The sequence below is a fragment of the Henriciella barbarensis genome (assembly GCF_003576345.1).
GTDB classification, from domain to species: Bacteria; Pseudomonadota; Alphaproteobacteria; order Caulobacterales; family Hyphomonadaceae; genus Henriciella; species Henriciella barbarensis.
Map to the genome: position 1 here is coordinate 1,232,784 of NZ_QWGB01000005.1, position 55,725 is coordinate 1,288,508.

Annotated in this window: 57 protein-coding genes (2 of these 57 running past the window's edge); 32 read left to right on the forward strand and 25 right to left on the reverse strand. The window is 59.4% G+C overall.

Annotation, left to right across the window (positions count from 1 at the left end; genetic code table 11):
- Positions 1-326, forward strand: partial view of an MFS transporter gene (locus D1224_RS09090; protein ID WP_119379562.1) — the end only. The gene continues 979 nt to the left of window position 1, outside the view; only the last 326 of its 1,305 coding nucleotides appear in the window; its start codon lies beyond the left edge, outside the window; it ends in the stop codon at positions 324-326.
- Here D1224_RS09090 and D1224_RS09095 read toward each other — a convergent pair.
- Entirely contained in the window at positions 291-710 is a 420-nt protein-coding gene (locus D1224_RS09095) for a PaaI family thioesterase (RefSeq protein WP_119379563.1), read from the reverse strand. The two genes, D1224_RS09090 and D1224_RS09095, sit on opposite strands and share 36 nt — an antisense overlap.
- On the reverse strand, positions 707-1,222 hold the full coding sequence (locus D1224_RS09100) for a PaaI family thioesterase (protein ID WP_119379564.1): 516 nt from the start codon (positions 1,220-1,222) through the stop codon (positions 707-709). Before D1224_RS09100 ends, D1224_RS09095 begins: the two co-directional genes overlap by 4 nt.
- Before the next feature lie 102 nt (positions 1,223-1,324).
- Here D1224_RS09100 and D1224_RS09105 point away from each other — a divergent pair, with 102 nt between their 5' ends.
- From D1224_RS09105 to D1224_RS09125, 5 genes are read left to right on the forward strand one after another with little or no spacing between them, the layout of a single operon-like run.
- Positions 1,325-2,656 (forward strand): flavin-containing monooxygenase, encoded by a 1,332-nt coding sequence (locus D1224_RS09105; RefSeq protein WP_119379565.1) that lies wholly within the window; start codon positions 1,325-1,327, stop codon positions 2,654-2,656.
- Between the two features lie 21 nt (positions 2,657-2,677).
- Positions 2,678-3,373 carry a M23 family metallopeptidase gene (locus D1224_RS09110; protein WP_119379566.1) on the forward strand — a complete coding sequence of 232 codons (696 nt, stop codon included), beginning with the start codon at positions 2,678-2,680 and terminating at the stop codon, positions 3,371-3,373.
- Positions 3,374-3,394: 21 nt separating this feature from the next.
- Positions 3,395-4,090, forward strand: a complete 696-nt coding sequence (locus tag D1224_RS09115) for a DUF6498-containing protein (protein ID WP_119379567.1) — start codon at positions 3,395-3,397, stop codon at positions 4,088-4,090.
- 36 nt (positions 4,091-4,126) lie between these two features.
- Positions 4,127-4,759, forward strand: coding sequence for a TetR/AcrR family transcriptional regulator (locus D1224_RS09120; protein WP_119379568.1), 633 nt, complete (start codon positions 4,127-4,129; stop codon positions 4,757-4,759).
- Positions 4,760-4,772: 13 nt separating this feature from the next.
- Positions 4,773-5,822: an alpha/beta hydrolase gene (locus D1224_RS09125; RefSeq protein WP_119379569.1), complete on the forward strand. Its 1,050-nt coding sequence runs from the start codon at positions 4,773-4,775 to the stop codon at positions 5,820-5,822.
- A gap of 152 nt (positions 5,823-5,974) precedes the next feature.
- On the opposite strand, the gene D1224_RS09130 is transcribed toward D1224_RS09125, so the two are convergent.
- Entirely contained in the window at positions 5,975-6,643 is a 669-nt protein-coding gene (locus D1224_RS09130; RefSeq protein ID WP_182482222.1) for an SOS response-associated peptidase, read from the reverse strand.
- 128 nt (positions 6,644-6,771) lie between these two features.
- On the opposite strand from D1224_RS09130, the gene D1224_RS09135 reads away from it, so the two are divergent.
- Positions 6,772-7,416 (forward strand): OmpA family protein, encoded by a 645-nt coding sequence (locus D1224_RS09135; protein ID WP_182482223.1) that lies wholly within the window; start codon positions 6,772-6,774, stop codon positions 7,414-7,416.
- Here the strand turns inward: D1224_RS09135 and D1224_RS09140 are convergent.
- From D1224_RS09140 to D1224_RS09175, 8 genes are all read right to left on the reverse strand, one after another.
- A complete protein-coding gene (locus D1224_RS09140; protein ID WP_119379571.1) occupies positions 7,413-8,117 on the reverse strand; it encodes a hypothetical protein in 705 nt (234 codons plus the stop codon). The two genes, D1224_RS09135 and D1224_RS09140, sit on opposite strands and share 4 nt — an antisense overlap.
- A 176-nt stretch (positions 8,118-8,293) precedes the next feature.
- Positions 8,294-10,525 carry a 3-hydroxyacyl-CoA dehydrogenase NAD-binding domain-containing protein gene (locus tag D1224_RS09145; protein WP_119379572.1) on the reverse strand — a complete coding sequence of 744 codons (2,232 nt, stop codon included), beginning with the start codon at positions 10,523-10,525 and terminating at the stop codon, positions 8,294-8,296.
- Between the two features lie 20 nt (positions 10,526-10,545).
- Positions 10,546-10,758, reverse strand: coding sequence for a hypothetical protein (locus D1224_RS09150; protein WP_119379573.1), 213 nt, complete (start codon positions 10,756-10,758; stop codon positions 10,546-10,548).
- Positions 10,759-11,964, reverse strand: a complete 1,206-nt coding sequence (locus D1224_RS09155) for an acetyl-CoA C-acetyltransferase (protein ID WP_119379574.1) — start codon at positions 11,962-11,964, stop codon at positions 10,759-10,761. It lies immediately after the preceding gene.
- A gap of 25 nt (positions 11,965-11,989) precedes the next feature.
- Positions 11,990-12,172 carry a hypothetical protein gene (locus D1224_RS09160; RefSeq protein WP_119379575.1) on the reverse strand — a complete coding sequence of 61 codons (183 nt, stop codon included), beginning with the start codon at positions 12,170-12,172 and terminating at the stop codon, positions 11,990-11,992.
- A gap of 5 nt (positions 12,173-12,177) precedes the next feature.
- On the reverse strand, positions 12,178-13,341 hold the full coding sequence (locus D1224_RS09165; RefSeq protein WP_119379576.1) for an acyl-CoA dehydrogenase family protein: 1,164 nt from the start codon (positions 13,339-13,341) through the stop codon (positions 12,178-12,180).
- Positions 13,342-13,504: 163 nt separating this feature from the next.
- Positions 13,505-15,286, reverse strand: coding sequence for an acyl-CoA dehydrogenase C-terminal domain-containing protein (locus D1224_RS09170; RefSeq protein ID WP_119379577.1), 1,782 nt, complete (start codon positions 15,284-15,286; stop codon positions 13,505-13,507).
- 94 nt (positions 15,287-15,380) lie between these two features.
- On the reverse strand, positions 15,381-15,860 hold the full coding sequence (locus tag D1224_RS09175; RefSeq protein ID WP_119379578.1) for a MerR family transcriptional regulator: 480 nt from the start codon (positions 15,858-15,860) through the stop codon (positions 15,381-15,383).
- A gap of 227 nt (positions 15,861-16,087) precedes the next feature.
- Here D1224_RS09175 and D1224_RS09180 point away from each other — a divergent pair, with 227 nt between their 5' ends.
- A complete protein-coding gene (locus tag D1224_RS09180) occupies positions 16,088-19,942 on the forward strand; it encodes a peptidoglycan-binding protein (protein WP_119379579.1) in 3,855 nt (1,284 codons plus the stop codon).
- 3 nt (positions 19,943-19,945) lie between these two features.
- Here the strand turns inward: D1224_RS09180 and D1224_RS09185 are convergent, their stop codons facing one another.
- The 4 genes from D1224_RS09185 to D1224_RS09200 all read right to left on the reverse strand — a co-directional run bounded on the left by D1224_RS09185 (position 19,946) and on the right by D1224_RS09200 (position 24,210).
- Positions 19,946-20,698, reverse strand: a complete 753-nt coding sequence (locus D1224_RS09185; RefSeq protein WP_119379580.1) for a hypothetical protein — start codon at positions 20,696-20,698, stop codon at positions 19,946-19,948.
- 5 nt (positions 20,699-20,703) lie between these two features.
- On the reverse strand, positions 20,704-22,347 hold the full coding sequence (locus D1224_RS09190; protein ID WP_119379581.1) for a cisplatin damage response ATP-dependent DNA ligase: 1,644 nt from the start codon (positions 22,345-22,347) through the stop codon (positions 20,704-20,706).
- Positions 22,348-22,419: 72 nt separating this feature from the next.
- Positions 22,420-23,106 (reverse strand): hypothetical protein, encoded by a 687-nt coding sequence (locus D1224_RS09195; RefSeq protein WP_119379582.1) that lies wholly within the window; start codon positions 23,104-23,106, stop codon positions 22,420-22,422.
- A gap of 72 nt (positions 23,107-23,178) precedes the next feature.
- Positions 23,179-24,210, reverse strand: coding sequence for a ligase-associated DNA damage response exonuclease (locus D1224_RS09200; RefSeq protein ID WP_119379955.1), 1,032 nt, complete (start codon positions 24,208-24,210; stop codon positions 23,179-23,181).
- A gap of 112 nt (positions 24,211-24,322) precedes the next feature.
- On the opposite strand from D1224_RS09200, the gene D1224_RS09205 reads away from it, so the two are divergent.
- Both D1224_RS09205 and D1224_RS09210 read left to right on the forward strand, forming a co-directional pair.
- Entirely contained in the window at positions 24,323-25,792 is a 1,470-nt protein-coding gene (locus D1224_RS09205) for a serine hydrolase domain-containing protein (protein WP_119379583.1), read from the forward strand.
- A 50-nt stretch (positions 25,793-25,842) separates the two neighbouring features.
- A complete protein-coding gene (locus D1224_RS09210; RefSeq protein WP_119379584.1) occupies positions 25,843-28,371 on the forward strand; it encodes a ligase-associated DNA damage response DEXH box helicase in 2,529 nt (842 codons plus the stop codon).
- Positions 28,372-28,465: 94 nt separating this feature from the next.
- Here the strand turns inward: D1224_RS09210 and D1224_RS09215 are convergent, their stop codons facing one another.
- Positions 28,466-30,250: a long-chain-acyl-CoA synthetase gene (locus tag D1224_RS09215; RefSeq protein ID WP_233350467.1), complete on the reverse strand. Its 1,785-nt coding sequence runs from the start codon at positions 30,248-30,250 to the stop codon at positions 28,466-28,468.
- Between the two features lie 137 nt (positions 30,251-30,387).
- Here D1224_RS09215 and D1224_RS09220 point away from each other — a divergent pair, with 137 nt between their 5' ends.
- From D1224_RS09220 to D1224_RS09245, 6 genes are all read left to right on the forward strand, one after another.
- On the forward strand, positions 30,388-31,269 hold the full coding sequence (locus D1224_RS09220; RefSeq protein ID WP_119379586.1) for an acyl-CoA thioesterase: 882 nt from the start codon (positions 30,388-30,390) through the stop codon (positions 31,267-31,269).
- Between the two features lie 32 nt (positions 31,270-31,301).
- Positions 31,302-33,185: an ABC-F family ATP-binding cassette domain-containing protein gene (locus tag D1224_RS09225; RefSeq protein ID WP_119379587.1), complete on the forward strand. Its 1,884-nt coding sequence runs from the start codon at positions 31,302-31,304 to the stop codon at positions 33,183-33,185.
- 156 nt (positions 33,186-33,341) lie between these two features.
- Entirely contained in the window at positions 33,342-34,085 is a 744-nt protein-coding gene (locus tag D1224_RS09230; protein ID WP_119379588.1) for a phosphodiester glycosidase family protein, read from the forward strand.
- A complete protein-coding gene (locus D1224_RS09235) occupies positions 34,082-34,318 on the forward strand; it encodes a DUF2164 domain-containing protein (RefSeq protein ID WP_119379589.1) in 237 nt (78 codons plus the stop codon). The genes D1224_RS09230 and D1224_RS09235 overlap by 4 nt, the downstream gene beginning before the upstream one ends.
- A gap of 76 nt (positions 34,319-34,394) precedes the next feature.
- On the forward strand, positions 34,395-34,832 hold the full coding sequence (locus D1224_RS09240) for a hypothetical protein (protein WP_119379590.1): 438 nt from the start codon (positions 34,395-34,397) through the stop codon (positions 34,830-34,832).
- Complete coding sequence (locus D1224_RS09245; RefSeq protein WP_119379591.1) at positions 34,825-35,037, forward strand: helix-turn-helix transcriptional regulator; 213 nt, start codon at positions 34,825-34,827, stop codon at positions 35,035-35,037. Before D1224_RS09240 ends, D1224_RS09245 begins: the two co-directional genes overlap by 8 nt.
- Here the strand turns inward: D1224_RS09245 and D1224_RS09250 are convergent.
- Positions 35,034-35,243 (reverse strand): hypothetical protein, encoded by a 210-nt coding sequence (locus D1224_RS09250; protein WP_119379592.1) that lies wholly within the window; start codon positions 35,241-35,243, stop codon positions 35,034-35,036. The two genes, D1224_RS09245 and D1224_RS09250, sit on opposite strands and share 4 nt — an antisense overlap.
- Before the next feature lie 168 nt (positions 35,244-35,411).
- Here D1224_RS09250 and D1224_RS09255 point away from each other — a divergent pair, with 168 nt between their 5' ends.
- Positions 35,412-35,756: an ArsC/Spx/MgsR family protein gene (locus D1224_RS09255; protein WP_119379593.1), complete on the forward strand. Its 345-nt coding sequence runs from the start codon at positions 35,412-35,414 to the stop codon at positions 35,754-35,756.
- Positions 35,757-35,772: 16 nt separating this feature from the next.
- Here D1224_RS09255 and D1224_RS09260 read toward each other — a convergent pair whose 3' ends face one another.
- The gene (locus D1224_RS09260) at positions 35,773-36,165 is read right to left on the reverse strand and encodes an MAPEG family protein (protein WP_119379594.1); all 393 of its coding nucleotides are present in this window, start codon (positions 36,163-36,165) and stop codon (positions 35,773-35,775) included.
- 183 nt (positions 36,166-36,348) lie between these two features.
- On the opposite strand from D1224_RS09260, the gene D1224_RS09265 reads away from it, so the two are divergent.
- The 3 genes from D1224_RS09265 to D1224_RS09275 all read left to right on the forward strand — a co-directional run bounded on the left by D1224_RS09265 (position 36,349) and on the right by D1224_RS09275 (position 38,214).
- Positions 36,349-37,011: an EF-hand domain-containing protein gene (locus D1224_RS09265; RefSeq protein WP_119379595.1), complete on the forward strand. Its 663-nt coding sequence runs from the start codon at positions 36,349-36,351 to the stop codon at positions 37,009-37,011.
- A gap of 100 nt (positions 37,012-37,111) precedes the next feature.
- The gene (locus D1224_RS09270; protein ID WP_119379596.1) at positions 37,112-37,660 is read left to right on the forward strand and encodes a pseudouridine synthase; all 549 of its coding nucleotides are present in this window, start codon (positions 37,112-37,114) and stop codon (positions 37,658-37,660) included.
- Positions 37,661-37,776: 116 nt separating this feature from the next.
- Positions 37,777-38,214, forward strand: coding sequence for a hypothetical protein (locus D1224_RS09275; RefSeq protein WP_119379597.1), 438 nt, complete (start codon positions 37,777-37,779; stop codon positions 38,212-38,214).
- Here D1224_RS09275 and D1224_RS09280 read toward each other — a convergent pair.
- Complete coding sequence (locus D1224_RS09280; protein WP_119379598.1) at positions 38,211-39,935, reverse strand: alpha/beta fold hydrolase; 1,725 nt, start codon at positions 39,933-39,935, stop codon at positions 38,211-38,213. The two genes, D1224_RS09275 and D1224_RS09280, sit on opposite strands and share 4 nt — an antisense overlap.
- A gap of 147 nt (positions 39,936-40,082) precedes the next feature.
- On the opposite strand from D1224_RS09280, the gene D1224_RS09285 reads away from it, so the two are divergent.
- Positions 40,083-40,835, forward strand: a complete 753-nt coding sequence (locus tag D1224_RS09285) for a dienelactone hydrolase family protein (RefSeq protein WP_119379599.1) — start codon at positions 40,083-40,085, stop codon at positions 40,833-40,835.
- A gap of 76 nt (positions 40,836-40,911) precedes the next feature.
- Here the strand turns inward: D1224_RS09285 and D1224_RS09290 are convergent, their stop codons facing one another.
- Complete coding sequence (locus D1224_RS09290) at positions 40,912-41,673, reverse strand: SDR family NAD(P)-dependent oxidoreductase (protein WP_119379600.1); 762 nt, start codon at positions 41,671-41,673, stop codon at positions 40,912-40,914.
- 51 nt (positions 41,674-41,724) lie between these two features.
- Here D1224_RS09290 and D1224_RS09295 point away from each other — a divergent pair, with 51 nt between their 5' ends.
- Complete coding sequence (locus D1224_RS09295; RefSeq protein ID WP_119379601.1) at positions 41,725-42,150, forward strand: DUF1801 domain-containing protein; 426 nt, start codon at positions 41,725-41,727, stop codon at positions 42,148-42,150.
- A gap of 85 nt (positions 42,151-42,235) precedes the next feature.
- A complete protein-coding gene (locus D1224_RS09300; protein ID WP_119379602.1) occupies positions 42,236-43,135 on the forward strand; it encodes a hypothetical protein in 900 nt (299 codons plus the stop codon).
- Between the two features lie 12 nt (positions 43,136-43,147).
- Here the strand turns inward: D1224_RS09300 and D1224_RS09305 are convergent, their stop codons facing one another.
- Positions 43,148-44,128 (reverse strand): acyl-CoA thioester hydrolase/BAAT C-terminal domain-containing protein, encoded by a 981-nt coding sequence (locus D1224_RS09305; protein WP_119379956.1) that lies wholly within the window; start codon positions 44,126-44,128, stop codon positions 43,148-43,150.
- Between the two features lie 133 nt (positions 44,129-44,261).
- Here D1224_RS09305 and D1224_RS09310 point away from each other — a divergent pair, with 133 nt between their 5' ends.
- Together D1224_RS09310 and D1224_RS09315 are read left to right on the forward strand one after the other, a co-directional pair.
- Positions 44,262-44,984, forward strand: coding sequence for a hypothetical protein (locus tag D1224_RS09310; RefSeq protein ID WP_119379603.1), 723 nt, complete (start codon positions 44,262-44,264; stop codon positions 44,982-44,984).
- Between the two features lie 85 nt (positions 44,985-45,069).
- On the forward strand, positions 45,070-46,020 hold the full coding sequence (locus tag D1224_RS09315) for a hypothetical protein (RefSeq protein ID WP_119379604.1): 951 nt from the start codon (positions 45,070-45,072) through the stop codon (positions 46,018-46,020).
- Positions 46,021-46,057: 37 nt separating this feature from the next.
- On the opposite strand, the gene D1224_RS09320 is transcribed toward D1224_RS09315, so the two are convergent.
- Positions 46,058-46,882 (reverse strand): arylamine N-acetyltransferase family protein, encoded by an 825-nt coding sequence (locus D1224_RS09320; RefSeq protein ID WP_119379605.1) that lies wholly within the window; start codon positions 46,880-46,882, stop codon positions 46,058-46,060.
- Positions 46,883-47,189: 307 nt separating this feature from the next.
- Here D1224_RS09320 and thiC point away from each other — a divergent pair, with 307 nt between their 5' ends.
- The 6 genes from thiC to D1224_RS09350 all read left to right on the forward strand — a co-directional run bounded on the left by thiC (position 47,190) and on the right by D1224_RS09350 (position 52,682).
- Positions 47,190-49,130 carry a phosphomethylpyrimidine synthase ThiC gene (gene thiC, locus D1224_RS09325; RefSeq protein WP_119379606.1) on the forward strand — a complete coding sequence of 647 codons (1,941 nt, stop codon included), beginning with the start codon at positions 47,190-47,192 and terminating at the stop codon, positions 49,128-49,130.
- 36 nt (positions 49,131-49,166) lie between these two features.
- The gene (locus D1224_RS09330; protein WP_119379607.1) at positions 49,167-49,928 is read left to right on the forward strand and encodes a P-loop NTPase family protein; all 762 of its coding nucleotides are present in this window, start codon (positions 49,167-49,169) and stop codon (positions 49,926-49,928) included.
- Between the two features lie 26 nt (positions 49,929-49,954).
- Positions 49,955-50,473, forward strand: coding sequence for a hypothetical protein (locus D1224_RS09335; RefSeq protein WP_119379608.1), 519 nt, complete (start codon positions 49,955-49,957; stop codon positions 50,471-50,473).
- 678 nt (positions 50,474-51,151) lie between these two features.
- Complete coding sequence (locus D1224_RS09340) at positions 51,152-51,376, forward strand: SlyX family protein (protein WP_119379609.1); 225 nt, start codon at positions 51,152-51,154, stop codon at positions 51,374-51,376.
- Positions 51,377-51,582: 206 nt separating this feature from the next.
- Positions 51,583-52,395 (forward strand): hypothetical protein, encoded by an 813-nt coding sequence (locus D1224_RS09345; protein ID WP_119379610.1) that lies wholly within the window; start codon positions 51,583-51,585, stop codon positions 52,393-52,395.
- A gap of 77 nt (positions 52,396-52,472) precedes the next feature.
- Positions 52,473-52,682, forward strand: coding sequence for a SlyX family protein (locus D1224_RS09350; protein ID WP_119379611.1), 210 nt, complete (start codon positions 52,473-52,475; stop codon positions 52,680-52,682).
- A 1,144-nt stretch (positions 52,683-53,826) separates the two neighbouring features.
- Here D1224_RS09350 and D1224_RS09360 read toward each other — a convergent pair.
- From D1224_RS09360 to D1224_RS09370, 3 genes are read right to left on the reverse strand one after another with little or no spacing between them, the layout of a single operon-like run.
- On the reverse strand, positions 53,827-54,324 hold the full coding sequence (locus D1224_RS09360) for a hypothetical protein (protein ID WP_182482224.1): 498 nt from the start codon (positions 54,322-54,324) through the stop codon (positions 53,827-53,829).
- On the reverse strand, positions 54,296-55,174 hold the full coding sequence (locus D1224_RS09365) for a hypothetical protein (RefSeq protein ID WP_119379614.1): 879 nt from the start codon (positions 55,172-55,174) through the stop codon (positions 54,296-54,298). Before D1224_RS09365 ends, D1224_RS09360 begins: the two co-directional genes overlap by 29 nt.
- Positions 55,174-55,401: a DUF6471 domain-containing protein gene (locus tag D1224_RS09370; RefSeq protein ID WP_119379615.1), complete on the reverse strand. Its 228-nt coding sequence runs from the start codon at positions 55,399-55,401 to the stop codon at positions 55,174-55,176. The genes D1224_RS09365 and D1224_RS09370 overlap by 1 nt, the downstream gene beginning before the upstream one ends.
- A 106-nt stretch (positions 55,402-55,507) precedes the next feature.
- Between D1224_RS09370 and D1224_RS09375 the strand changes: the two genes are divergently transcribed.
- A protein-coding gene (locus tag D1224_RS09375; RefSeq protein WP_119379616.1) for an IS1595 family transposase crosses the window boundary here: on the forward strand, positions 55,508-55,725 show its beginning. The gene runs 736 nt beyond the window's last position; the window shows 218 of its 954 coding nt (coding positions 1-218); its start codon is at positions 55,508-55,510; its stop codon lies beyond the right edge, outside the window.

Below are 55,725 nucleotides of genomic sequence, written 5' to 3' on the forward strand. Positions count from 1 at the left end.
CCGAAGGCTTCTACTTTGCTTACCTGCTCCTCTACAGCGTCCTGTTCGTGCTGATGTCCGTCTGCACATATGCTATCGCGATGGGGCAATCGCGCGGCAGCGTGGCTGCGACGCAATTCTCGATCTTCATGGCGCTTCTGAATTTCGGCACGAGCATCGGGGCCGGACAACTCGCCTGGCTTCGTGGCGCGGGAGGTTATGAGGCAGCGTTTGCGGCGTGTGCAATGCTCAGCGCTGCTGCGCTTGGCTTCTATGTTATTTCCGTGCGGCTCAACAAAATGCTGGAAACGTCATCCATCCTCAGCGACCAGGAAATGCGCCTGTAGCGCGGTGACGATTTTTTCCGGGTGATCACCCTGCCAGGCTTCTGCACGCACGCTTGCCATGCGCCGGCCGAGTTTGTGGACGATGGCGCGGGCATAGAGATCTTCACCTTTAGCGCTCCGCAGATAGTCGATCGTCAGATTGATCGGCTTTGGTGGACGCTGAAGATCGGACTGAAGGTAGACCTGTGCCACGGCGGTCAGTTCTAGAAAGGCACCCGTTGCGCCACCATGCAGGGCGTTGATGGCGCGGTTGCCAATAAACTTCTCTTGGAACGGAAGTCGAGCAATCAGTTTGTCGCCATCCGCCGTGAATTCCATCCCGATGAAACGGGCAAAGGGCGTGCGGTCGAGGAAAGCCTGAAGCTGTGCAGCGCGGGGGCTCATTTCTCGCCTCCCAGCATCTTGTTCGCAATGTCCATTGCAGCGTTCCCGCTTGCCCAGCGGCTTATATCATTAAGAGCGAATGTGCCTGCGGCCGTTGCGATGACCTTGTCGCGGCTCTCATGGTAGGCCCAGGCATGCGTAAACGCGACATTCCTTGTGATATGGTAGCATTCAGCTTCCGCTAGAATATCGCGGCCCTTGTCAGCCGGGCGCATATAGTCGATGCGAAGGTCAAGCGTCGCCATCGACATCGGCTTGTTCAGCGCCGTGTTGATGCAGACCCCGCTCAGATTATCCAGAAGCGCCGTAAGCACGCCGCCGTAGATAACACCTGTGTCGGGATCGCCGACGAGGTCCTCTCGCCAGCCGACCTTGGCGAAGGCGCGGCCTTTCTCGATCCCCGTCAGTTCAAACCCAAGCGCTTGTGCCCAAGGCACTGTCGACATGATTCGCTGGGCGTTCTGCTGCATCAGATTGAGCATCATGTCCTGACGCTCGTTCTCTTCGCTCATCTCGGACCCCCGCTGTTGCCGCGACGTGAAAATTGACGCTGCATCCTAGGTCGATACCATCGTGAAAAGCGAACACAATGAGTGACGCTGCGGGAGGAAAACATGGCATTCGACGGACGCTCAAACGGCAAGGCTTGCATCATCGGCGCGGGTTGCTCGGGCTTCACGATGGCAAAGCGCCTGAAAGATTATGGCGTTGCCTATGACTGCTTCGAGATGTCGGATAATATCGGCGGTAATTGGTACTATCGTAATCCGAACGGGCTGTCCTCCTGCTATCAAAGCCTTCACATAGACACATCCAAGTGGCGCCTTGCCTTTGAGGACTATCCTGTGCCGGAGGACTGGCCAGATTTCCCGCACCATGCCCAGTTGCTTCAGTATTTCCACGACTATGTCGACCATTTCGGCTTGCGTGAGACGATTACCTTCAACACCGCCGTCGAGAAGGCCGAGAGGCGCTCTGATGGCGACTGGAACGTGACGCTCTCAACCGGTGAAACGCGAACCTATCAGTGGCTCTTCGTGGCAAACGGCCACCACTGGGATGCGCGCACGCCAGAATATCCGGGCGAGTTCAACGGCTACCAGGTCCACTCTCATTACTATCGCGACCCATTCGAGCCTTACGACTTCCGCGGTAAGCGCGTCATGGTTGTTGGCGGTGGCAATTCGGCCATGGATATCTCGTCGGAGCTTTCCCAGCGCCCGATCTCTGAGAAGCTCTTCATCTCCATGCGCCGGGGGGTCTGGGTGCTGCCGAAATACATGAATGGCCAGCCTGCAGACAAAGCCGTGCTTCCTTCATGGATGCCGTCCAAGCTTGGGCGGAAACTTGCACGTGCATCTATCAAGAAGCGCGTGGGCAATATGGAAGACTATGGCCTGCCCAAGCCGGACCATGAGCCGCTGGACGGCCACCCGTCGGTGTCAGGCGAGTTCCTCACACGTGTCGGCTGCGGCGATATCACACCGAAAGGCGGCATCGAGAAACTCGATGGTGACGGTGTCATCTTCAAGGACGGCTCACGCGAGAAGATCGACGCGATCGTCTGGGCGACCGGATACAATGTCAGCTTTCCCTTCTTCGACGACGAACGCCTGAAACCGGTCGAGAACAGGTTCCCGCTGTTCAAGCGCATGGTCCGTCCCGGAATGGATAATCTCTTCTTCCTTGGGCTCGCCCAGCCCCTGCCGACGCTGGTAAACTTCGCTGAGCAGCAATCGAAACTCTGCGCGGCGAAGATTGCTGGAGAGTATGAGTTTCCGGCGGAAGATCAGATGAAAGAGACCATCAAGGAGGATGAGCAATTTCACCTCGGTCACTTCTACGATGCGCCGCGGCACACGATGCAGGTCGACTTTAACGCTTACGTAAAGGATCTCATGAAAGAGATAGAGCGAGGGCGGAAGCGCGCTAAAGCCACCGCCTGACCTGGGTGACTGACCTGATGGATGGCTCTCATGCTGCGCACCATGCTCGCATGCCTTGCAGGACTAGTGCTGACGACGGCCTGTAGCACAAGTCCTGCGCCTGTTTCATATCCGATGGATGGCCGCGTAGCGCCGCCCAGCGCGATCACCACGACGGCAAGCGTCAGCGCAGAGCAGGGGCCATTCCAGCCTGACGTGGATTTGTTTCTCTGTCCGAACAGCACAATTACAAACGCGTTCGAGTATGACGCCGACTTTCGCGTTCTGAACTTCAATCCGATTGTACTGGTGGAGGGTAAAGTCGTAATCGCATCAGTGCCGACCAATAATGCCTGCATGACGTCGGGTTTTGGTCACCGTATGGGACGGACGCATAAGGGTCTCGATGTGCGTTCGCGCCCGGCCGGCATGGTCTATTCCGCCGCACCTGGCACCATCCGCGAAGCAAAGCGCAGCCCCAGCTTCGGAAACACCATACTGATCGATCACGGGCAGGGCGTTTTCACCCGCTACGCGCACCTTGCAAACATCGAGGCGGGTGTCGAAGCCGGGAAGGTCATCGGATTTGGTCAGCCACTCGGCATAATGGGCACGACGGGCCGCAGCACGGGTATTCATCTTCATTTCGAAGTTCTGACCGGGACCTATCCTGGCAGTTTGACCGCGCATAACCCTCTTTCTTTCCCAGCCTATCTGACGCAAAGCGCTGCGTACTAATTGAGGGACGGGGGCCCCACCATGAAACGGCTGACACCTGCCGCGCTTGTGCAGGCTTATCGCGATCCAGTTTCGTGGCTCATCCTTGCCGTTGATCTCTTTCCTGTCATCGCGATCTTCCAGCTCGGCTGGGGCGCAGCCGCCCTGGTGTTCCTGTACTGGCTAGAAAATCTCGTCATAGGGTTCATAACCCTGCTTCGCATGTTCGCCGCTGCAGCGGCCACAGGGGCGTCCGCTATTGTGGGGGCGTTCGCGTTCGGCGCCTTCTTCCTTTTTCACTACGGCATGTTCTGCTTCGTGCACGGCGTATTCCTGATGGTTTTCGCCGAGATCTCCGCTGGCACAGGTGAGAACATCTCAATCAGTCCGCTCGGTCTCGTGCGCTACGCGCTTTCGACGGGAGGCGGGATGTTCTGGTTTCTCGGGACCATTCTCGCGCTACAACTGTTTCTGTTCTTGCGGGACTTTATCTTCCGCGGCGCGTATCGCGAGACCAACCCAATGTTGGAGATGGCCAAGCCTTATGGCCGCATTGTCGTTCTGCACATTGCGCTTTTCGCCGGGTTTGGCCTCCTCATTTGTCTTGGGGAGCCGTTCGTCGGTGTCCTTGCGCTCATTCTGCTCAGGGCCGTATGGGGCGCGGTGCAATCTGTCAGGCGGCAGCAGGAAATCGCAGCGCCTGCTAGCCCCAAAGTTGACGAAGCGTCACCAATCTGATCACTGCTAAAACTGTTACAGATTCAGGGGCTTTTCATGGTGGCAGCGGCGCAACCGGCGCAGGGGCAGGGCAAGCGGGCAAGGACCAAGGCTGCCAATCGGCAGGCGATCCTCGAAGCAGCCCGGCAAGTGTTTGCGCGGCTTGGCGCTGAAGCGACGACTGTTCGGGATATTATTCGCGAAACGGATCTCGCGGCAGGCACGTTCTACAACTACTTCAAGTCCAAGGAAGAAGTTTTCGAGGCGCTGGCTGACGAGGGCGTTCGACGCTTTCGGCCGCGCCTTGCCTCTATCCGTGAGAACGCGTCCTCTCTACAGGCCTATCTTCTGGAAGCTTACAGCGCCTATTTCGATTTCCTGAATGAGGAAAACGAAGAGGCGATCCGGCATGGTGCTCCCCATGCTGCGATGATCGGCGTTCGGGTCGACACGCCGGAGATGCAAGCTGTGTTCGAAGAGATCCGGACCGATCTTGAGCAGGTCGCAAAGTCGACGGGTCTTTCCCTTGCCGATTCCGGCTATCTGACGGCCGCAGCAATCGGTATTGCCCGGGAAGTGGGGGACCATATGCTTCTGCGCCGCCCGGTCGATACACGCGGGGCAACGGAGTTTGCGACGCAGCTTTTCCTGCATGGCGCGGGGGCGCTGGCATCCAAGAACAACAGCTGAAGGTATCTCACCCATGAGCTTGCAGGCAACGATCGCAAAACTCCTTCTGAAACTTCCGGACAGCTTTCTCGTCAGACTGTCGGGCGGCAAGCCGGTGGAGCTAGGCGGCCGCACGCTTGATCCGCGCTTCCAGTTCATGATGGCCGGCGCAAAGAGGCAGCCGCCGATGTCCAGCCTGTCGCCGCAGGAAGCGCGCGCCGCTTCTGCTGGCGGTCTGGCCATGTTCGCAGACGAACCAGAGCCAGGTGTCACTTGGGAAGATAACGGAATTACAAGCAGCGATGGTCACCAGATCCCGGTGCGCATCTACCGGCCAGATAATCAGGACGCCAGCGCACCGATGATGGTGTATTACCATTTTGGCGGCGGCGTGATCGGCGACCTTGATACCTGTCATGTGTTCTGCACAATGATCGCCACGGCGGCGAAATGCCCGGTCCTGTCAGTCGACTACCGTCTGGCGCCAGAACACAAATTTCCCGCAGGTCTCGAAGACTGTATCGACGCTTATGACTGGGCCTTGCGCAATGCCCGCAAATATGGCGCGCCCGCTGGCGTTGCCACGGTTGGTGGCGACAGCATGGGCGGTAATTTCTCTGCTATTGTCGCACAGGAAATGGTACGGGAACGAAAGCCTGTGCCGCTCATGCAGCTTCTTATCTACCCGGCAACAGATATAGATCGGGAGTTTCCGTCCTATCAGACCTATGGCGAGACGTATCCGCTAGATGCAGACACGATGCGCTGGTTCATGGAGCAATATATCCCGGAAGGGCAGGACCGCGCAGACGTGCGGCTCTCACCGGCCCGGGAACCCTATCTTGAGAATCTGCCACCCGCTGTCATTGCAACGGCTGGCTTTGATCCGCTCGTTGATGATGGGGCGGCCTACGCCAAACTCCTGCGCAAGTCAGGCGTGAAGGTCGAGTATAAGTGCTATGATAGTCTGGCGCATGGATTTACAGCCTTCACAGGTGTTGTACCTGCTGCGCGCAAGGCATGCGAGGAGATCGCCTCGCGCGTTGCGGAGACCTACAAAACGTTTGAGATTGACGAAGACTAGGCCGGAGCGCGGCGGAGCCTCATCAGTCGTTCAGCTCAGGCTGCGATAGCAGCAATGGCGAGCAGGCTGACAAAGATGAAATAGATTGTACGCATTGTTACGCTTGTGTCCGAAAAGCTTTAATAAACTGTCACACTGACGGTTCTAGCCGCCTATCGTTCCGAGAGCAAATCTGGATGATTGTTGCGTACATTTCCAACATCGGGGTGAACCGGCCAGACGGTCATGTCTTCTGAAGGGAACGGGACCATCAGGTCGTCCACCTTCTCGCGAACATCCAGCCATCTTGCGAAATCCGACTGGTGTAAAATGACTGGCATGCGGTGATGCACGCCTGACGTTGCTTCGTTTGCTTCTGTGGTCAGCACGGTAAAACTGTGCAGTTCCGACCCCTCGATCAGGGCAACATCGTACAGTCCGGCCAGGCAGAAGTGACGCCGGTTCCGCAGGCCGATCGCGAATGGTGTTTTCGCGCCCTTCCTGCCGGTCCACTCATAATAACCGCTAACGGGGATGAGGCAGCGATGATGGCGGTAGGCACCCCGAAAAACCGGCTTGTCTGCAACCGTCTCTGATTTGGCGTTGAACGTTGTGAAGGTTTTTTCCTTCAGCGGTTTTTTCCACCAGGACGGAACGAGGCCCCACAGGGCTGGCGCAAGCTCGACATGACCGCCATGCGCTGTCCGCAGGATCGATTGATAGGATCCCGGCGCGGCATTGTATGTCGCTTCGGGCGGATCGACCTCATCCGGCGGGATCAGATTCAGCCAGGCGTGGAAGTCCGACCATGTAACTCCGTGTCTAAAGAATCGCCCGCACATGTTGTCCTGTATTCATCAAGAAACGCTACTGTCATCGAAGCGTATTGGAACGAAGTCACAAAGTGAACGTTCTCGAACAAATACCTCCTCCACACGGCAGGGGGCAACGCTTCATGAGGAGATATCATATGAACAAGATGATGATCGGCGCAGCCGCAGCAGCATTCGTCCTGACCGCGTGCGAAGGCACCGGACTTTCGACCAACCAGGCTTATGGCGCTGGCGGCGGCGCGCTTGCAGGCGCAGCGCTCGGCACGCTCGCTGGCGGCGATGATGGTCGTAATGCTGCGATTGGCGCGGCGGTCGGCGCGCTCGCTGGTGGCGCTGTCGGTACTTATATGGACCGCCAGGAGCGCGCCCTTCGTGAGCGTACGGCAAACTCGCAAATCCAGGTGGAGCGTCAGGGCGACCAGATCGCACTTACGATGCCATCGAACTCCAGCGTCAATTTTGCCGTCAACAGCGCCGAACTACAGTCCAGCGCTTATGGTCCGCTGAACGAGATCGCTGGCGTCCTCCAGGAATATCCATCGACTCGCGTCGATGTTGTTGGTCACGCAAGTGCCGATGGACCGGACGATTACAATATGCGTCTGTCTGAACAGCGTGCCAATACGGTTGCGAACTACTTCGTGAGCCGCGGCGTCGAAGCGGTCCGCATCTCGGCCTATGGCCGTGGCGAAACCCAGCCCATCGCAAGTAATGATACGCAGGCAGGTCGCGCAGCGAACCGTCGCGTCGAGGTGCTGCTGACACCGGTCACGACCAGCTAATCGCCAGCCCGAAGAACTAGATCAAAGGCCGCAGCAGGAATGTTGCGGCCTTTTTTGCTGCGCGGCATACACGCAGCGCCGCTCAGCTCTGCTTCAAGACCCGCTGCCATCCAGCGACCGAACCGTTCGAGCTTGGCGGTGAAAGCCCTGGATTCGCTGTCCGTCGGATCCATTGCTCTCTGCATGGCGAGAAACATGGAGTTAAACACTATATGAGTACCCGCCTGCTGTGCGGCGGGCTCCGTCATCGCACCGTTGCATGAAGCGATCAGGCTTTCTGCGACCGCGGCGGCGGCAGGCTCTAGGATCTCTTTGACATAATGGACGTAGACTTCTGTGTCCGCGATTGCTTCGCGCAAGGCGAAGACATGGCGTCGAATATAAGGGGTATCAGTCCCGGCGCTGCAGGCGAGCTGGATATAGCCTTCAACCGCCTCACTGACGGTCTGCGCTGGCGTCCGCATGACTTCGCGCACACCTTCGCTCGTCTCGCGCATATGTTTGAACAGGGCGATGACGACGCCGCGCCGGTCACCGAAATAGTGTCTGAGATTGATATCGGACACGCCGGAAGAGATAGCCAGCTGACGAAGCGATGGCTGGACGACGTCTTCGCGCTCAACATAAGCGATCATGGCGTTCAGCAGAGCCTGACGTTTCTTCTCGTAGTCCTGGTTCCTGACACCAGCCGGTCTGGCCATTAGAATTCCCCCATTGCGTGCGTCTCCCATGGAGCAATCGCCATTAAAGCGGAATAAGGGACAGTACTGACAAAAGGTGCCGGGCTCAGGCGACTATCTTCAAGTCGTTGTAATTTATAATCAAAAGGCCGAGGCGATTGCCCCGGCCTTCTGCTTTTTTCTTCTATGGTGATCGCTTACGCGGCGACTTTGGCTTTGACGCCGCCTGGCGGGAATCGATCATAAAAGCCTTCACCCTTGGCAGCCATGTCCTTGAGAAGCTCAGGCACCTTGAAGCGGTCGCCATACTTCTCTTCCATCTTCGTGGCTTCCTCGACGAAGGCCTTGATGCCCCAGATCAGGTCCACATAGGAACAACAACCGCCCGTATAGGGTGCGAAGCCCCAAGCGAGGATGGAGCCGATGTCGGCATCGCGCGCGTCTGTGATAACGCCTTCCTCAAAGCAGCGGGCAACTTCGATCGCCTGACGGATGAGGAGACGGTTGACGTAGTGCTTCTTGAGCTCTGGAGGGCACTCATCGACCGTGACATCGATGCGAGTGTTGAGGTCCGGCCAGAGACGCTCGGGCTTGCCCTTCTCATTATAGTCGTAGAAACCCTTGCCGGCTTTGCGACCGACGCGGCCATTGTCTTCGACGAGCCAGGCGAGGAACTGCGTGCGGTCATCGCTCTGAATGTCGACGCCCATCGCTTCTGCCGTGGCCCGGGTGACCTTGAGCGCTGTGTCGAGACCGACAGAGTCGGACACTTCCAGCGGGCCCATTGGCATACCGGACTGGCGCCCGACATTCTCGATAATGGCTGGCTTGATGCCTTCGGCCAGCATTTCCATGCCTTCGCGCGTATAGGTGCCGAAGCAGCGCGACGTGTAAAAGCCGCGGCTATCATTGACAGCGATTGGCGTCTTGCGAATGGCCAGCACATAGTCGACGGCTTTGGCCAGCGTGGCTTCAGAGGTCTTCTCGCCAGAGATGATCTCGACCAGACCCATCCGCTCCACCGGGGAGAAAAAGTGGATGCCGATGAAATTTTCCGGACGCTTGGATGCCTGGGCGAGGCCAGTGATTGGCAGGGTCGAGGTGTTGGAGCCGAAGACAGCATCTTCGCCGAGAACAGCTTCAGCCTGCTCGGTGATCTTGGCTTTCAGCTCCTGGTTTTCGAAGACAGCCTCGATGACCAGGTCTGCACCCTTCACATCGTTGTAATCGTCGGTCGTCGTGATGAGGTCGAGGAGCTTGTCGCCCTTTTCCTTGGTCGACTTGCCACGCGAGATAGCCTTCTCGACAAGACGGCGCGAATAGTCCTTGCCCTTCTCGGCGTTTTCCTTGGACACATCGACCAGCACAGTCGGGATGCCAGCCTTGGCCTGAACATAGGCAACGCCTGCACCCATAAGACCTGCACCGATAACCGCGATCTTCTTGAACTCGGTCTTCGGATAGCCTTCAGGGCGGTTGCCGCCCTTGGACAGGGCCTGCGTTGACAGGAAGAGCGAGCGGATCATCGCCTTGGCTTCGGGGCGCGATTGGGTGTTGATGAAGTAGCGCGTCTCGATGCGGAGACCTGCATCGATCGGCACCTGGATGCCTTCATAGACGCAGGACAGGATGTTCTTCTGCGCCGGGAAATTGCCATAGGTCTTGGCGTGAAGCATGGCGTTCGCCATTGTCATGACCTGACCGGCACCTGGGCTCTTGTGCGGCACGCCGCCTGGAACCTTGAAGCCTTTCTCATCCCACGGCGCCTTGGCCGTCGGATTGGCTTTGACCCATGCTTTGGCTTTTTCCACGACCTCTGCACCGGGTGCGAGCTCCTGGATCACGCCCATCGCCTTGCCTTTTTCTGCGTCGAAGCTCTCGCCCTGAAGGATCAGCGGCAGGGCGGCCTGCACACCGACGAGGCGAGGCAGACGCTGCGTGCCACCGGCACCCGGCAGCAGGCCGATCTTGGCTTCTGGCAGGCCGAATTGCTGTTTTGGATTGTCATTGGCCGCAACGCGGTAGTGGCAGGCGAGCGCCACTTCGAGGCCGCCGCCCAGCGCAAGGCCATTGAGCGCACAGGCTACCGGCTTGCCGCAGGTCTCAAGCTCGCGAAGCGTCTTGTTCAGTGCAAAGCCCTGATTGAAGCGCTCTTTCAGCTTCTCGTCTTCGCTCTTTGCGCTGTCGTCAGCGGCGCCAGCACGATTGCCCATCTCGCCAAGATCTGCGCCTGCGCAGAAGCCGGAGGGCTTGCCCGATGAAAGGACCAGACCCTTGATCTTGTCGTTGCTGGCGACCTCTTTCGCGATCGCGATGATATCCTGAACGGCCTGACCGGTCAGCGTGTTCATGCTGCGGCCTGGCACGTCGAAAGCAGCGTGCGCAATGCCATCGCCGTCAATGTCGAATTTGAATGTCTCGAGTTCCATCTATGCTTTCCTCTTGAAGCTCAGCCCTCGTCGGAGCCGTCTTCCGTAGTCTTGTCTTTATCTACGGTCTGTTTGAGCTGGGCTTTGCCAAAGGCTGGCGCGAGGCCAATCCCGATAGCAAGCCCGGCGCCGATAAAGGCCATGTTGCCAAGCGCGGCGCCGAGTGCCGCCCCAAGGGCAATGCCGACGGCTATCCCAATCGGCAGGCCTTTTTCGAACGCCGTATCGCTCACCTAGACACGCTCGATGATCGTGGCGGTGCCCATACCTGCGCCAACGCAGAGCGTGACGAGGGCGGTTTCCTTGTCGGAGCGCTCAAGCTCATCAACCATGGTGCCAAGCAGCATGCCGCCCGTCGCGCCAAGTGGGTGGCCGAATGCAATGGCGCCGCCATTTACGTTCATTTTTTCGTGCGGAATGCCGAGCAGATGCATCATCAGCATCGGGACCGATGCGAAAGCTTCGTTAAGCTCGTAGATGTCGATGTCGCCAACATCCATGCCAGCCTTCTTGAGCGCTTTCTGCGAAACAGCGGTCGGGCCGGTCAGCATGATGGCAGGCTCGGACCCGATCGAGGCCATGGACTTGATGCGTGCGCGCGGTTTGAGGCCAAGACGCTCACCCATTTCCTTGGAGCCGAAAAGCACCGCGGATGCACCGTCAACGATACCGGAGGAGTTACCGGCATGGTGGACGTGATCGATGCTTTCCAGTTCAGGGTAGCGCTGCTTGATGATCTCATCGAAGCCCATGCCGCCCATGCCGGCAAAGGAGGGGTTCAGACCAGCGAGCGACTGCATGTCCGCCTGAGGCCGCATATGCTCGTCATGATCGAGGATGATCGCGCCCATCTGGTCCTTCACAGGGACGATGGACTTGGAGAAGCGGCCTTCTTTCCAGGCGGACGCTGCACGCTTCTGGGACTCGACGGCGTACGCGTCGACATCATCGCGTGAGAAGCCCCATTTGGTCGCGATTGTGTCTGCGCCAACGCCTTGCGGAGCGAAATAGGACTTGATCGCGATGGACGGGTCGGACGACCATGCGCCGCCAGCTGCGCCCATAGGCACGCGGGACATCGCTTCGACGCCGCCGCCAATTGCCATATCCGCTTCGCCGGTCATGACCTTGGATGCGGCCATGTTGCAGGCTTCGAGACCCGAAGCGCAGAAACGGTCGATCTGCACACCGGCAGTCGTTTCAGCATATTCGGCATTCAACACCGCGATACGGGCAATGTCGCCGCCTTGCTCGCCGACGGGCGAAACACAGCCGAGGACCACGTCATCGACATAGCTCGTGTCGAGTTCGTTGCGGTCACGGATCGCCTGGAGTGCTTGGGTTGCCAGCGAAAGCGAAGTGATTTCGTGCAGCGATCCGCTTTGCTTGCCTTTGCCGCGCGGGGTGCGCACGGCATCGTAGATATAGGCTTCAGTCATTTGGAATAAGCTCCTTTCAGGACATTCATTTATTCAGGTGTTTGGACTGGCGGTAGACGATGAGGCCGATCACAAGCGAGCCAAGGCCCAGCGCGATCGGTGCAAACCCGCTGACGCCGGCGTCTGGTCGACCAAACTCGACATACGCCCCCATCAGGACCGAGATGATCCCGAGGAGGATGGACGCTATGCCGAGCCAGCGTATCATCTGCGCTACATCGTTCTCGCGATGAGCATTTTCATGACTTCGTTCGCGCCGCCATAGATGCGCTGGACGCGGGCATCGGCATACATCTGGCCGATGGGGTACTCGTCCATATAGCCATAGCCGCCATGCAACTGCAGGCATTCGTCGATGATCTTGCACTGCAGATCAGAGATCCAGTATTTCGACATCGACGCCGTTGCCGCATCGAGCTTGTTCTCGATCAGCAGCTGCGTGCAGTGGTCTGCGAAGACTTTTGCCACGGTCGCTTCGGTCTTGCATTCCGCTAGCTTGAACTGGGTGTTCTGGAAGTCCCAGATCGTGCCGCCAAAGGCCTGGCGTTGCTTCACATACGCAGTCGTCTCAGCAATCGCGCGCTCAATCATGCCAACGCCCTGCAGGCCGATCACGTGACGCTCCTGCGGCAGTTTGGTCATCAGCTGGATAAAGCCCTGGCCTTCTTCTGGGCCGAGCAGGTTGGAGGTCGGCACGCGCACATCATTGAAGAAAAGTTCTGATGTATCGGCTGCCTTCTGGCCGATCTTTTCGAGATTGCGGCCACGTTCAAAGCCTTCGACTTCGTCAGTCTCGACCACAACGAGGGAGATACCCTTGCTGCCCTTGCTCGGATCGGTTTTCGCAACTGTCACAATCAGATTGGCTGTCTGACCGTTCGAAATAAAGGTTTTCTGACCGTTGATGACGTAGTGATTGCCATCTTTCTTCGCGGTCGTTTTTACAGCCTGAAGGTCAGAGCCTGTGCCGGGCTCGGTCATCGCGATGGCGGCGATCAGATCACCGGAGGCAAGGCGCGGCAGCCATTTCTTCTTCTGCTCTTCAGAGCCGAATGCCTCAATGTAAGGGGCGATGATGGCGTTGTGGAGGGTGATGCCGAAGCCATCGATTCCTTTCCACTGCTGCTGCTCAATGATCACCGCTTCATGCCGGAAATCACCGCCTGCGCCGCCATACTCTTCGGAAACAGATGCGCAGAGGAGGCCGGCTTCGCCTGCCTTCTTCCACATTTCGTGGGGCACATACCCTTGCTTGCGCCACTCTTCGACGTGCGGTTTGCACTCGCGTTCGAAAAACTGGCCGACGGCATCAGAGAAGATCGAAATCTCCTCATCTTCGCGCCATTTTGCTGGTGGTACGTTCAGCACGTCCTGCATCTATTATCTCCCTCAATCGTGTCTGCACCGACAAGTTGTCGTTTACGTTCACGTCAATTTTATAAAGCCCGCCCTCTTGCGGGACGAGTCCTCACGCCGCGTCAGGGCGTAACAGTTTTAGCAGCCCCGAAATCCGCCTAGTGACGGGCTTCAGGGCGATGTCTCAGAACCGGTCGGCTTCGAGCGCCATCAGGGGCTCGGCCCCGGTTTTCAGCTTGGCCAGATGGGCCGAGGTCTCTGGGAGGATACGGCTGATATAATACCGTGCCGTGACAAGTTTGTCGTCGTAGAACGGGTCGCTCCCGCGCTTTGCAAGCGCGGTCTTCGCCATCTTGGCCCACATATAACCGAGCGCCGTCAGGCCGAAGAGCTCCAGATAGTCCATCGATGCGGCGCCGGCATTATTGAAGTCGCTCATGCCGTTCTGCATCAGCCAGCTAGTAGCTTCCTGCAGTTCGCCTTTCGCTGTGGCGAGAGCATCAATGAACGGCTTCAACTCTTCATCGCTCTCATTTTCGGCGATGAAGTCGTCGAGTTCGGCGAAGAAGGTGAAGATAGCACGGCCGCCATTCGCAGCCAGCTTGCGGCCGACAAGGTCCAGCGCCTGGATGCCATTGGTGCCTTCATAGATGAGGGCAATGCGAACATCGCGAACGTATTGTTCGACGCCCTGATCCTTGGTGAAGCCCGTGCCGCCGTGAAGCTGAAGCGCATCATTGCAGGCTTTCAGGCCGCGGTCGGTCAGGAAGGCTTTCACGACCGGCGTCATCAGCGCCATATAGTCGCCTGCCTTCTCGCGTACTTTCTCATCCGGCGACTTGTGCAGAAGGTCACCGTACAGCGCGGTCCAGTAGCTGAACATGCGAGCGCCTTCGATAAAGGCGCGCGTGTCCATCAGCATCCGGCGCACGTCAGGGTGGACGATGATCGGATCGGCAGGCTTCTCCGGTGCTTTCGGGCCGGACAGGGCGCGGCTCTGCAGGCGTTCGCGCGCGAAGTCAGCCGCATTCTGATAGGCGACCTCTGCCTGGGCGAGACCCTGCATGCCAACGCCGAGACGCGCTTCGTTCATCATGATGAACATGGTGCGCATGCCTTTATGTTCGTCGCCAACCAGCCAGCCGGTCGCGTCTTCATAGTTCATGACGCAGGTGGCGTTGCCGTGAATACCCATCTTCTCTTCAAGGCCGCCGCAGGACACCGTGTTGCGTTCGCCAAGTGAACCGTCCTCGTTCACGAAATACTTCGGCACGACAAAGAGAGAGATCCCTTTGATGCCTTCTGGTGCGCCTTCAATGCGGGCCAGGACGAGGTGAATGATGTTCTCGGTCAGGTCCTGCTCGCCGCCAGAAATCCATATCTTCTGGCCGGTCAGTTTGTAGGAGCCATCGCCCTGCGGGATCGCCTTGGTTTTGATCAGGCCGAGATCGGTGCCGCACTGCGGCTCAGTCAGGTTCATGGTGCCGGCCCATTCACCGGTTGCCATCTTCGGGCCATAGATCTGCTTCTGATCGTCAGAGCCGCCTGCCATCAGCGCCTCGTAAGCGCCAGAGGTCAGGCCGGGATACATGGCAAAAGCCATGTTCGCGGCAGACATCATTTCGCTGACGGCGATCGACAGGGCATGCGGCAGGCCCTGACCGCCCATCTCGGGTGTCTTCGACAGAAGAGGCCAGCCATTTTCGACGAACTGCTTGTAAGCGTCAGGGAAACCGTCCGGCGTCTTTACCGTGGCGTCATCGGCGCGCTTGCAGCCTTGCTTGTCGCCAACACTGTTCAGTGGAAAAAGAACTTCGCTTGCGAACTTGCCGCTCGTTTCGAGGATCTGGTCAACGATGTCCGGCGTCGCATCGGCAAAGCCATCGAGATTGGAATAGTTCTGCAGGGCCAGCACATCGTGGAAGATAAATTTCATGTCCCGGATCGGCGCGTCATAGCGTGGCATTCGTGAAAGCTCTCTTCAGTCTTGAATTGCAAAGTAACCGGCCCATCGCGAAGACGGGCCGGTTGCTTGGGTTGTAAGAAGTTTTACGCCCGGCCTATGCGTCGTCCAGCTGTTTGCGCGCGACGGCATCATAAGCCGCAACGTTGCGGGCCTGATCGTTGGCCGGGCCGATCTTGGCGAGGTCATTCTCAAGCCAGTCGATGCCCTTCTGGAGTTCGCCAAGCGCAATCTCGATATCTTCGCGCTGGTTCTCGAATTCCTTGACCTGGTTGCGGAACTTTTCGAGCGTCTTGCGCTTCTGGGCGCGCTCATTGTCGCCGAGGCCGTAGAGGTCAAGAATCTCGCGGATGTCAGCCAGTGGCAGGCCGAGACGCTTCATGCGAACGATGATTGTGACGCGGGCGCGATCACGATGGGAATAAACGCGGGTCATGCCGTCCCGGGCCGGGTGCAGCATGTCCTTGTCCTCATAGAATCGAAGCGCGCGCGGCGTGATGCCGAACTCGCGTGCGAGCTCGGAAATCGAGTAGGTCCGGCTCTCGGAGATCGAAAGGGATGTAGCTGAATCTGGCATGACTTCCTCCTGGATTTTGTTATTTACGTATACGTCAACGTTAGCCTTACCTTTGCGTCAGAGTAAAGCCCCTCCCTAGCGTCAGCCACTGATGTCTGAATCAAACTGGCTAATCTGTTTACCATTTTAACGACCTTTTAAGACGAACCTCGGCATCGGTGGATGAATACGGTGATCCGGCATGCGCTTTCTGCAGAAGCGCTGCCCCGGAATTGAGGAGTTCGCGTATGTCAAACTACGGGCCCTGGAGCGTGAAGGGGAGCGACGAACGCGCGCGCGAAGCTGCACGGGAAGCGGCCCGCGAAGAGGGTCTCACCATTGGCGAATACATTAACCGTATGCTCAAGATGGAAGCCGACAGCTCCGGCGGACCGGTCAGTGGATCTGGCGCAAGCTCCCGTTCGGCCGACGCACCGCGCCTCGCAGCCAGCGGCGGCGACGGCGGTGGCGGCGACTATCCGGGGGCGGGCTCTGCAGGCCTCGTTCGCGATCTGCTTGGTCGGCTTGAAGCCGTAGAAGCGCGATCCGCAGTGGCGCTCAGCGGTATTGATCGGTCGATCATGAGCCTCACTGAACGCCTCGAAGATGCGCAACGTCGCACCGATGGTCTCTCTAGCAACTATGAGACAGTGATCGAGGACATCCGTTCGACACATGATGCGCTCCGGTCAAAGCTGGAATCGCTCGAAAATGGCGGTGATGGCCGCCGCGATGTAAAAGCGCTGAAGTCGCTGGAACGCGCGCTCGGCAAACTCGCCTCTCACATTCATGAGGAAACGTCGCGCCAGAAAGACAACTCGGCCGATATGCGCAGACGTGTCGAAACTGGCCTTGAGGAGCTCGGTGGCCGCGTATCGGGCGTCGAGGGACGTATCGACAAGACGCTGGACGAGGCCGCAGCCCGTCTCGCGAAGAAGATCGAGCAAGCCGAGCTTCGCACCGAGGGCGCGACCAAGCATCTGTCCAGCCGGTTCAGCGATCTTGAAACCAATGTCGCTCAGCGCCTCGCACGCCTCGACGATGTAACCAGCCGCCTCGATACCGTAGAGACCACGACCAGCAAGTCCCTGACCTCGATGGAAGGTCTGGTTGATGCCCTGCAGGCGCGTCTCGACCGGGCCGAATCCCAGACCAATGAAGCGCTCGACAAGATCGACAAGACATTCGGCACGCTCAGCGAACGCGTCAGCGCACTTGCCAACACAGCCTTGCCAGACACAGCCATGGCGCTTCGCAAGCAGTTCGAAAGCCGCTTCGAAGGGCTATCCCAGGAACTTCGCGCCTCCATCGAGGGCACCCGCGAGAAACTCGCCAGTGAAATCGATGCGGCCACCACCAAGGCGGCGCGCCCTGAGCAGATTGATGCGCTAAAGGATTCGCTCTCCAACCTCGCTGACGCGCTGGACCGGAAGGACTCCAATGCGCTCGCCGCCATCGCGACCCTTCGCCAAGACATGGAATCTTCTGGCCACACGTCGCGGACGTCTGTCGATGATCTCGCCAAGCGCGTCGATACCAACTGGAATGCGTCGCAGGCAGCTCTTGAAACGCTCCGCCAGCGCTTCGAGGCCAAGGATGCTGTCTCTCCAAAGGCGTTCAGCGAGCTTCGCGAACGCATGGAAGCGAACCACGACAAAGCCGTAAGGGAACTTACAGAGCTTCGTGGGCAGGTCGACGCTGCTACGCGAAATGCAATCGCGCCGGAGACGATTGAGACGGTCCAGAAAGCTGTTGCCGCGATCCGCCAGCGCCTCTCTGCGAATGAGAAAACCTCTACCACCACACTCGCGCGGGTCTCGGAACAGATCGGTCAGATGTCTGACCACCTGGGCAAGCGCCTGCAGCAGGTCGAAGACCGTGACTACGCCGCCCAGATCGAAGCGGTGCGCGCCGACATGCACGCGCTTTCTCACGAGGTGACGCTCCAGCTCGGCAATGCCGACGGTCAGGGCGATGCCATACTCGAAAAGATCAGCGCTGAGATGAAGCAGATGTCTGAGCAATTCGAGGCGCGTGTCGATGAAAGTGAAAAGCGCAGCGCCAAGGCGATTGAACAGGTCGGCGAGCAGGTTTCCAGCGTGTCGCAGCGGCTCCAGGCTCGCCAGGAACGCTCTCTGCGCGATCTTGAGCAGTCCATAGAATCAGAACGCACGGAGCAGCAGAAGCGCCTGTCCGATGCGCTGAGCGGCGTGTCCGACCGGATGGAAGAAATTCAGGAGCGCTCCGCCAACTCGCTCTCGCCCGTGCAGAAGGCGATTGCCTCGCTCGCGGCCAGGCTCGAGGCGTTCGAGGATGCAGCAGCGCCGCGTACCAAGGGCGTGCGCAAGAGCGACTCCCCACGCCAGGCAGCAGACGACGACTACTTCGCCGCCTTCATGTCGCAAGAGGACGAGGACGACGTCGCGACCGCGCCGCCGCCACAGGCCGCGCGCCGTCACGCGCCCGATGAGACATCCTTCGATGAGCCTTTCGGTTTCGACGAAGACAGCCGCACCGCGCCGCCACCTGTCACGAGCCGCGATGCGTTTGACTACGAGACCGACCTTTCCGATGAGCCACAGACGAGCGACCCCTTCGCGGAGTTTGAGGACTTCGATGAGGCAGACAATGAGCCCTTCACGGGTGAAGAGCTTACCTATGAAGAAGACCCTGCCGATCTGGACTGGGGCACACAACCACCAGCGGCGCAGAGCCGGGGCGGCGGGAATGACTATATCAGCCGCGCGCGCCAGGCGGCACTCAGTGCTAACGATGCCACGCCTCAGAAGACGGCAGCGCCGAAACGCGGCCGCAGGAAGGCTGAGCCGCGTGCGGAAAAGTCGGGCAAATTCCCGCTGATCCCTGCTGCCGCCGCTGTTGCAATCGTGGCAGTCGGGGCGGGCTTTTTCTTCGGCAAAGACATGATCCTCGCCGACGACCGCCCTCAGATTGCAACCAGATCGTCGGTCTCTGTACCCGCCAATGCGGGCGCGCCATCTGAAATCAATACCTCGCAAGAGGCCGGTCAGGCCGGGTCGGCTGATGAAGATATCTCTGCGGCGGAGAGCGAAACCTCTGCAGCATCATCTGAAACCGTTAATTCCATGCAGCCTTCGCAAGCCACTGAGGAGCTCGAAGGAACGCTGCCTGTAGATGCTACGTCGTCGGTCGACGACTCCGAAGCGGCAGAAGAGAGCCTCGCAGGCGTCGGTGACCCTGCCGAAACCGAGCCAGTTGAGGCCGCGCCAGAACCGGCACGACCCACGCTCGCCGAAATTGCCTTGATCCCTGAGGGCCAGTCGCTCGAACAGGCTGCCGCTGGCGGTGACGCGATTGCGCAGTACCAGCTGGGTGAGCGCCAACTGGAAGCAGGCGATTATACATCAGGGCCGACCATGATCCGTCGCGCGGCAGAGCAGGGTCTCGCTGCCGCCCAATACCGTCTGGCCAAGCTGCACGAGTCCGGCCTGGGCGTCCCTCGCGATCTCGAGAAGGCTCGCGAATGGACAGAACGCGGTGCGGCCGGCGGCAACGTCAAAGCCATGTACGACCTCGCCGTCTATTATGCCGAAGGCGAAGGCGGTCCGCAGACCTATGCCGGCGCTGCGGAGTGGTTTCGCAAGGCAGCCGAGTTTGGTGTAACCGATGGCCAGTACAATCTCGCCGTCCTGCATGAGCTTGGCCTGGGCGTCAGCGAAAACCCGGCAGAAGCACTCTACTGGTATGCCGTCGCCGCCAATCAGGGCGACAGCGAAGCTCCGCCAAAAGTAACTGAACTTTCCAGCGCGGTCGGTCAGGAGCAGGCGGCGCAGATCCGCGCGCGTGCTGCCGGCTGGACGCCAAGCCGTCCGGCACGCGACGCAAACGGAATCTTCCCTCAACAGGGTTCGCAGGGAGTTGCCTCGCCCCAGCAGATTGTCGGCGTCCAGAATGCGCTGGCGGCCCTTGGCCATGAGCCGGGCCCGGCAGATGGTGTGCTCGGCGCGGGCACGCAGGCGGCTATCCGCAATTATGAGCGGGAGAACGGGCTGAATGAGTCAGGCAATGTCTCGCCGCAGCTTATCGACAGCCTGAATGCGCGTATCGCTGAGGCGAAGAGCTAGACCTCACTCGAACGCTGGCCGCGCGCCATAGCGAAACCTGCGCCACAATATGTAAAGGCCGAACAGCGCCGCTGTGGCACTCAGCCAGTGCAAGTCTGTCAGGTACCAATTGTTGACCACGATCCCTGCAATGCCCCAGCAAAGAGCGGCGAAGTAAAAGAGGCTTGCGCTGATGCGGCTGGCGAAGCCCCATGCAAGCAGGCCAGCGCTGAGCAGGGCGAGCCATAGCGATATCCAGACATGATCGCTGGGTCCGAGGCCGGCTACCTCACGCCATGTCGCCGCGACCGAGATTGACACCGCAGCCGTGATCCAGCCTGAGAAAAGTCCGACGAGGGCGCAGGCATTCAGGCGGGCTAGCGTCCCATCGAAACCGCCCATCCTGTGAAGGCGCCGTGCCGCGAGCCAGCTGCAGGCGAGGATAGGAAGCAACAGCCCGAAATCAGCATACTGATTGGCGATGGATTGCGCGCTGACCATCCAGATGACGTTCCCGGCACCAGCTAGCAATAAAGGAATAGCCAGCTGGTGTTCGAGATAACCGGGTTTCCATAGGCTCAGCAGCGCGAAGACCAGATAGCTGAAAAAGATCACGCCCCAGATCGAGAAGAATAGGCCGGGCGGCAGTTCGGGTGGCCTGATAGCAACATCGCCGCGGCTTCCGATCGGCTCTCCTATGCCGATGGCGGGCAGGGTCGGCGCTAGAAACTGCGCAATGGCGACGATCAGCAAGGCGATGCCAATTTTCCGGCTCATGTGTATCAGCCTTTATCTGAAAGCGGGTCAGCCGGAAGCATTTTTTCGAGCGTTTCCAGTCTGTCGGCCTCGGCGCTCGGCTTGTCCCAGCGGATGCGGTTGATGCGCGGGAAACGCATGGCAAGGCCTGATTTGTGTCGCGGACTGCGCTGAAGCCCTTCGAAAGCGACTTCGAGAACAAGGCCCTTTTCCTTGCTTGCCTTCACGGATCGCACCGGCCCGAAACGGTCGATCGTGTTCTCTCGCACAAACTTGTCGAGCTGTTTCAGTTCCTCATCCGTGAAACCGAAATAGGCCTTGCCGACGGGCGTAATCTCGTCGCCGTCTTCGCCTTCTCGCCAGACGCCAAAGGTGAAGTCGGAGTAGAAACTGGAGCGGCGGCCATGCCCGCGCTGCGCATACATCATCACAGCATCGATCAGGAATGGATCGCGCTTCCACTTATACCATGGGCCTGTCGGACGCCCGGCTTGGTAGACACTGTCCCAGCGCTTCAGCATGAGGCCTTCAATCTCGGGCGCGGGCGGTTTGTTGCGCGCGGCTTCCAAAGCTTCGAGATTTGTCACTGGAACCAGTGGCGAGAGGTCGATCCGCTCGCTGGATGACTTCTGCACGAAAGTTTCCAGCCGCTTGCGCCGCTCAGAGAAAGGCAGGGTCCGAAGATCCTCATCGCCCTCTACCAGTATGTCATAGGCGCGGATCATGGCTGGTCGCGCCTCCATCTGCTTCTTGGTGACGGTCTTGCGATTGAGGCGCTGCTGCAGCTCGTTAAAGGGGGCGACCTCTCCATTAGGGGCGCGGATCAGCAGCTCACCATCAATCGCCGCTTCGAACTCCATCGCGGCTAGCACATCGGGAAAGGTGTGAGAGATGTCATCACCTGTGCGCGTGTAGATACGTCGTACGCCGCGCTCCGACACCGCTTGCACGCGGATGCCGTCATACTTCCACTCCGCCGCGAAAATGTCAGGGTCGATCATGGCCGGGTCGACGGCGTCGGGGTCATCCCGTTTGTCTTTCGTCACCAGGGGGTGGGCCAGCATGACTGGCCTGAAGGGCGCCTTGATGTCTGGAGAGGGTTTTTCTGCATTGCCATCCAGCCAGTCGAACAGGCTCTCATAGGGCGGGGCGAGCCCATGCCAGATTTCTTCAATCTCCGCAGGCTCTACGCCGCCCATTTCGGCAAGCGCTACCTTGGCAAGCCGCGCCGACACGCCAATGCGCAGCCCGCCCGTTACCATCTTGATCAGGGCCCAGCGCTGCGGCGGCTCCAGCATATCCAGCCAGCCAGCGACCAGCCGCTCGCCCTCTGCCCTCGTTGCGCCGAGCAGTGCCTCGATCACATCGTCAATTGGTGGGATGCGGTTTGCGCCGCGCGTCCCGGGCCACATCAGGCTCACTGTTTCGGCAAGGTCGCCGACATAGTCATACGACATACGAAACAGCTCAGGGTCGACGCGGTCCTCGATCAGCCTGCGGATCGACCCGCCTTTGACGCCGGGTATGTCGAGCTCACCCGTCAGCACCGCCAGCGTCCAACCGCGCGCCGGGTTCGGCGTCTGGCGAAAATAGTTCACCATCAGCTCGATCTTGGTGTTGCGCGAAGCGGTCAGGATCAGCCGTTCAAGAAGGTCGGAAAAGGCCTGCATCGAGAAGACATAGGAGGGTCTTCAAACAATGACAGAGGCAGGTGTGCCAGCGGGCCTCATGCCAGCAGCCTGTCAGATCACGGCAATCTTCTGCCAGATCTTGCGCGAAAAATCGCTCGTTAGCTCTTCGACCTCGTTGACGGCCTGTATCGTGATGGCATCACGCGAATGAGCGAGGTAAAGTGCGGAGAGCTTTCCAGTCAGCGACAGCATCTCGCTGCAATAATCGAGATAGCGGCGAAGCTGGAACGGCGTCATATCGCGCGCCGGACTTGAGGCGGTTCGTTTACTGCCTTCGAGGACCGATACAGGCGTTTTGGTCAGCTGATGAGTATCAATGACGTGTGCGACCGAGCGAAGCTCGTGCAACTGGTCGAGCGCGCGCCGGCGTTTCGTCCGGGTCTCCAGTGTGAGCAGGAACCAGATACCCGCGCTAAACAGGATAGTGACATTCAGCAGGGCTTCGAGACCAGCAAAGAACTGGAGCCCCTGTAACTCAACCCCGTTGAAATCGAGCGCTCGTCCGAGCAGGAATACCAGACCGATGCCTGTGGCCATGAGAATGAGAACAAACAGTCGTAGAAGCAGATTAGGTCTGCTCAGTGAGCGCGCGGTCTTCGCAACTTTTGGTGCAAGAGCAACAAGTTCTGTAGCTACCCCGGCCAGTCCTCTATCCGGAAAGCGCTCGTGAATGCGCGCTTCAAGGCGCTTCAGCGTGTCGATCAGCTGAACGTCGTTGAGCTCTCGATACTTCGGCAAATTGCGTCCCCCATAGCGCGCCGCCCAGTCTAGGCCCTTTGGTCGGGCGCAGCCAGCAATTTCAAAGACGGTTCAGTCGATGCTTTCATCCTCATAGCCGACGAGGCGCAGCGGCCTCGCCTTACGGCCTTCCAGTTCGGCCCAGCGCACCAGCGCATCCTCGCGGCCATGGGTGATCCATAACTCCTCCGGGTCCACCTCACGCACGGTATCGGTCAGCTCGTCCCAGTCGGCATGATCGGAAATGATGAGCGGCAGCTCTACACCTGACTGTTTGGCGCGCTGGCGCACGCTCATCCAGCCAGAGGCGAAACAGGGCAGGGGGTCTGGAAAGCGCCGTCCCCATTTGTCGTGAAAGGATGAGGGCGGGCCGAGCACGATCTTGCCGCGAAACCGCTCCTGCGCGCCGCGCTCTGATGTCTCCAGCGTCGCGGTTTCCAGCGGCCCGAGCGCGATCCCATGATCCTCATAAAGCTTGCAGAGCTTCTCCAGTGCGCCGTGAATGTAGAGCGTCTCGTTATATCCCGCCTCGCGCAGCAGCTTGATGACCCGCTGCGCCTTGCCGAGCGCATAGACGCCGACAAGGTGCGTGCGCTCAGGGAACATGGCGACACTGTCCAGCAATTTGCGAATTTCGCCATCGGTGTCGGGGTGTTTGAAGACTGGCAGGCCGAACGTCGCCTCGGAGATAAAGACATGCGTATCGGGCACAGGCTCGAACTGCCTGCAGGTCGGGTCACGCCGGCGCTTATAGTCGCCTGTGCAGACCATGCGCAGACCTTTCCATTCGACGACCACCTGCGCAGAACCGAGCACATGGCCGGCAGGCGACATCCAGACTGTGACGCCGTTAATTTCTACCGTCTCACCATACTCGACCGGCTGGCGGCTTATTGTAAACTCCTCGCCATAGCGCGCGTCCATGATAGCGAGCGTTTCAGGTGTGGCGAGAACGGCGCCATGGCCAGCGCGGGCATGGTCAGCATGGCCATGCGTCACCACGGCGCGGTCGACCGCGCCGCGCACCGGGTCGATATAGAAGTCACCGGGCGGGCAATAAAGTCCCTTCGGCGTGGGATGGAGAAGCAAATCGGGTCTGATCATCGCTCCTTTATATAGGTCGCGATGTTCGGTGTTTCCCGCCATGTTTCTGCCTTTTCCGCATGGGAGACAGTCGAGCTTCTATCCCCTTGCCCGGCAATCGGAGTGACCTCGAATGCGACGCCTATTTCTTTCGGCCCTGATCGTAACCGCGCTTGCCGCAGGTCCTGCCCAGTCTCAGGAGGGCGGTGAAACAGAGATCATGCAGAAAGCGCTCGCAGCAGGCTACAAGGCGCTCTTCACCTGCTCGGCGACATTCACAGCCAATAAGGGCCGCGCGGAAATCGAGTATAATGAGCTCGACGGTATCTACACCGACTATCGCGCGCCCATGCGCTCCACGTCTGAAGCTAACATTTCTGATCGGTCTCGCACCGTTGCGGTCCGTTACGCCCCCGGCGAACCGCCGCGCATTGCGGCGTGGCGCGAAGGTTTTGGTTGCTCACTGCTGCCGATTGGCGCCAGCGTTGATGATGTCGACGTCCTCCCGCGCTTTTCTGACGAATTCCCGATGCGCCAACGCGACAGCTCGACCGCGCTTGGTCAGGCGGTTCAGCTCATAGATGCCTCGCCCTACGCTGCGCGTCTCGAACAGCCTGTGCGGACTGCTTTTGATGGTGAGACCTATGGTGACGACACGAGGACCAGCGCCGTTCTGGTCCTCATGGATGGGCAGATCATGGCTGAACGCTATGCCCGCGGAATTGATGCAACGACGCCGCAGCGCACCTGGTCAGTCGCGAAATCATTGACCGCCAGTGTCATCGGGGCCGCTGTTCAGCAGGGCCTCATTGATCTGGACCGCGCCCCACTGCTCGACGCCTGGTCGCGCAATGGCGATCCGCGCGGCGAGATAACGCTCCGCAATGTGCTGCAGATGGCGAGCGGACTCGATTCCGGTGTCGCAGGCAATCGCACGGACCGCACCTATTTCGGCGGCGCGCTCGTGACCGACACCGCGTTCGTGAACCCGCTGGAGATCACGCCGGGCGAGCGCTTCAAATACTCCAATTACGACACGCTCGCCGCCATGCGCGCGCTGCGGGAAACCATGGACGATGACAGCGCATTCTGGGGCTTTCCATATGAAAGCGTCCTCTGGAAGATCGGCGCAATGAACACCGTCCTCGAGACCGACTGGGCAGGGGATTTCATCTCGTCCAGCCAGATCTGGATGACCGCTCGCGACATGGCGCGCCTTGGCCAGCTTTACCTGCAGGATGGCATGTGGGGCGATGAACGTATTCTCGCCGAAGGCTGGACCGACTTCGTATCCTCGTCCGGCGGTGCACAGCCCGACCGTGCCTCCAGCCCCTTCGGCTATGGTGGCAGCTTCTGGCTGATGGACCGATCTCAAGGTGTGCCAGCCGATACCTATGCCGGCTTCGGCAATCGCGGACAGTATCTCATCATCATCCCATCGCTCGACATGGTCATCGTGCGCCGCGGTTTCGATACAGCCGATGGCGGCAGGTTCGACATCGCCGCATTCACCCGCGATGTCATCTCCGCGATCAATCAGGGTCACACGGACAGACTGGATGCGCAGGCAGAGGCAACGGCGGCTGAGGCTGGCTACAACTAATCCAGCCACCGGGTTCGCAGGAGTGCACTGTTCGCGCTATGTCCTAGCCCATGCCGGACGCTGCGCGACCAGATTTCAGCCTGCCTGACCGCTTCTCCGACTGGTTCGCCAGTCGGAACTGGGTGCCGCGTGCCCATCAGCTTGACCTCACTGAAACAGCGCTCGCGGGCGACAGCGCCCTTCTGATCGCTCCGACCGGCGGCGGCAAGACGCTGGCAGGCTTCATGGCCAGCCTGATCGAACTGTCAGAGCGGCCCAAATCAAATTCAGGCCGCCCCGCGCTTCACACGCTCTACATCTCGCCGCTCAAGGCGTTGGCAACCGACGTTGAGCGTAATCTGAATACACCCGTCGCCGAGATGGGCCTCAACATCCGTATCGAGACCCGCACCGGCGACACGCCGCAGTCGAAACGCCAGCGCCAACGGTCCAATCCGCCGGACATCCTGCTGACAACACCGGAGCAGCTCGCGCTCTTCCTCGCCTCAGATCATGCGGATGAGTTCTTCTCGGACCTCAAATGCGTGATTATCGACGAAATCCACGCCATCGCCGCCTCCAAGCGCGGCGATCTTCTCTCTCTCGGCCTCGCAACGCTCGCTGAATGGGCTCCAGCCTGCCGCTTCATAGGACTTTCGGCGACGGTCCGTGATCCGGCACAGCTCGCAAGCTGGCTTCCGAAACGGGACAGTCGGTCCACCGCGCTCATTCGCGCAGAAGGTGGCACAAGCGCCAACATCGACATCCTCGTCTCGCGGGAACGCATCCCATGGTCGGGTCATTCGGGCCGCTTCGCCGTGCCTGAGGTTTACGACGCCATCAAGGAAGCGGAGATGGCGCTCGTCTTCGTCAACACGCGCAGCCAGGCAGAGATGCTGTTTCAGGAGCTGTGGCGAGCTAATGAAGACGCGCTGCCCATCGCGCTCCATCACGGTTCACTTGCGCGAGAACAGCGCCGCAAGGTGGAAGCGGCGATGGCCGCAGGCGTGCTCAAAGGCGTGGTCTGCACCTCGACGCTCGACCTCGGTATCGACTGGGGCGGGGTCGACCTTGTTATCCAGATGGGCGCGCCGAAAGGCGCCGCCCGCCTGATCCAGCGCATCGGCCGCGCCAATCACCGGATGGATGAGGCTAGCCGCTCGCTGCTCGTGCCAACCAACCGGTTTGAAATCCTTGAATGCCGCGCCGCGGAAGCCGCGGTCGAAGCTGGAGAGATTGATGGCGAACCGATGCGCCTCGGCGCGCTCGATGTCCTTGCCCAGCACATTATGGGCCGGGCCTGCGGCGTCGGTTTTGAACTGGATCCACTCTTCAATGAGATTCGCCGGGCGGCGCCCTATGAAGGCCTCGATTGGGAGACTTATGAGCGTGTCGTCGATCTTGTCGCCACCGGCGGTTACGCGCTGAAAACCTATGATCGGTTCAAACGCATCGTGCGCGGCCGCGACGGGGTCTGGCGGGTCCGGACAGCGCGCGACGCCCAGCAGCATCGCATGAATGTCGGCGCTATTGTCGAAGCACAGCTTATGAATGTCCGTCTTGCAAGCTTTGTCGGAAAGGTCGGCCAGGCATCAGGCGGCGAGGAGCTGAAGAAAGTACGCGGCGATCAGCGCACCATGCGGGCAGGGCGCAAACTCGGTGAAATCGAGGAATACTTCATCTCAACCCTCACGCCGGGGGACACTTTTCTCTTCGCGGGCGAAATCTTTCGCTTCCTTGGTGTGTCGGAGCTTGATGTACTCGTCACACGCGCGAAAACCGACAAGCCAGCCATCCCGACCTATAATGGCGGCAAGTTTCCGCTCACCACATTCCTCGCTGATCGCGTCCGCCACATGATCCATGACCCGGACCAGTGGTCAGGCCTTCCGGACCAGGTCCGCGAATGGTTTGAAGTCCAGCGCGAAAAGTCTGAAATCCCACCGCCGGATCATCTCCTCGTAGAGACCTTCCCGCGTGCGGGTCGCCACTACCTCGTCACCTACCCGTTCGAGGGTCGTCTCGCGCACCAGACGCTGGGCATGCTTCTGACCCGTCGGCTGGAGCGGGCAGGGGCCAAGCCGCTCGGCTTTGTCGCCTCGGAATATGCCATGGCGATATGGGCGATGGAGGATATGGGCTCGATTGACATGGACGGGCTCTTCCACCCGGATATGCTGGGCGACGATCTGGAGGAATGGTTGGACGAAAGTCCTTTGATGAAGCGCACTTTTGCCCAATGCGCCCAGATTTCAGGCGTTATCGCACGCCGCTTGCCCGGTAAGGAAAAGACGGGCCGTCAGGTCACCTTTTCAACCGATCTCATCTATGACGTGTTGCGCAGTCATGAGCCGGACCACATTCTCCTGCAAGCGGCTCGTCAGGACGCCGCCACGGGTCTTCTGGACATTCGCCGCCTGTCGGACATGCTGGCGCGCATTCGCGGCAAGATCGATCACCGTCCGTTGAAGAAGATCAGCCCCTTCGCCGTCCCCGTCATGCTCGAGGTTGGCCGCGAACGCGTGAATGCTGAAGGCGTCACCGACGCCATCCTGCGCGAAGCTGAAATGGACATCATTCAGGAAGCGATGGGGCGCTAGCCGCTTCATCCTTCGACAGGCTCAGGATGAAGATTCGCCAAGCGCCCCATGGGCCTAATCCTGAGCCTTTCGAAGGAAGAAACTTCTTGGGCGCCTAGAACTTCACTCCACCGGACGCGATCTTCTTATAGGTCTCCGGCGTCACCAGCTCATACGTTCCGGTCTCTGGATCAAAGTACCAGACATTTTCACCGGCGCGCTCGGGATCAAAGCCATCCTTCACAAGGTCGCTCTTGCGATATTTGAAGGTCGTGGTGGTGGAGGCTTCCTGTTGTTCGCGGATGAAGACAGGCACCGCATATTTCGGCAGGCGAGAGGACAGTTTGTCCAGCACATCCTTGTAATCGAGATAGCCAGTGGTCGTGATCGAGGCCATGCCGGCTTTGCCATCAGCGCCCGGGATCGGCACGCCATAGACATTTGCTGTCTCGACCCCCGGCACACCAGCTAGCGCATCGGCGACCTCATTGGTCGAGACATTCTCGCCTTTCCAGCGATAGGTGTCGCCCAGCCGGTCAACGAAATAGATGTAGCCATGGTCGCCAAGGTGCATCAGGTCGCCGGTCCGGAACCAGGCATCGCCTTCCTCGAAAACATTGCGCAGAATTTTTGCTTCGGAGGCGCGCTTGTCATGATAGCCCTCGAACCGGGTCTCCATATCGTCGCCGATACGACCGAGCGCTTCACCCGTCTCGCCGCGGCCGGCGCGAATGCAATGGCCATCTTCAGCGCGAAGTGGCCTCTCTGTTTCCGGATCGACCTTCACAAAGGCTATGTGATCGAAATACTTGGCAGCATAGGGCGGGATGCGTCCGCACGCGCCCGTCTCACCATCGAAGTTCATCAGCTTCACATTCCCTTCGGTCGAGCCATAGAACTCGATCATGGTCGGGATCTTGAAGCGCGACTTGAACTCGCCCCAGATTTCGGAGCGCAGGCCATTACCAAAGCCCTTGCGAACCTTGTGCTTGCGCTCCTTGGCATGGGCAGGCTGATTTAGAAGGTAGCGGCAAAGCTCCCCGATATAGACAATCGTGGTCACGCCGAAATCAGCGCAATCATTCCAGAAGCGGCTGGCGGAGAACTTTTCACGCAGCAGGATTGAGGCACCGGTGTACAGCGCGATACCCACCGCGCAGAGACCACCTGTGCCGTGATAAAGCGGCAGGGTGATGTAAACCCTGTCTTTCTCTCCCATCTCCAGTGGAGAAATGAAGCTGCGCATCATGTTTCGCACGCGCGCAATCGACATCTTCGCGGCCTTTGGCAGGCCCGTTGTACCGGATGTGTATGAGTAGAGGCCGATATCGGCATTCGTCAGATGTGCGCGGTGGCTGCGGTCCGGGCGCTCAGAAGACTGCGCTGCCAGTTCGACGGCCAGGGGTGACCCAACCTCGCCGCCAAGCGTCCAGACCGGCTGGCGGATTTGCACCATTTCAAGCGAGCGCATCGCGCGATCCTGCCTGGTGCCTGTGATGATCAGTTTTGGCCCAACCGTTTTTAGCGAATGAACCAGCGCCTCGCCGGTGACGTTGGCGTTCACTAGCGCCGTCACAACGCCGACCTTCGAAAAGCCATACCAGGCGGCCACATAATCAGGCCGGTTCTCCATGAAGAGCGCGACAGTGTCGCCCGCCTTCAGGCCTTCGCCAAGCGCCCAATGAGCAAAGCGGTTGGCTTGCTCGTCCAGCTCGCCATAGCTGGTGGTTCGTCCTTCAAAGATGAAGGCCAGATTATCGCGATAGGAATCGACGGCCGCTTCGAGGTCGTCGGCCAGAAGTTCGGTCGATTCATTCGTGACCGGGTCCCGCCACTTCTTCGCGCGCAGCAAGATGCGCACAGTTTTGGCCTCACGTACGGCTGATTTGAGCAGTCTCATCACCATCAACACCCTTGCCTCTGGCGCGTCAGGGTGCAGTCTTTGTTTGCTGCTTATGGCCCGCGCGCCTGTTTTCAGTCACCAGTGACAGTGATAGACGCGGCTTGGTTAAGGCCTGATGGGAAAGAAGATCGAATATGACGGATGCTGTTTCCGGTTTGTTAGACCTCCTCGATGTCGAGCGTCTGGAGGTCGACCTCTTCAGGGGCTTTACGCCAGATGACGAAGCCGACCGGCCACGCGTCTATGGCGGACAGGTCATCGCGCAGGCGCTTGCCTCGGCCTATCGCACGGTTGGCGATGATCGCCACTGCCATTCGCTGCATGCCTATTTCATCCGGCCAGGCGATCCGAAGATCCCGATCATCTATGAGGTCGACCGTTCCCGCGATGGCGGCAGCTTCACGACCCGCCGCGTCGTTGCCATCCAGCATGGCCAGCAGATCCTCAACATGTCGGCGTCCTTCCACGTCCATGAAGATGGCTGGGATCACCAGCACGACATGCCAGAGGTCAAACAGCCTGATGAGCTGATGTCGCGCCAGCAGCTGGCCGAACAGTTCAAGGACAAGATCTCCGACGAGCAGCTCAAGCACTGGATGCGTCCTCAGCCCTTCGAAATGAAGGAAATCAGCGGTCTCAATCCGTTCAACCCGAAGCCGAAGTCGGATGTGAACCATGTCTGGTTCCGCACTGACGGAAAAGTCGACGCCTCTCCGGCTATGCATCACTGCCTTGTCGCTTGGGCAAGTGACATGAACCTTCTCGGCTCCAGCCTGCGCCCCCATGGACTACACTGGATTAACAAGGACCTGATGACGGCCAGCCTCGACCATGCCATCTGGTTTCACGCCCCTGTGCGAGCCGATGAGTGGCTGCTTTATGCGATGGATAGTCCGAAAGCTGGCAATGGTCGCAGCTTCAACCGCGGCAATATCTTTACCCAGGATGGCCAGCTGGTTGCCTCAACTGTGCAGGAAGGCCTGATGCGCAAGCTAAAGCCGCGCAAGAAGGATTGATGTCGCTGGCCTGACGGCCTAGCAGGCCCCTCATGCTAACGATCGACAATCTCACCTACCGGATTCAGGGCCGCACGCTGCTGGAGGATGCCTCGGCGACCCTCGCGGCGGGCTGGAAAGTGGGTCTCATCGGCCGCAATGGGACGGGCAAGTCCACCCTGCTGCGCCTTATCCGCGAAGCCGATGACGAATCCGACAGCGCCATCCGGATCGGCAAGGCCGCACGCCTCGGCTGGGTCGCCCAGGAGGTCGAGGCCTCCGACCGCACCATTCTGTCCGAAACGCTGAACGCGCATACCGAACTTGCCCAGCTGATGCATGACTCAGAGACCGTCACCGATCCGCAGGAGCTTGCGAACGTCTATGAGCGTTTGACGGCCATCGATGGCTGGTCCGGCGAGGCGCGCGCGGCTTCCATCCTGACCGGGCTTGGCTTTACGCAATCAGACCTTACCCGTGCCTGCCGCGAGTTTTCCGGCGGTTGGCGGATGCGCGCCGCGCTGGCTGGCGTCCTTTTCGCCGAGCCAGACCTTCTGCTGCTCGATGAGCCGACCAACTATCTCGACCTCGAGGGCGCGGCCTGGCTTGAGAGCTATCTCAAACAGTATCCGCATACCGTCCTGCTGGTCAGCCATGACCGCGAGTTGTTGAACAATGCCGTGACGCACACGCTGGCGCTCGAAAGCCAGAAGCTCACCGTGCATCCCGGCAATTACGATAGCTGGCAGAAAAAGCGCGCTGAACAGCTGTCCCAGCTCGAAGCCCAGAAGGCAAAGCAGGACAAGGACCGCGCCCACCTCCAGAGCTTTGTCGACCGGTTCCGCGCCAAGGCCTCAAAGGCGACGCAAGCCCAGTCCCGGATCAAGATGCTGGAAAAGATGCAGGAAGTCGTGATCCCGCTTGCAGAGCGCACCCACCCTTTCGAATTTCCTGCGCCCGACCAACTCGCCTCGCCGCTCTTTGTTCTGGATGAGGCTGATCTTGGTTATGCCGAGGACAATCCGGTCCTGCGCGGCGTGCACCTGCGCGTCGACAATGATGACCGGATCGCCATCGTCGGGGCGAACGGGCAGGGCAAGTCGACGCTGGTAAAATCAATTGCGGGCCGGCTCGGCCTGATCGATGGCAACCGGGTTGCCGCGCCCAAGGTCGAAGTCGGCTATTTCAGCCAGGACCAGCTCGATGAGCTTAGCGTTGGCGATAACGCACTCGACCATGTGCGCCGCATGCGCCCGACGGCGACCGACGGGCAGGTCCGGTCCATCGTTGCCAATATCGGCTTCAACCGCGACAAGGCTGAAACCAAGGTCGAGAAGCTTTCGGGCGGTGAGAAGGTGCGCCTCCTGCTTGGCCTGATGGCTTTGAAGTCACCCCACATAATGATCCTCGATGAGCCGACCAGCCACCTCGACATCGACAGCCGCGAAGCGCTCATTCATGCGCTGAATGACTATGAAGGTGCTGTCCTGCTCATCACCCACGATGTCTATCTCGCAGAAGCGACGGCTGACCGGCTTTGGCTGGTCAATGAGGGCCGGGCCGGGCCGTATGATGGTGACCTTTCGGATTATCGGGCCCTGGTGCTTCAGGCCGACCGGGCCGCTTCGAAAAATGCGCCGGTCGCTCCTGCTGCGCCCTCGCCGCCACCTGCGCCAAAGCGGTCCGATAGTGAAATCCGCCGCGCCACCGCCGACATCCGAAAACGCATTTCTGCGGCTGAGCGCGAGATGGTGAAAATCCGGAAGGAGCTTGCCGATATCGACGCCGAGCTCGCGGACCCGACGCTCTACGACAACGATCCCCAAAGGGCGGTGTCACTTGGCAAATCGCGTGACCGGCTCAACGCCGCGCTTGATGCAACTGAAGAAAGCTGGCTTGCCGCCAGCGAGGAGTTCGAAGCAGCCTCCAGTGCATGATGGCCATAATTCGGCCATGGCTTGGCGGCCAACCTGATATTGGAGACTTTCGCCGGTTGGCGATGCTCCATACCCTGTTGTGAATTCGCGGCGCATGCCGTCCCCAAACCGGTAGAAGGGCCCCTCAAATTGCGCAGACCAGCAAAAGCGACGGCCATGTCAATCGCGCTGCTTGCTGCAGCGGTGACCCTTCCGGCCTGCGATGTCGCCCTGCCGGAAGAGAGTGGCGACTACTGCCGCTCCATCACGTTCCGCTCCCTTCCCTATACTGTCTGCACTTTCCGCGCGGACCGCGATGATATCCGCCTCTTCTATGCCGATGCAGGCGATGGCCAATATCTCCAGTTCAGCGCGCTGGCCGATACGCTGGAAGCGCGCGGCGAAACTCTCGTCTTCGCGATGAATGGCGGGATGTATCACGAGGGGCGCCAGCCCGTTGGTTACCTGCGCGCAGAAGACGGTGACCGGGCCAGCGTCAATACGAATGAAGGGCCGGGAAACTTCCACATGAAGCCGAATGGCGTCTTCTGGCTGGAGAGTGGGCGCGCCGGCATCTCCGTCTCCGAAACCTATCTCGAAGAGGGTCGGGATCCTGAATACGCGACCCAGTCCGGGCCAATGCTGGTGATCGATGGGGATATTCATCCAGCGCTCAATCCCGATGGCACCTCCCGCAAGCGCCGTAACGGCGTCGGCGTCAGTGCCGATGGCCGCACAGTCCACTTCGCCATTTCGGACACGCTTGTCACTTTCCACGATTTCGCGAGCCTTTTCCGGGACCGCCTCGAAGTGCCGGACGCGCTGTTTCTCGACGGGCAGGTCTCGCGCATCTATGCGCCAGCGATGAGCCGTGATGAGCAGGGCGCGGATATGGGGCCCATCGTCGGTGTCGTGGAATGAAGAAGATAGAGCTTTCTGACGAGCGCTGCGACGCCCTGGTTGCTCATCTTCAGTCGCTCTTTTCCTCCAGTTTCGAGGAGACCCTGAGCGATTTTCGGGCAAGCGAGATCCTCGACCTCATGCTGCGTACGCTGGGCCCGACCGTCTATAATCAGGCGGTAGCAGACGTGCGCGCTCACCTTGAGGGCAAGCTCGATGACCTCGACGGGGAGGTCCATGCCGAAGAAAACTGATCGGCTCAAAATGTAACCTTGACGTTACATTGCAGTCTGGTAAGTGTGTAACCTTGATGTTACATGGAGGGCTGAAATGTCTGATGAAGTCGAGAAACTGTCCCGCAAGCGCCGCCGCGTGCTGATTTTTATGGCGATTGCCTTTGTAATCTGGCAGCTGGCAGGTCTTCAGATGTTTAGTGATTTCGCCGGGGGCGACAGGCGAGTGACCGGTGTCGTCAGCCTGTTCGCGTTTGCCTTCTGGGCGGCGATGCTCGTTATTCTGATGCGTCAGCGCGGCGTGAAAAGTGCGCCGCCTGAAGCGCGCGCAGCGCTTGATGATGAACTCGTGCAACAAAATCGGATGCGTGCGTTCCGAACAGGCTACTGGGTGATGCTCGTCACGGCTGCGATCGTCTTCACGGCGTCACTATTCTTCACGATAGAAGGCAATGTGGCAGCACAGCTTGTCCTGGTCGCGGGCGTCGCCGGGCCCATGCTCGCCTTCGCTAGGCTTGAGGGCCGCGATGCCTGATCATCCTGACTTGCAGACAGCGCTCAAAGACTACCGCCAGGCAGCAGGTCTCACGCAAGCAGATCTTGCGGCCAAGGTTTCAGTCAGCCGCAAGACCATTAATACGATTGAAAACGGGATCTTCGTCCCGACAACCGTCCTGGCACTAAGGCTTGCGCGCGTGCTGGACTGCCGGGTCGAGGATCTGTTCAGTCTGCGCGACTAGTACTCGTCGTCGCCTTCAAGCGCTTCGTCAGCTTCGTTGACGATGTTGCGCGTGGCTTCTCCGGTCTCTTCTGCGGCCGCGCCCAGGAACTCGTCCATACGCTCGCCAGCACCTTCAAAGGATCCTTCTGCAATGCGGAAGTATAGGAGGATGATCAGAAAGATTGCAGCGATCAGTACGATCAGCCCGGAAAGAAATTTACCCATCAGCTTAGCCCTCTTGGATCAGGAACACCCCTAGCCACCCGCTACGGGCTTCATTCAAAATCCTAACACATTATTAAGGTTATAGTTCCCGCACGCAAGCTTGGACTTTCCCGCGCATCTTCCCCATCTCGCTCCAGACACGCGAACTCCAACCGGAAGGATAGATTGATGGCAACCCTGACGCTCTATGGTTTGAAGAACTGCGACACCTGCAAGAAGGCGATGTCAGCGCTCGACGCGGACGGACACGAGGTTACGCTCGTCGATATTCGCGCAGACGCCGACTTGCAGGAGAAAGTCCCGCTCTGGCTCGAGGCGGTCGGTCCCGACAAACTGGTCAACAAGCGCTCGACGACATGGCGGGGTCTTTCCACCGAGGAGAAGTCAGAGGTGGAACAGGGCAAGGCTGAGGAGCTGCTCGTCCAGAACCCGACACTGATCAAGCGCCCGGTGATTGAAACCGGCGCCGATGTCTATGTCGGCTGGACAAGCGATGTGCAGGCCTTGTTCTAGGCCGCCCTCGCTTCCTCTAGAACAGCGCGAACCATAAACAGCTTATGCCCGTTGCCAGCATGACGATGGCGGTCAGAAGCGTGCCGAACATCCGGCCCGGGCTCCCGCCGCTGGAGCCGCCAAGTCCGACTGCGTGAAGGACGCGTCCGATCAGGAACAGCGCGCCAAGACCATGGATCAGCAGGACGGGCGCCGACAGCACGCCCAGTCCCACGATGCCGATCAGCGTTACGGGTACATCCTCGACCGCATTGCCCTGTACCCGTTGCGCCCGCTGAAGACGCTCGTTCGCGCCGTCCCCGAAAATGATCTTCTCGGCGGAGCGCACCCTGCCGACATTCACCTTGAGCAGGATGAACAGGATGATGAACAGGCCAGTATAAAGAATGGCGGCTTCAATTGATGTCATGGCGTTTCCCCTTCGCTTGGCGCGTCTGCTGCGCGCACCTGGGCATCTCCGTCAAACTTCGCAATCTGGTCAAGACTTTCTCGTCGAAAACGAGCGCGCCGCCCGTTTTCTCAGGGGCGCGAGGGAACGAGGAAGGTAGCAGGTCCGTTAATTAGCCGACCTGTAACTACCAAGGAGAGACAGATGAAGAAGATCATTACCGCTCTTGCGACCACCACCATTCTTGCGGCGGGCCCGGCATTCGCCGACCACCACATGGAAGATTCCGCGTCCGATGACATGACCGCAGAAGCGGAAGTTGAAATCGAGACGGAAGTCGAAACCTCCGACGCGCCAACCCCGCCAAAGTCGGAGCCAGAAACAACGACGAGCACCACAACGACCTATCAGAACACCGACACCACGTCGGCCCCGGTCATGACGGACACTGACACGGTCGTGAATAACCCTGTAGCCGAAACGACGCCGCCGGCAACGACGTCGACTACGACGACCACCACCATGGATACATCGAGCGACACCGATACGATGGAAACCGAGGTGACGACGGACGCTGGTACGTCGACCATGACCCAGTCGGATGTGACGGCCACGACCGAAGCAGAGACCGAAGATTTCGTGCGTACCAGCACGTCGAGCATGCCGAGCAACGAACTCAGCTCGTCCATGGCTGTTCAACTCTTCCTCAGTGTCGATGACAATGGCGACGGCATGATCTCCCAGTCCGAGTGGAGCGACTGGCAGAACCGTTCGAATGTCGGCGACGACCTCTTCGCCAAGTACGACGCCGATGGCGATGGCGACATCGAACTCAGTGAATACCTGAAGACTTACACCGCATCGTAAGCGATTGCGTTGAGATCAAGGGAAAAGCCCGCCGCACTGGCGGGCTTTTTCATGCCCAGGCCCATTGAAACCCGCGCCATCCGGCGCGATAGCCGATGTCATGTTCATCGCGTTCAACAAACCCTTTGGCGTTCTTTCCCAGTTTACCGACAAGGGGACAGACGGAAGTCCGCGCAAGACCCTTTCCGATTTCATTGACGTGCCGGGGGTATATCCTGCAGGCCGCCTCGATCGCGACAGCGAAGGGCTTCTTCTGTTGACCGATGACGGGCGTCTGCAGTCGCGAATTGCGGATCCGCGCCACAAAACGGAAAAGACCTACCTCGCCCAGGTCGAAGGCCTGCCCGAGCCTGACGCGCTGGAGGCCTTCCGCAAGGGTCTTGACCTTAAAGATGGCCTCACCCGACCTGCCAAGGTGACGCAGGTCGAACCTCCCGAGGGTCTCTGGGACCGTGATCCGCCGGTCCGCTACCGAAAAACCGTGCCTGATTGCTGGCTGGAAGTGGGGCTGCGTGAGGGAAAGAACAGGCAGGTCCGGCGTATGACGGCTGCAATCGGCCATCCAACCCTCCGCCTGATTCGCATTCGCATCGGCGACTGGTCCCTCAACGACCTTGCTCCCGGAACGTGGCGGGAAGTCGCCCGGTAAGCTGCCTGCGCAAGGGAGAAAACTGAACTAATTTTACCCTTATAACCCGGCAGGGTGATGCGCGCTGGAATACCCCCTGATCTATTGCAATCACTTCAGTTTCAGGGGGAAGCAAAATGCTCAGACACATCATTCTCATTTCAATTGCCGGACTCGCCGCAACAGCTTGTTCGACAACCACTTCGCTTGGGGGCTCTCAAGAGCTGACGCCGCGCCTCGTCGCAAGCCAGCCGGGTGATGCTGATATGTCGTGCGAGGCACTCAGCACCGAGATCGCCAGCATGGATACCTACATGGCGCAGGCCGACCAGAGCGCCCGCAATGCACAGACATCAGGTGCCGCGGCCAGCACGGCGGCGGGTCTTGCAACGAATGCCGCACTTTACAGTGGTGCCCTCGGCCGTGTGCCGGGATTGGGCTTGGCAGCCAACGCTGCAGGGGGGCTTGCGCAGCAAAACGCGCAGGCAGAGGCCGAGCGTCAGGCCGAAAATGCACGCACGGCAGAACTGCGCCGCACAGCGCTAATGGGGATATATGCTGGCAAGGGCTGCTAGGGGCTGACTGCCCGGCCCGTATCCGGCGTGTCGCTGATGGCATCCAGTATGAAATGAGCGACCCGTTCAGGCCTTTGATACAGCATAATGGCGCCGGCGCCCGGCTCGGTTTCAAACCGGGCGCCGCGCAACTTCCCAACGAACTCCCGGACCGCTTCCGGGTCCACGATTGAGCAGTCTTCCGGCTGCAGCCAGTATTGGCGGCAGCTTGCGCTCAGGGCGTCGGCCGACCAGTCCGAATGCTTTGACTTTTCATCCAAAAAGAACGGCAACCCCTCCTGCTCGCACGCATGAAAAGTGCCATGGGCGTGCAGGTCCATCACGCCGGGCATCAACAGCGCGCGCATGTCGACCTCTGAACGCGCATACCTGTCCGTCAGGAATGCCCGCACGCCCTTCTTTTTGAAGCTTCGAATGCCCAGCGCGTTCGCCATTTTCAGGATAGCTGGCGCATGCCGCGTCGCCATGGCGGCAAACCGCACTCGGCGATCCATGCTGGCATAGTGCTTCTCATCCAGCGGGATTCCTCCATTGATGAAGATCAGCGAACGTGCACGCGCGCCAAGCGCATTCGCAATCCTGAAGGCGTGACTGGTGCCCAGCTGATGTCCAACCACGTGCACGTCGCCGGCCTGTTCTGACTCCAGGACAGCCAGCGCATCTGCAACGGCGTCGGCCTCGAAGGTGTCTGCCGATCGAGGCGGGTCGGAATAACCGTAACCCGGCCTTGAGGGCGCGAGTAGCCGGATACCTGCATCGGCGAGCATGCTGAGGAATGCGGGGGCAAAGAATGGTCCCTGTATCAAGGCGTGGGAAAACAGGACCGTCGTCTTCGCCGAGCTGGGGCCGTGGCGGTAATACGCGATACTTCGCCCGTCTCGCACTGTCTGGGCCAACGAGCTGACCGGCGTGGCCCAGTCATCAAGATCGGCGCGGCGCGCATCCGGCATCTTGCGCAAGAGGTAAGAAATACTGGCTGCCAGACGTACGACATCAGTCATGCGTGCACAGCCTGTTTTCCGAAGGATCGTTTTCGCCTGAACCTTTACTGTTTCCGGAGAGCGGCCGCGTTCTTCGGCAATCTCGCGCGGCGTCTTGTTATCAAGATGGCCCTGCAGGACTTCGGTTTCGGACTCCGTCAGCCCCAGCGCACTACCCAGCCGCTCGATCAGTCCGTCAGACCAGTGAATGAAGGAGAGCGATATTCGTGCCTCGGTGTCATCACCATGCCCCGGCTGAACGAGGGCAAGGCACGGGCGGGGGTTATCCTCCCGCACGCGCGCAAGGACGATCAGGTCTTCACGGTTCGGTTCAGACAATATCTCTCTGATCTGGTTGAGCGCCTCATGGTCGAATGGGAGTTCGCTTAATCGACGCGGAAAGTCGCAACCAAGAAGGGCGATGGCGGCCTCATTTCCATGGACCTGCATCGTCCCCACCGCGACCCGCAACACGCTGTGATAGCGCGTATCTGTTTCGGCATCGTGCGCCTCAGCCTTCATCGCGACATCAAATATGCGCTCCAGCCGACTTGTATGATCTTCCAGTCCCTCATGTGAAAACCGTGCCACATCCTCTGCAACCTTGCCCGTTTCCGGATCGGCGCAAAAATAGTCATGTGCTGCGTCCAGGAAGCTCTCGAATCCGGTGCTTTCAAGCGGAATTTCGTAAGCCCGCCCCAGAAGTTCGAAGTATCGTGATTCAGTCGTGGTGCTGGTCATCTACCTGTCTGAACGTGCTGTCCTCACGACTAGTTGCAGCAGTTGCGGGGCGGCTGGCAAGTGGCATCTCGGGCGCGATCTGTTTGGCTTGGCCACCTCGCGCCCTAGCTCTGTGAGCAACATACTTACTCAGAAAGGGAAGCCGCCATGCGTCTCCTAACAGCTCTTGCCGCCTCAACCGCCTTCACGTTCGCCGCCCAGGCAGGCGAAAGCGTCGACTACACTGTCGATGGCGCGACCTATGAGGGATACCTCGCAGAGGCCACGCGCGATTCCAAAGGCCTCGTCGTTATCATCCATGACTGGGGCGGCCTCGATGAGTATGAGATGACCCGCGCCGAAATGATCGCCGATGACGGCTATGACGCCTTCGCGATCGATGTGTATGGCAAGGGTAATCGCCCCGCGACGACCGATGCCCGTAAGGAACAGGTCGGCATGCTGTATAATGACCGCGAGATGATGCGTGCGCGCATTCTTGGCGGCATCAAACAAGCGCGCGAAGCGTCCGGTGAAACGGACGTCATCCTCATGGGGTATTGCTTTGGCGGCGGTGCCACGCTGGAGCTTGCCCGCTCAGGTGAGGGCGAGAGCATTGCGGGCTATGCAACCTTCCATGGCAGCCTCGATGCCCCTGAAGGCGCCAATTATGCGGCGACCGAAGCGCCAGTCCTCGTCATGCATGGCGGCGCAGACAGCGGTATCCCGAACAGTCTTGCAGCGGACCTTGCTGACCAGCTGGAAGCCGATGGCGTGACCTACGAAGTCCAGATCTATTCAGGCGCGCCCCACGCCTGGACCGTTTTCGGCTCGGACCGATATCAGGAACTTGCCGACAAGAAGAGCTGGGACGCCTTCATGGACTTCACGGAACGCTATCTGGAAGGCGACGACGACTAGTTTGTACGGTCACAGAAAGTGAAGTTAAGGCCCGGCGGAAGGAGTAAGCTCTCCACCCACCGGGCCTTTCCGATTGTCAGGCTGCGAAGTTCGGCTGACCATTGGAAGCAGAAAGCCCGCCATCCACTGGTAGAATAACGCCGCTCACGAAGGCCGCATCCGGCCCGGCCAGGAATGCAATCACGCTGGCGACTTCCTCGGGTTCTGCTGCGCGGCCAAGCGGCAGGCGCGCGCGAACCTTCTCCATCTTTTCCTCGTCCGAGTGGATGCCTTCGGCCATGTCGGTTCTCGTCACGCTTGGTGCCACGGCATTGACCCGAACGCCGTACTTTCCAAGGTCCAGTGCCATCGCGCGCGTCATGTTCGACACCGCGCCCTTGGACGTGTTGTAGCCAAACATCTTCCAGTCGCCGCCAATACCGGACACCGAAGACGTATTCACGATCGCCCCCTTGGCCGTCTTCAGATGTGGCAGGGCGGCCGTCACCGAGTGAAAGATGCCGGTCACATTGATGGACATGATCTTCTCGAAATCCTCGAGCGAGAGGTCGCCCGGCTCACCCATTTCGGCGACGCCCGCATTGTTGACGAGGCAGTCAACGCCGCCGAACTTTTCCACTGCCTCGGAAACCAGACGCCCGACATCGTCTGCGTTCGAAACGTCACCAGACACAACCAGCGTACGCTCGGCGGGCAGGTTGCCGGCCACCTTGTCCAGCTTCTTTTTTGTGCGTCCGTTCAGCACGACATTCCATCCATCACCGGAAAACCGTTCCGCCGTCGCCGCGCCGATGCCGGACCCGGCGCCTGTAATAATAACTGTCTTGGGATCGCTCATTCGTCTTCCTTTCGCGTGTCTGGTATGAAGGCAGACAGGGAGGGACCGTGCATGCAGCCACCGACGCCAGCTGAAGCAAAGCCCGCCGCGCCGCTTCCGCAGGAGCTACGCAGCGCTTTCGACGCGGTTCCGGATGACGTGCGTCGTCGCTGGATTGAGCTGCGCGAGCTCGTGCTTGAAACAGCCGCACACTTCGACGGGGTCGGCGCGGTCTCCGAAAGCCTGAAATGGGGCGAGCCAAGCTTTGCGGTGCGCAGCGGCACACCCGTCCGCTTGGGTTGGAAGCCATCGAGCCCGGGCATCGTCCGCCTGCTCGTTCATTGCCAGACGGACCTCGTCACGCGCTGGCGTGAGCGCTATGGCGACGTCTTCGCCTTCGAAGGCACCCGCGCCATAGCCATTCCGCTGCATCAACCCTTGCCGCGCGAAGAGCTTACTCACTGCATTGCCATGGCGCTGACCTACAAACGCCGCTAGGTCTGCCCATCACGCCGGCCCGGTGGCCCGGCGCGGCGAACTCCCCTAGGTTGCCCTTAGTCGCAGACGAACCCGGATATCCATTATGCGCGCAACGCTCACCGCCTTGTTCATGACTCTCGCCGTTGCCCAGACCGCAGCGGCGCAAGACGACCCTTGTGGAGAGGATACCGTTGCCACTGGCGACGCGCTGCTTGAGCGGGCGCAGGGGCTGGAGGAGAGCGAAGAAACCTGGGAAGGACTTTTCGAACAGATCGTCATCTTCCAGAACCAGTGCAGCCAGTCGTTCAAGGCTGACTTCGCTGCGGCAGACGCTGCCTGGGAACTGGCCGATCATGGAGGGCAGGAAGGGCGCTACCGCACTGCGTCTTTCGTGCTCGACGCGATCCGGGCAATCGAGACCCGGTGGCTTGGGGAAAATACCGCCCGGAACGGCGCTGAGCCCGAGCAGGGCGACATCGACAGACGCGACGCCGAGACTGAAGAGCTGGCGATCGTGATTGAAAATTTTGTTGCACCGACAATCCTGCACGCGATCGGTCACGGACGATATTATGATAGTTTCGACGGGCCTGATGAGACCTGTCCCTATATATTCGGCCACCTCGCCCAGATTGAAGCTCGCGCGCAATTCGATGGCATCGTGAACGTTCTGGAAGGAAATCCAGCCGACAGGGTGACCCTCCCGATCATTCCGGGCGACTATCGGCTTCTTGTCTTGCGCGACAAGTGTTTTGCGGTCGCTGACGATGTGCGCCTGGTGCGGGCCTATCTTTTGACCCAGCTGGCTGGGCGTGCCTTCGAAAATCCCGGCGTGCCTATGCCGGATGGGTCAACGCCACCAGAAACGCTTGCCACAACCCTGATCGAACAGGCGCAGGCAGAGATTGCCGCGATGGATAATGCGCTGGTGGAAGACAATGCATTCATCAAGGAAGAGGCAGACGCGCTAGCAGCCAGGATTTCTGGCGAAGAGGGCGGCTGAACGGGCTGGCACCTAAAGTGTGTCCTTCAGGAAGGCGACGATCTTCGGCCAGCTATCCTGCTGTGCGCCCCTGTTCGATGCACGCGTGCCACCCCAGTCGAGTGGGTCGTCCGCGGTTTCAGGGTCGAGCCTCTCGGATGGCAGGCCGCCTGCGCCATGTCCGGCCTCTGGATAGAAAAGCTCTGTCACCTCCGGTCCATCCTGCGCTTCGGCGCGTGTATCGATCGCTTCTGCCATGGGACAGCTTGGCCAGAGCGCATCTGATCTGCCGCAGATCAGCAGCATTGGTGCGTCGCTTTCTTCAACCGCGACGACGGCTTCCTCATGCGCCTCTACGGCTTGCAGACCATTGGCATAGAGAGAATAGAGCCCGGTCTCATAATCAAAATCGCCATAAGGCAGGGCCGGATAGGGCTTGCCATCGACGGACCAGGAGGCCTCGGGCACCCGTCCGTCAAAGGCCCAGTTGATGCCAGCCCATGCAACGTTCGAGGGAGATATGGCGACGACCGCGTCGATCTCATCTCTGCGGGTTGCCATGATCAAAGCGGCTTCTGCGCCTTTCGATGTGCCGAAAACGCCGACCCGGCCCGCGTCCACCTCAGCACCTGAAAGAAGCCAGTCGAGTGCCCGGTCAAAACGCTCCAAAGGGACCATTTCAAGGTTCTGTTCCTGACCTTCATACCGGTAGAAAGAAAGATGCAGCACGCTGAAGCCCTCGTCCCGAAGCGCTTCGGCATCGCGGGCAACGCCTTCACTCAAGCCCCCTTCAGAGCCGCCGAACATAAGGATGGCAGGGCCCGATGCATCCGGGCGTATTGCCGGATAGTAGTTAGCGATCAGTCCATCTTCCCGGATCTCGATGACCTCATCCAGGGGCCTCGGCGCGGTCTCGTCCTGCATCTGCATTCCCGGTGTCGTCTGGCAGGCGGGCAACAACAGTGCAGCGGCGAGGCAGGCGGCAAGGACCTGCGGGTGAATGGAGAGGGACATGCGGGGCTCCGTCAAAGGCGACTTTGGTTTGCATTCGGCCTCGCACAGGCTGTCCGTCCGGTCCACTTGCAAGCGCAACCATTTGTAGATAGCGCCAGCCTGCCGGAAGAAATCCCGCAAAACGGAGACCACCATGACCACCCCCGCCACCATAACGATCCCGAACCAGTTCAATGGTCCTCCCGGTAGCGGCAATGGTGGCTATTCTGCCGGGCTGCTGGCCCAGCATCTGGACGGCCCGCACACGATCCGCCTCAACGCGCCGATCCCGCTGGAAACGCCGCTGACCATCGCGCGCGATGGCGACAACACGGTCCTGCTTGCTGGCGACACGCTGATCATGACCGCGCGCCCAGAGGTGCCCGGCATCGACCCGCGTCCTGCGCCGTCCTTTGAGGCTGCGAAGACCGCCAGCCAGCATCCGCGCCCCTTCGGTGCTGGTGAGCTGTCGGTCTGCTTCGTCTGCGGGCGTGGCCGTGAGCCGGGCGAGGGCCTTCGTATCTTCTGCGGCCAGCTCGATGATCCGGAAACCGCCGCGACGATCTGGACCCCACATGAGACATTCGCCGATGAAGACGGGCTCGTCCGCCCGGAAATCGTCTGGAGCGCGCTCGACTGCCCCGGCGGCTTCTCCCTGCCGGATGTCGACCGTGCCCTGCTGGGGGAAATGAATGCGCAGATCCTTGAGCGTCCGCGCGTAGGTGAGCCGCTGATTATCGCCTCATGGCGCACGGGCGGAAAAGGCCGCAAGCACTTTGCAGGCACCGCGCTCTATACTCGGGACGGTACACTCCTCGCCCATGCTGACACGCTCTGGTTCGCCGTCGATACGGCGCAGTTCGAGGCGAATGCTTAGGGCCCGCCGCTGCCCTGCACCGGGCGGCGACTTGAGACCAAGCGGGCATCATCCTACCCTCTAAATACGCAGCGAGGAGACGCCCTTGATCAGATCATTTGCCATCGCGCTCGGACTGGCCAGCCTGCCCTTCGCAGCCAGCGCTCAGGCAGGCGAACCGACCTGCCCCGAAGATGCTTTTCAGCAGATGACAGATGTGTTGGACAGGATCGGTAGTCTGCCTGCCGATAGCGGCCGGCCCGAGGCGCTACATGGCAAGGTTCAGTCTCTATATTCGGCGTGTCCCGGCGACATTGAGGTCCAGTTGCGCCTCGCAATGGCAGCCTGGCTGCTCATCGACTTTGAAGAAGATCCTGACGGCGTTGCGCGACAGGCCGTCTTTGCGTCGAATGCCCTGCGAAATGTCGAAAGTCGCTGGATGGCGGACGATGCAGCTGAACGCTGGCCCTATGCCAAGGGCACACCGCCGGAAGAACGGGCTGAAGCACAAAACGAAGCGCGCGCGTCCCAGATCGACCTCGCCAAGGATATCCTGCAGGGGTTCGTGGTGAAGACCATGTTCGAGCGGATGCTAGACCAGATTTACGATACCGGTTTTGACGGTCCGGATGAGCAGGCCTGTCCATATGCGTCATCGGTGTTGTTGGCCGCCGAGTTGAAGACCCAATACGATTATTTTCGTCAGTTGGCGCAGCAGCTCGATCAGCAGGGCAGGATCGTTCCCGGCCTACCGAATGCTTACCGGCTGAATCTGCTGCGCGACCGGTGTGAGGGCGCGGGTCAGCCAATCGCAAAGGCGCTCGCGGAATATTACGTGCAGCTCGCTGAATTGGCGCAGACCTATCCTGACCGCCCCCTGCCAGACGGATCGCCCGCCCCGGACAACCTCGCGGCAGAGTTGGCTGAGGCTGCCCTTAGCCAACTCGATGCCTACGACAGGCTTCCGGCGAGGTCCGAATCGGATGCGGGGCAGGCCGACAGCGGCGTTACCGACATAAGACGGCGCGCCAGTGCAATTCGTGGCGAAGCCGATTGATTACCCATTTCCATACAGCGAAGTTCGGCGCCAACGCCTAAAGCCGACCGCTCGCGTGCGGAAAAAGCTGCTTGTGACGCGCGCAGATTTTCGGCCAGAGCGCTTCCAGTTCCGGCTCTTCCAGACCAAAAATCTCGTCTAGAACGCCCGACAGCTCTTCCGGCGTGTCCATGACCTGCTGTGTGCTGCGCCCCGGCATCTGCGTTTCCAGCATGCGCCCGCGCAGGATGTAATAGGTCGTCCCGCGCCGGATCTTGGCGCTCAGCGTCTTGCAAAAGATGCTGTTCGGGTCGGTGATCTGCCATTCATGACGCGCGGCCAGCAAGGCTTCATCCGCCGGTTCGGGCCGGAAATCATAGCTGAAGCTTGCGCCCGGACCGCCCTCGAAGAGGCGCCAATAGCCATCATCGGCGCGCGCCAGCGCCATGCGGATTGGCGCATGGTCGGTCACGCCTTCCTCCAGCGGTATGGCGCTGACCTGTGAGCTGCCAAATCCGACATCGGCAAGATACTCCCGCTCTAGCCGCACCAGAAGCGCGAGATGGTTGCCGAGCGCCTCGTCGCCCATGGAGGCGCGCCGCACCCCCGCGCCGAGCCGCACCACATCAAACCCGATCTCAGAGAGCGCCCAGCCAAAGACGGCATTCATCTCATAGCACCAACCGCCCTTGCCGCGGGTGACGATCTCCTCATAGGCCGCCTCAAGCGACAGGGTCACCGGCCGTCCGGCATGCACATCAAGGTTTTCGAACGGCACCGCATTGATGTGCGCCGCGTGCAGCGCATTCAGCGTCTCAAGGTCGGCCCGCACAGGCCCGGTATGGCCGATGCGTTTGAGATAGGCGGCAAGATCAAGCGTCATCGCCCGTAAATGCAGGAGCGCAGCAAGTCAGGCAAGGCGCGGCGGCCATGACCCCTTTCCGAACGCGCCGCTTTCCTCTACGGTCCAGCCCATCCGAGGGGCGCGTACTGCTAGCGCTGAGATGGACCAGAGGTCGACGAGGAAAAGTGGGAACCGGTTTTCCGCCCGCGTCGACCGTTCGAAAGAATGCAGGTCCAGCACCCTTAGAACCTGATCCGGGAAATCTCCACGCATGTGGGGGTGGCCGGCGTAGGAACGGAAAAGAAACCGCGCGCGCCCCCGGGTCTCAACCTTTTGGAGACCCAGTATGAACAAGCCCACCAACCAAGCCGAGTTCCAGACCCCCAAAGTCACCACCGGCCCGCTGCCAGCCAGCCGCAAGGTCTACACCCACCCGAAGGCCGACCCGAGCCTCAGCGTCCCGCGCCGCCTGATCGATCTGCATCCCAGCGCCAATGAAGAGCCGGTGCCCGTCTATGACACGTCGGGCCCATACTCTGACCCGTCGGTGACCATCGACGTCGAGAAAGGCCTTGCCCGCCCGCGCACCGACTGGGTGCTCGAACGCGGCGGGGTTGAGGCCTATACCGGCCGCGATGTAAAGCCAGAGGACAATGGCGGCGTCAGCGGCAAGCACCTCGCCCGCGAATTTCCGACCAAGCATCGCCCCCTCAAGGCGATGGACTTCGACCCGTCCGGCGGCGTCGCGCTCAACCCCGACCGCACCGACGCCGACCGCGAAGCCAACCGCAAGCCCGTCACGCAGTATGAATTCGCCCGCGCCGGCATCATCACCAAGGAGATGATCTACGTCGCAGAGCGCGAGAATCTCGGCCGCCAGCAAGCGCTTGAAAACGCCGACGCCCAGACCGCGCAGGGCGAGAGCTTCGGCGCCGAAATCCCGCCTTTCGTCACGCCGGAATTTGTCCGCGATGAGATCGCAAAGGGCCGCGCCATCATCCCGGCCAATATCAACCATCCGGAGCTTGAGCCGCAGATCATCGGCCGCAATTTCCTGGTCAAGATCAACGCCAATATCGGCAACTCCGCCGTCACGTCATCGGTCGAGGAAGAAGTCGACAAGATGGTCTGGGCGACCCGTTGGGGCGCCGACAATGTCATGGACCTCTCAACCGGCCGCAACATCCACAACACCCGCGAATGGATCATCCGCAACAGCCCCGTCCCGATCGGCACCGTGCCGATCTACCAGGCGCTGGAGAAGGTCAATGGCGTTGCCGAGGACCTGACCTGGGAGGTTTACCGCGACACGCTGATCGAGCAGGCAGAGCAGGGGGTGGACTATTTCACCATCCATGCAGGCGTGCGCCTCGCCTATATCCACCTCACCGCCAAGCGCGTCACCGGCATCGTCTCGCGCGGTGGCTCGATCATGGCGAAATGGATGCTCGCCCACCACACAGAGAGCTTCCTCTACACCCATTTCGATGAGATCTGCGACATTATGCGCGCCTATGATGTCTCCTTCAGCCTCGGCGATGGCCTGCGCCCCGGTTCCATCGCGGACGCCAATGATGCGGCGCAATTTGCTGAGCTGGAGACGCTCGGCGAGCTCACTAAGATTGCCCACGCAAAAGGCTGCCAGGTGATGATCGAGGGGCCGGGCCACGTCCCGATGCACAAGATCAAGATCAATATGGACAAGCAGCTGCGCGAATGCGGCGAGGCGCCTTTCTACACGCTGGGCCCGCTCACCACCGACATCGCGCCCGGCTATGACCACATCACCAGCGGCATCGGTGCAGCGATGATCGGCTGGTACGGCACGGCCATGCTCTGCTACGTCACCCCGAAAGAGCATCTCGGCCTGCCGGACCGGGACGACGTCAAAGTCGGCGTCATCACCTACAAGCTCGCCGCCCACGCCGCAGACCTCGCCAAGGGCCACCCGGCAGCCCAGGTCCGCGACGACGCCCTAAGTCGCGCCCGGTTTGAGTTCCGCTGGGAAGACCAGTTCAACTTGAGCTTGGACCCTGAAACCGCCCGCCAGTACCACGACCAGACCCTCCCCAAAGAAGCCCACAAGGTCGCCCATTTCTGTTCCATGTGCGGCCCGAAATTCTGCTCCATGAAGATCACCGCCGAGGTCCGCGACTATGCGGCGGGGATGACGGACAATGAGAAGGCCGACCTTGAGCGGCAGGCGAAAGAGGCCGAAGAGGGGATGAAAGCCAAGAGCGCGGAGTATGAGGCGATGGGTAGAAAGTTGTATGTGAATCGCGAATAGTGTGAATTTAGGGTCGAACGAAGCGGGGGGTGATCGATGGAAGAAGCGAAACTAGCTTGGGATCTAATTCAATTTCTGAGGGAGCGCGGACTTCTTGAAAAGCTTTTCGATATGGCAACACAGAAGCAAACTAGCGATGTACTCGTCTTAGGGGCTTCTGGCACCGGGAAGAGCGCGTTCCTAAAAAAGATAATCGGAGATGAGCCATTCATTCACAGGCATCAACGTTCGCCGGACGTCGAAACAGAATCAGGAAAATTAGGAAACTGCTTGTTCCGGCTTCAAACCACCCCAGGGCAAGTAGATGAGGTGCATTCTAAGAACAGAATAGGTGCCATCAGGGAAGCCGCAGCATCCAAAAACCTTGGAATCATAAATGTGGTTTCGTTCGGCTACCATGAAGGTTTAGCCGACACTAAAGAAGTTTTCGACGGCGCTGAGGTTCGTGCGTCATACTTAGAGGGGCGCAGAGACCTCGAACTCAAGTTGGCGAACGAGTGGTCCAATTTTCTTTGTGGCCAAGGTGGGGCTGCGAAGTGGATTATTACTGTGATCACTAAAGCCGATATATGGTGGGGGACAGAGCTGCAGCCTGCTGTAATGGAATACTACAGTAACGGCGCTTATGTAAAAGCGCTTGGGCAAGGAGCTAATTTACCACACAGCGTTCTTACGTACTCGACGCTAAATCAAAAATTCTATGGAGTATTGCCTCTGAGCGGACAATATGAGGATGATCTCCGCTCAATGGATCACAAACGGTTGGTGGCTACTATGATCGAGTACGCTTCTAAGTGACCTTGCCAGATCTGAGGAACATAGCGGTGGCCGATTCTAAGACTAAACCAGCTTTGATTCAGCAACTGGACCAGCTCTCGCGGGAAACCAGAGGGTTGGAACGGCTAGCCGAAGTCATTTTCAATCTTACCGCTGCCAACATTTTAGTGCTTCTTTTGTCGATGTTCCTAACCCCTTTCCAATACCTGATGGAGACAAGCTTTTTGTTTCCCAATTTCTTCGTAATAGCGACTTTCGCGGTGCCCTTGTCTTTCATGGCTTTGTATAGCTTGAGAGGTTTTGAGCGCATCAAGTACGTAGGCAGAGTTCGACTTGAAGAAATATCGGACGAACTGCATTGGAACCAAAGTTTGATGGATCGGCGGCCGGCCCCATTAACTCCAAACTCGAAAGCAGACGTTGAGGTGCGAATCTTGCTGAAGAGATTTTCTATAAACGAAAAACTACCGTTCACCGCTCGAGAGGGTGGCGAGACAGTGTACGCCTTGGTGAACATTGTAGCGCCGTTGACGGCAATTGCGCTTTCGATCTTCACTCAACCGTAGCGGAAAAGGTGCTTTGCTGCTTCCTGACCGTATTCTGGGTAATCAATCAGCAAGTGAAACTCCGTTTCGCCGTAGGGCGGGATGAAATCCCGCGGCCATGATCCGACGTTTCAAACAACAATTGGCGGGATTGCGGCTGCGCCTCCATCGCCGCCCTACCGCGCCGAACCTATTGGCGGGTATCGGCCTTTGGCCTCAACGCCGACCCGACCCACTGGCTCTAGTAGCCCGAATAAGTACTTTCAGGCCAAATGGCAGTTTCTGCCATTCGGCCATAGCCAGCCTCTTTCGATCTGGTTTTGCGGGTCAAGGGTGAAATCCTGCGGACGCGAAGCGCCCTTGACCCGCAAAACCAGATCGGACACCCGCCGACGTTGAGGTTTGCGCCTTCCCCTCTCCCGATTGCGGGAGAGGGGGTAGGGGTGAGGGCGATCAGATGTTGTGTTTGATGCCTCCAGCAGCGCCAATCTCCGACGTTGTTGCCCTCATCCCCAACCCTTCTCCCGCATCCGGGAGAAGGGGGTGAAGACCCGCCCTCTCAATTTACCCGCTCATCCCCGCGAAGGCGGGGATCTCAGGCAATCGAAATCCGACCTTGCTGCACGAGATTCCCGCCTTCGCAAGAATGAGCGGAAGTATAATATTGCCTCTCCCCACACGCACCGCTAATCCCGCCCCATGACCAACAGCGCTCCGCCAGACTCCACCCGCCTCGACGAGCTTGAAATCCGTATCGCCCATCAGGACCAGACGATTGAGGACCTCAACGCGGCCATCACGGCGCAATGGAAGCTGATCGAGCGGCTGGAGCGGCAGGTTGAGCGGCTCGGCGAACGGGTTGCCGACAGCGAAAACGCTGCCGGGCAAGCGGACCCGGTCAACAGGCCCCCGCCGCATTATTGAGGCACGCGCGCAGGACGATGCCACGATTTCCCAGCTGAGGCTCTCCGCCGCGACCTAGCTAGGAATTGGGCTCCGATCACAATGCTAAGCTCAAGGCTCCAGACCGCTTGTCTTCCAGGGTCTCGATGCTTGAGCGTGACATGGCCTCAAAAAATTGGCACGATCAGCTGATGTGAGACTAATTATCATAAAAATGGGGGGAAGAAATGAAGTTTATTCTTGGAGCAATACTAGTGCTGGGGAGCGTTTCGTTTACGCCGATCATTGGCAAGGCACATGCCCAGTTCGGGGCGGCCAACTGTCGTGATGGAAACTGCACGAACCGGCGCTATCGAACGTCGAATGCCATCTCCGTTATGGTCAGCAAGGAGGGCCAGGACCGGTTGTGTGCGATGTGGGTGGCCGACCCGGCGCCGGGCGTTTTCACCTTGCGGCGCGATAGCGGCTTGTCGCGGGGCGATCTTTCGACTGCGCCGAACCATCTTATCGGCGTGTACAGCTCCGAGGGGATCGCTTTTCACCACCCCGTAACAAACGTCCAAGGCTCAACCAGCTATGAATTCGCAGGCGGAGTGCCAGTGACCAAGACATATGAAGACGAAGGTTGCCTGGCCGAAATCTCCTATGGGCGAACTAGCTACGATCTCGAGGCCTCTGACCGTCGCGTTCAGGTGGACCGGCTGATTTTCAATCGCCGGTCCGATGGATTGATCGCCGTGCGTTTGGTCGATGAAGACAATGGCAATAAAGAGGTTGCTCGCTGGGTCTACGAAAGAACAGCCGATCATCGCTTCACGAATACGCCTATGCCGACTGCGCGGGCGGGCGCACTACCGACGAGGATTCACTTTGTCCCCGGCGGCGCTTATGCCAGACCATCTGGGCAAAGGAGGCGGACGTCAACCGCTGTGCGAATGGTAGATAAGGAGTCGGTTTGTAGTGTGGCCGCAAGCGACGACCAGAATGTGACTCAGGAAAGCTGCATGCGAGACACTGACCATTTTGTTTTCGGTCAGTAGGGCGGGTTGCAATCCCGCCAAAAGCGTCACGGAAATGGCGGGCATCGCTGCACTCAACGCCGCGCAACATTGCCGCCATGTCAGACACACTCCGCCTCAATGAGCTTGAAATCCGTATCGCCCATCAGGATCAGACGATTGAGGACCTCAACGCGGCCATCACGGCGCAATGGAAGTTGATCGAGCGGCTGGAGCGGCAGGTTGAGCGGCTCGGCGAACGGGTCGCCGACAGCGAAAACGCCGCCGGGCAAGCGGACCCGGTCAATCGTCCGCCGCCGCATTATTGAGGGCGAGGTTTTGGCTCTCGTTGGGGGGCTTGAGCAGTCATCGTACGACCTCCCGGAGACCCCTGCGTCCTTCGACTTCGCTCAGGATGAGGGGCAGGGGTCCAAGGTGCTTCGTCTGAACCTTTAGCTGCTGGTTCTAGGTCTCACCATGGATACCTGCCTGCGCAGGTATCTTCGGAATGAAACGGGTTATCTGACAAGGTAGCGCTTAAGGTGCGCGTCACCCTCGACGGGCAAAGCCCGTCTGAGAGTTCATCCCCCGCCATCAGAATTCGTCTCAGCACCATGAACGTCATCGTCATCCCGGCCTTGAGCCGGGACCCAGAGGAAGCGGCGTGCGAGGTATCGGCTGGGTCCCGGTCTTGCGCAGAGGCGCAAACCGGGATGACGGCGAAGCAGGGCTGTAGGACAAAACAAATCCATCCCCACCCTTACAAACCCGTCCCATATTACACGCCTCCCATCACCAGACAGGGCGGTCCGGACCGACCGGAAGGTGTTGGTTCTCGTTGACGCTGCACGTGCCGGTACAGACCCCGGCGCGCGGGCAGAGGCGTGAGGGCTCATGCGCGGCAACTGCCGCCCATGAGTGGAGTGCGAAGGAGACGAGTGCTGCCGGTATGGGGCTAACGGCCCTGCCAAAGGCGGTCCGCGCTATCCACTTGTCCAGTCAGGCGACGGCTCGCCTTTCTGAGTCCTCTGGGCGGCCTGCGTCAAACGAGCGGGCAATTCTTCGCAGGGCGCGTCCATGGCGCACGCTCTACAGCCACGCCGAAAGGCTGGCATTACCTATAGCGTCCACCCTGGACGCGCCCGGCCCTGTCACTTCAGGGCGAAACGACAAGCGCACCGCCAGCGGGAAACCCCGTATGGCGATATTGGTGTTTGCGGAACTATTCCCCTCTCCTTCGGGAGAGGGGGCAGGGGTGAGGGGGGGCCACATCGAGGCACGGCAAACCATCGGCAGTGACGCGCCTCTGCTCATCACTGCAAAGTCGAGCTTCTGTTGAAAGATCGTTCCCCCTCATCCCCGGCCCTTCTCCCCAAGGAGAAGGGAGACGAACAACGCCTGCCTTCCGAGATCCCGGATCAAGTCCGGGATGAGCGGTTGATTGCGGACTTATGTAGCAAGCGCACCAACGCTCTAACGGTCGCCGGAAACGATGATCCAAAAAATTGAAGATGCCTGCCAAAATGCGCTGGCAGCCGTAGCCGCGATCCCCACCCAAACCGCGACTAGGGCGGAGAATGCTCCGAACGCCTCGACTGGCGCAGGCTCAATTACAATCAACGGTACGCTGATCAAGATTAGCCCCATACCCCACCAGAACGCGCGCTGAGAGAAAGCTGTAGCCTGATCAAGCAACCGCTTTGGTAGCGCGCTCAAGTATTCACTTTTTGAGGTTCGGAAGTAAACGACAAAGGCGAAGAGGAGGGCGGTGAAGACCGTTGCAACATCGAAAACGGACGAATAAATCGCCGCGTAATTCCAACCGTTTTCGATCATGAGCTTGAAGGCGTACGGAGCTAAAACAAGGGCCGCCGTCAGAGTGCACACGCCTAACAGAACGTGTCCAAAGTCCTGAAAAACTAAGCGGATACGCTTAGAAAAACTATTGCGCTTCTTCGTCATCGTCAGCATGCGCAAGAGTACCATTAAAGGCATCCAATAGAAAGCCTTTTCTGGCTTTCCAGTCGGATTCTATGTTGTCTGGAAACCGCTCAATCTTTCCGGTTTCTAGCTGGTGACGGTTCAGAAAGTCTAAAAGCATAGCGCTATTCTCACCCTTCACCAAAGCTCGGATTTTTCGCGTGCCAATCATCTCTTTGGCCTTGCGCAATGTTCCTATTACGTTCTTTCTGTCAAGAGAGCCTTCGGACGACTTGTCGAGCGAAACCGAGACATCCACGAAATCGCCGTTGTATGCAGAGGCGCACTGTCTCGCTAATTCCTTCACGATTGGGTCTTCTTCCCCGGCGAACAGGTCTAGATTTCGCTGAGGCGCAACCTTGATTGAAAAGTACCGGATAGAAGCCTTTGGGTTTTCAATTTCCGTCCATACGTTCGCAGTGGCAAAGGGGGAGGGCTGAGTGGAATAACACGGCGTCCCATAATGCCCCAGATAAACCGCGAACTTATCAGGAGAGCATGCCATCTGGTCTTGCTGCCACAGCACTGTGTCTCCGGAGCGGTTCGAGACGAACGCGCTACGGTGTCCCAGTCCGCGCCCATCTGTTAGCTCCATCGGCGTCATCCCAGCGGAATCGACGGTTGGAGGGATATTGTCCCGCTGGATTCGACAGACCTCGCCGACAACTAGATCGCCTATGATCTCAAAGCGTTCGAGCCTGACCGGATAGCCTTTTTCGAGTTCCTGCTCACGACTGCCAACGGGACTCAGTTTGGCAATCTCTTCAAGAACACCAGCAAGATGCTGACCGGGCCGCGTAGATTCAAAGCTCCAGTACTTGGCAGTGACGTCCCGCTTCATCAGGCGGCAATTCTCACGTCATGGGCGTCGATAGCTTCCAGGCACTGCAACAGGAATGCCGCGGTGAATTTCCCTCGGCTTACCTTGTTGCGAATATTGCGCTCTGACTCTGACACTCCGATAGCGTCCAGCCGATCCACCAACTGAGCATAGGTGACGCCCCGGCGTTTCAATTCGGCTTTCAAAAGGTTCGCGGCTTTGTCTTCCCAAGGGGATCGTTCGGGCATTTGTCGTTCTCCGTGATGCTTGCGCATCATAAACGATGACAAAAGCCCTTGCAATGATGACTATTTGTCATTATATATGATGCGAAAGCAACGTATTTAGTGACAAATGGCTCAACACTTCCTCCTCTCTGCGGCGGCTCGCACGCTCTCCCTGACCGGGATTTACCGGGCAGGCGAGGACGCAGCTTACGAGACGTTCTGCCGCCTCCGCTGGCCGGAGACGGACGGGGAAGCCGTTTGCCCTGACTGCGGTTGCTGCGAGAGCTACAAGATCACCACCCGTCGCAAGTTCAAGTGCAAGGCGTGTCACCGCCAGTACAGCGT

Excerpts from the sequence above, each read along its gene's own strand:
- D1224_RS09260 (WP_119379594.1), bottom strand. The coding sequence starts at position 36,165 with ATGACATCAATTGAAGCCGCCATTCTTTATACTGGCCTGTTCATCATC.
- D1224_RS09210 (WP_119379584.1), top strand. The coding sequence starts at position 25,843 with ATGCCGGACGCTGCGCGACCAGATTTCAGCCTGCCTGACCGCTTCTCC.
- D1224_RS09235 (WP_119379589.1), top strand. The coding sequence starts at position 34,082 with ATGAAGAAGATAGAGCTTTCTGACGAGCGCTGCGACGCCCTGGTTGCT.
- D1224_RS09300 (WP_119379602.1), top strand. The coding sequence starts at position 42,236 with ATGCGCGCAACGCTCACCGCCTTGTTCATGACTCTCGCCGTTGCCCAG.
- D1224_RS09095 (WP_119379563.1), bottom strand. The coding sequence starts at position 710 with ATGAGCCCCCGCGCTGCACAGCTTCAGGCTTTCCTCGACCGCACGCCC.
- D1224_RS09305 (WP_119379956.1), bottom strand. The coding sequence starts at position 44,128 with ATGTCCCTCTCCATTCACCCGCAGGTCCTTGCCGCCTGCCTCGCCGCT.
- D1224_RS09250 (WP_119379592.1), bottom strand. The coding sequence starts at position 35,243 with ATGGGTAAATTTCTTTCCGGGCTGATCGTACTGATCGCTGCAATCTTT.
- D1224_RS09135 (WP_182482223.1), top strand. The coding sequence starts at position 6,772 with ATGAACAAGATGATGATCGGCGCAGCCGCAGCAGCATTCGTCCTGACC.
- D1224_RS09280 (WP_119379598.1), bottom strand. The coding sequence starts at position 39,935 with ATGACCAGCACCACGACTGAATCACGATACTTCGAACTTCTGGGGCGG.
- D1224_RS09175 (WP_119379578.1), bottom strand. The coding sequence starts at position 15,860 with ATGCCAGATTCAGCTACATCCCTTTCGATCTCCGAGAGCCGGACCTAC.
- D1224_RS09365 (WP_119379614.1), bottom strand. The coding sequence starts at position 55,174 with ATGAAGCGGGACGTCACTGCCAAGTACTGGAGCTTTGAATCTACGCGG.
- D1224_RS09330 (WP_119379607.1), top strand. The coding sequence starts at position 49,167 with ATGGAAGAAGCGAAACTAGCTTGGGATCTAATTCAATTTCTGAGGGAG.
- D1224_RS09155 (WP_119379574.1), bottom strand. The coding sequence starts at position 11,964 with ATGACTGAAGCCTATATCTACGATGCCGTGCGCACCCCGCGCGGCAAA.
- D1224_RS09190 (WP_119379581.1), bottom strand. The coding sequence starts at position 22,347 with ATGCAGGCCTTTTCCGACCTTCTTGAACGGCTGATCCTGACCGCTTCG.
- D1224_RS09320 (WP_119379605.1), bottom strand. The coding sequence starts at position 46,882 with ATGACGCTTGATCTTGCCGCCTATCTCAAACGCATCGGCCATACCGGG.
- D1224_RS09285 (WP_119379599.1), top strand. The coding sequence starts at position 40,083 with ATGCGTCTCCTAACAGCTCTTGCCGCCTCAACCGCCTTCACGTTCGCC.
- D1224_RS09340 (WP_119379609.1), top strand. The coding sequence starts at position 51,152 with ATGACCAACAGCGCTCCGCCAGACTCCACCCGCCTCGACGAGCTTGAA.
- D1224_RS09100 (WP_119379564.1), bottom strand. The coding sequence starts at position 1,222 with ATGAGCGAAGAGAACGAGCGTCAGGACATGATGCTCAATCTGATGCAG.
- D1224_RS09200 (WP_119379955.1), bottom strand. The coding sequence starts at position 24,210 with ATGATCAGACCCGATTTGCTTCTCCATCCCACGCCGAAGGGACTTTAT.
- D1224_RS09310 (WP_119379603.1), top strand. The coding sequence starts at position 44,262 with ATGACCACCCCCGCCACCATAACGATCCCGAACCAGTTCAATGGTCCT.
- D1224_RS09120 (WP_119379568.1), top strand. The coding sequence starts at position 4,127 with ATGGTGGCAGCGGCGCAACCGGCGCAGGGGCAGGGCAAGCGGGCAAGG.
- D1224_RS09115 (WP_119379567.1), top strand. The coding sequence starts at position 3,395 with ATGAAACGGCTGACACCTGCCGCGCTTGTGCAGGCTTATCGCGATCCA.
- D1224_RS09165 (WP_119379576.1), bottom strand. The coding sequence starts at position 13,341 with ATGCAGGACGTGCTGAACGTACCACCAGCAAAATGGCGCGAAGATGAG.
- D1224_RS09295 (WP_119379601.1), top strand. The coding sequence starts at position 41,725 with ATGCAGCCACCGACGCCAGCTGAAGCAAAGCCCGCCGCGCCGCTTCCG.
- D1224_RS09130 (WP_182482222.1), bottom strand. The coding sequence starts at position 6,643 with ATGTGCGGGCGATTCTTTAGACACGGAGTTACATGGTCGGACTTCCAC.
- D1224_RS09125 (WP_119379569.1), top strand. The coding sequence starts at position 4,773 with ATGAGCTTGCAGGCAACGATCGCAAAACTCCTTCTGAAACTTCCGGAC.
- D1224_RS09360 (WP_182482224.1), bottom strand. The coding sequence starts at position 54,324 with ATGCTGACGATGACGAAGAAGCGCAATAGTTTTTCTAAGCGTATCCGC.
- D1224_RS09140 (WP_119379571.1), bottom strand. The coding sequence starts at position 8,117 with ATGGCCAGACCGGCTGGTGTCAGGAACCAGGACTACGAGAAGAAACGT.
- D1224_RS09255 (WP_119379593.1), top strand. The coding sequence starts at position 35,412 with ATGGCAACCCTGACGCTCTATGGTTTGAAGAACTGCGACACCTGCAAG.
- D1224_RS09370 (WP_119379615.1), bottom strand. The coding sequence starts at position 55,401 with ATGCCCGAACGATCCCCTTGGGAAGACAAAGCCGCGAACCTTTTGAAA.
- D1224_RS09180 (WP_119379579.1), top strand. The coding sequence starts at position 16,088 with ATGTCAAACTACGGGCCCTGGAGCGTGAAGGGGAGCGACGAACGCGCG.
- D1224_RS09220 (WP_119379586.1), top strand. The coding sequence starts at position 30,388 with ATGACGGATGCTGTTTCCGGTTTGTTAGACCTCCTCGATGTCGAGCGT.
- D1224_RS09225 (WP_119379587.1), top strand. The coding sequence starts at position 31,302 with ATGCTAACGATCGACAATCTCACCTACCGGATTCAGGGCCGCACGCTG.
- D1224_RS09240 (WP_119379590.1), top strand. The coding sequence starts at position 34,395 with ATGTCTGATGAAGTCGAGAAACTGTCCCGCAAGCGCCGCCGCGTGCTG.
- D1224_RS09105 (WP_119379565.1), top strand. The coding sequence starts at position 1,325 with ATGGCATTCGACGGACGCTCAAACGGCAAGGCTTGCATCATCGGCGCG.
- D1224_RS09265 (WP_119379595.1), top strand. The coding sequence starts at position 36,349 with ATGAAGAAGATCATTACCGCTCTTGCGACCACCACCATTCTTGCGGCG.
- D1224_RS09185 (WP_119379580.1), bottom strand. The coding sequence starts at position 20,698 with ATGAGCCGGAAAATTGGCATCGCCTTGCTGATCGTCGCCATTGCGCAG.
- D1224_RS09110 (WP_119379566.1), top strand. The coding sequence starts at position 2,678 with ATGGCTCTCATGCTGCGCACCATGCTCGCATGCCTTGCAGGACTAGTG.
- thiC (WP_119379606.1), top strand. The coding sequence starts at position 47,190 with ATGAACAAGCCCACCAACCAAGCCGAGTTCCAGACCCCCAAAGTCACC.
- D1224_RS09230 (WP_119379588.1), top strand. The coding sequence starts at position 33,342 with ATGTCAATCGCGCTGCTTGCTGCAGCGGTGACCCTTCCGGCCTGCGAT.
- D1224_RS09170 (WP_119379577.1), bottom strand. The coding sequence starts at position 15,286 with ATGCCACGCTATGACGCGCCGATCCGGGACATGAAATTTATCTTCCAC.
- D1224_RS09270 (WP_119379596.1), top strand. The coding sequence starts at position 37,112 with ATGTTCATCGCGTTCAACAAACCCTTTGGCGTTCTTTCCCAGTTTACC.
- D1224_RS09275 (WP_119379597.1), top strand. The coding sequence starts at position 37,777 with ATGCTCAGACACATCATTCTCATTTCAATTGCCGGACTCGCCGCAACA.
- D1224_RS09345 (WP_119379610.1), top strand. The coding sequence starts at position 51,583 with ATGAAGTTTATTCTTGGAGCAATACTAGTGCTGGGGAGCGTTTCGTTT.
- D1224_RS09145 (WP_119379572.1), bottom strand. The coding sequence starts at position 10,525 with ATGGAACTCGAGACATTCAAATTCGACATTGACGGCGATGGCATTGCG.
- D1224_RS09245 (WP_119379591.1), top strand. The coding sequence starts at position 34,825 with ATGCCTGATCATCCTGACTTGCAGACAGCGCTCAAAGACTACCGCCAG.
- D1224_RS09160 (WP_119379575.1), bottom strand. The coding sequence starts at position 12,172 with ATGATACGCTGGCTCGGCATAGCGTCCATCCTCCTCGGGATCATCTCG.
- D1224_RS09205 (WP_119379583.1), top strand. The coding sequence starts at position 24,323 with ATGCGACGCCTATTTCTTTCGGCCCTGATCGTAACCGCGCTTGCCGCA.
- D1224_RS09215 (WP_233350467.1), bottom strand. The coding sequence starts at position 30,250 with ATGAGACTGCTCAAATCAGCCGTACGTGAGGCCAAAACTGTGCGCATC.
- D1224_RS09290 (WP_119379600.1), bottom strand. The coding sequence starts at position 41,673 with ATGAGCGATCCCAAGACAGTTATTATTACAGGCGCCGGGTCCGGCATC.
- D1224_RS09350 (WP_119379611.1), top strand. The coding sequence starts at position 52,473 with ATGTCAGACACACTCCGCCTCAATGAGCTTGAAATCCGTATCGCCCAT.